Below are 55,323 nucleotides of genomic sequence, written 5' to 3' on the forward strand. Positions count from 1 at the left end.
GCGGGCGGCATAGAGCACGATCTCGCGCACGGCGGCGTCGGTCAGCGGCTTGGCGATGCAGTAGACCGGCGTTCCCGCTGGATGATCCGGCCGCTCGATGAAGGGCAGGCGCGCGATGATCTTGGGCTTGTCGGCCCCGATCAGGTCCCGCCACCAGATGCCGGCGCTGGCGCCCTGGTCCATGCGGAAGATGCCGAGGTCGCCGGCTGACTCGGCCACGGCGCGGATGACCGCGCGGGCATCCTCATGCGGGACGAAGGGAACGGTGAAGCCAAAATGGAAGCGAGCGGAATCGCGCATTGCCGGATCGCCGCCGGAGACATCGGCATGCACCGAATAATTGGCCTGCACATAGGTGAAGGTCGCGATGATGATGCGCCAGATGCTCTCGACCGTATCGAGCGGCAGAAGCCCCTTATGGCGCAGCGCGAGGCGCTTCATCATGTCGGCCTCGCGGCCGGGGCGGAAGGCAGAGCCGGAGGCCTGCGTCTTCTTGACCGAGATCAGCGTCTCGATGATCTGCGAGCGCTCCATCAGCAGCGCATGCATCTCGCTGTCGATGCGATCGATCCCTGCACGCAGGTCGGCGAGGGTCGTGGGGGCGGCTTCGGTCATGGCGGCAGGTTGCGCTTCTCGACGAGGACCCGTGAGCCCTCATCCTGAGCAGCAAGCGAAGCTTGCGTCCCGAAGGATGCTCCAGGAGGTTTCGGAACCCGCTGGATCATCCTTCGAGACGCCACGTTCCGCGGCTCCTCAGGATGAGGGCTTTAGGAGTTGCCACGCTCCTTAGCGCTCCCGCCGCGCCTTGGCAAAGCCGGCTGCGCAGTCCCGCGTTGACAGCGACGCGCCGGCACGGCATCGCTAGAGTTCGATTTTCCGAACGCCTGGACCGGCAAGACAAATCACACTGCCGAAGCGGACGATATGAGCGATCTCTCCCCCAGCCTGGCCGATCCGCAGAAGGAGGCGAACGAGCCTTCGAGCCCGGTTGCGCGTTTCGGCCCCGACACGCCGCTGTTGATGGATTGCGGCGTCGTGCTCGACCGGTGGCAGATCGCCTACCAGACTTACGGCACGCTCAACGCCGACAAAACGAACGCGATCCTGGTCTGCCATGCCCTGACCGGCGACCAATATGTCGCGAGCCGCAATCCCATCACCGGCAAGGGCGGCTGGTGGACCGCGATGATCGGACCGGGCAAGCCGATCGACACCGACCGCTTCTTCGTGATCTGCGCCAACGTGATCGGCGGCTGCACCGGCACGACCGGACCGGCCTCGACCAATCCGGCCACTGGCAAGCCCTGGGGCCTGTCTTTCCCGGTCGTCACCATCCGCGACATGGTGCGGGCGCAGGCAGCGCTGGTCGACTCGCTCGGCATCGAGACGCTGTTCTGCGTCGCGGGCGGCTCGATGGGCGGCATGCAGGTGCTGCAATGGGCGGCGAGCTATCCGGGTCGCGTCTTCTCTGCGCTGCCGCTGGCGACCGGCGCCAAGCACTCGGCCCAGAACATCGCCTTCCACGAAGTCGGCCGTCAGGCAGTGATGGCCGATCCCGACTGGCGGCAGGGGCGCTATCTCGAAGAGGGCACCCGCCCGGCCAAGGGGCTTTCGGTGGCGCGGATGGGCGCGCACATCACCTATCTCTCGGAGCAGGCGCTGCACCGCAAGTTCGGCCGCAAGCTGCAGGACCGGGAGGCGCCGACCTTCTCCTTCGACGCTGACTTCCAGGTGGAGAGCTACCTGCGCTATCAGGGCCTCTCCTTCGTCGAGCGCTTCGACGCCAACTCCTATCTCTATGTGACGCGCGCGATGGATTATTTCGACCTCGCAGCCGACCATGACGGCGTGCTCGCGCGCGCTTTCGTGGGCACAAAGACACGTTTCTGCGTGGCCTCCTTCACCTCGGACTGGCTGTTCCCCACCGCGGATTCCCGCGCGATCGTGCATGCGCTCAACGCCGCCGGCGCCTCGGTCTCCTTCGTCGAACTGGAGAGCGACAAGGGGCACGACGCCTTCCTGCTGGAAGAGCCCAATCTCTTCGCCACGACACGCGGCTTCATCGGCGCAGCGGCACGGGCACGCGGACTCTGAGCATGGCCTTCAGCGACAACCAGACCAACCGCATCGACCTGAAGCTCGTCGCCGAGATGGTGACGCCGGGCACGCGCGTGCTCGATGTCGGCTGCGGCGACGGAGTGCTGCTCGCGCTCCTCGCCGAAACCCGCCGGGTCGATGCGCGCGGCATCGAGCTTTCGCGCGAAGGCGTGGCCGATTGCGTGGCGCGAGGGCTCTCGGTGATCCAGGGTGACGCCGACGCCGATCTTGCCGGCTATCCCGACGATTCGTTCGACTACGTCATCCTGTCCCAGACGATCCAGGCGACGCGCAATCCGCGACTCGTGCTGGAGCACATGCTGCGCATCGGCCGGCACGCGATCGTCTCCTTCCCGAATTTCGGGCATTGGCGGATGCGCAGCCAGGTGTTCTTCCAGGGGCGGATGCCGGTGACCGACGCCCTGCCCTATTCATGGTGGGACACGCCCAACATCCATTTCTGCACGATTCGGGACTTCGTCGTGCTCTGCGACCAGATCGGCGCCAAGAAGGAGCGCGCGGTGGCGCTCGATGCCGCCGGCGGCCGGGTCGGCGTCAACGCGCCCTGGTGGTTCTGGAACCTGTTCGGCGCGCAGGCGGTGTTCCTGCTGAAGCGGGGATGAGCAGCGCTTCGCTACCGAGACAAGAAAGGGCCGCTCGCGCGGCCCTTTCGTTATCTGTCTACTCCGCAGACATCAGTTCAGCGCGACGCCCGCCGGCCGCTTTTCCTTTACGGCCGCGACATCGCCGAGCATCAGCGAGCCCGGCCCGACGGTGACGGGCACCGTCTCGCCGTCGACGATCTCGCCGGCGAGGATGGCTTCCGCCAGCGGGTCCTGCACCGACTTCTGGATCACGCGTTTGAGCGGACGTGCGCCATAGGCGGGGTCGTAACCCTTGTCCGCCAGCCACTCGCGCGCCTCCTTCGAGAGCTCGAGCGTGATCTTGCGGTCGGTCAGCAGCTTCTGCAGCCGGGCCATCTGGATGTCGACGATCGCGCCCATGTCCTCCCGCCGCAGTCGGTGGAACAGGATGATGTCGTCGATCCGGTTCAGGAACTCCGGCCGGAAGGCATGGCGGACCACGCCCATGACCTCGTCGCGGACGGCATCGCTGTCCTGCCCTTCCGGCTGGTTCACCAGGAACTCCGAACCGAGGTTCGAGGTCATGATGATCAGCACGTTGCGGAAGTCGACCGTGCGGCCCTGGCCGTCGGTCAGGCGCCCGTCGTCGAGAACCTGCAGCAGGACGTTGAAGACGTCCGGATGCGCCTTCTCGACTTCGTCGAAGAGCACGACCTGATAGGGCCGGCGACGAACCGCCTCCGTCAGGGCACCGCCCTCCTCATAGCCGACATAGCCGGGAGGCGCGCCGATCAGCCGGGCGACCGAGTGCTTCTCCATGTACTCGGACATGTCGATGCGCACGAGCGCGGTGTCGTCGTCGAACAGGAAGGCGGCGAGCGCCTTGGTCAGCTCCGTCTTGCCGACGCCGGTCGGGCCGAGGAACATGAAGGAACCGATCGGGCGGTTCGGGTCCTGCAGGCCGGCGCGGGCACGGCGGACCGCGGTCGAGACCGCTTCCACGGCCTCGCGCTGCCCGACGACGCGGGAGGCCAGAACCTCCTCCATGCGGAGCAGCTTCTCCTTCTCGCCTTCGAGCATCCGATCGACCGGCACGCCGGTCCAGCGGCTGACAACCTGCGCGACATGGTCCGGCGTCACCGCCTCCTCGACCATGCCGGCATCGTCACCTTTCGCCTCGACCTCGGCCAGCTTCTTCTCGAGCTGCGGGATCTCGCCATAGGCGAGCTCGCCCGCCCGCTGGTACTCACCCTTGCGCTGTGCCTGGGCGAGCTCGTTGCGGGCATTGTCGAGCTTGGTCTTGAGCTCCGCCGCCTGGCCGAGCTTGTCCTTCTCGGCCTTCCACTTGGTCGTGATCGCGTCGGAACGCGCCTCGAGCTCGGCCAGTTCGGATTCGAGCCGCTTCAGCCGCTCCTTCGAGCCAGCGTCGTTCTCCTTCTTGAGCGCCTCCTGTTCGATCTTGAGCCGCACGATCTCGCGGTCGATCGAATCCAGCTCCTCGGGCTTGGAGTCGACCTGCATGCGCAGCCGCGCCGAGGCTTCGTCGACAAGGTCAATCGCCTTGTCGGGCAGGAAGCGGTCAGTGATGTAGCGGTTCGAGAGCGTCGCGGCCGAGACCAGAGCCGAATCGGTGATGCGGACGCGGTGATGCTGCTCGTACTTCTCCTTCAGGCCGCGCAGGATCGAGATGGTGTCCTCGACCGTCGGCTCGTCGACGAAGACGGGCTGGAAGCGCCGCGCCAGCGCCGCGTCCTTCTCGACGTATTTGCGGTACTCATCGAGCGTGGTCGCGCCGATGCAGTGCAACTCGCCGCGCGCGAGCGCCGGCTTCAGCAGGTTCGAGGCATCCATCGCGCCATCTGTCTTGCCGGCGCCGACAAGGGTGTGCATCTCATCGATGAACAGGATGACGCCGCCGTCCGAGGACGAGACCTCGGTCAGCACGGCCTTCAGCCGCTCCTCGAACTCGCCGCGATACTTCGCTCCGGCGATCAGCGAGCCCATGTCTAGGGCGAGCAGCTCCTTGTCCTTCAGGCTCTCGGGCACATCGCCATTGACGATACGCAAAGCGAGGCCCTCGGCGATGGCGGTCTTGCCGACGCCGGGCTCGCCAATGAGGACGGGGTTGTTCTTGGTCCGGCGCGACAGCACCTGGATGGTGCGACGGATCTCCTCGTCACGCCCGATCACCGGGTCGAGCTTGCCCTCGCGCGCCGCTGCGGTGAGGTCGCGGGCGTATTTCTTCAGCGCGTCATAGGCCTGTTCGGCCGAGGCGGAATCGGCCGTACGGCCCTTGCGGATCGCCTCGATCGCGGCGTTGAGCGCCTGCGGCGTCACACCGGCCTTCGACAGAGCCTTGCCCGCCTCGGTGTCCTTCTCGATCGCGAGAGCGAGCAAGAGCCGCTCGACCGTGACGAACGAGTCGCCAGCCTTCTCGGCCGCCTTCTCGGCGGTGTCGAACACGCGCGCCAGGCCCGGCGTCAGGTTGAGACCGCCCGAACCGCCCGAAACCTTCGGAATCCTCGCCAGGGCCTGATCGACGAGTTGCAGCGCGACGCGCGACTGACCGCCGGCCCGGTCGATCAGACCGGCCGCCATGCCCTCATTGTCGTCAAGCAACGCCTTGAGCAGATGCTCCGGCGTGAACTGCTGATGTCCCTCGCGTAGCGCGATCGTCTGCGCCGCCTGAAGAAAGCCCTTCGCTCGATCCGTATATTTTTCAATGTTCATTCAAGTCACTCCGCCCGCAGAACGCGCCCCGTGGCGACGTGTTCCGCTGCCCTTTCATCAAGATGGGGCGCCGCTATGGGCCGCCCCTCGCTCTCCAAGATAGTGTGACATTGGCGCAACGGAAGAGGGGCGCCCCCACAATTGACCTGGCGCAAGCGGCAGGCGCAGATCGGGCATGGCCGGGACCAAGCGACAGCAGGCGATTCGTCGGGCGTTGAGGGCGCTGGCGCCCGGCATTCCGCTCTCCGACGCAGAGGCGGTGATCACGCTGGCGGAGCGGCGCCACATGAAGGACCTGCCGCCCTCGACGGCCCTCTGGCTCGCGCTCGGCAGCCATGTCCGCCATGTCCATACCGACTACGAACGCCTGCTGGCCGAGGGCTATGACCGCGACGCCGCCCGCTTCTTCGTCGCCGACGAGACCGATGCCGTGCTCGCCGGCTGGGGCTGCCAGCGCTCGGTCAGCGACGGCGAGGACGAGGCGGATTGATCGAAACGGATACAAGATTTGATCTGTCAGGATCCGCCGACAAGGCTATGGTCCGCCACCTTTTGCCTGCTCGGGTCGGACCATGCGCATCGAAACGCTCTATCGCTACCCTGTGAAAGGCCTCTCGCCGGAGCCGCTTCAGCGCGCCGATCTGCCGACTGAAGGCTACTTTCCCGGCGACCGGCTGTTCGCCGTCGAGAATGGCCCTTCCGGCTTCGACGCCGCCGAGCCGGTGCATCAGCCGAAGATCAAGTACCTGATGCTGATGCGCAACGAGTCGCTGGCCCGGCTGCACAGCCGCTACGACGATGCGAGCGGAGACCTCGTCATCCATGAGGGAAGCCGGGAGGTATTGCGCGCAGCAACCGCCAGTGACGACGGCAGAGCGGCGATCACGCGCTTCTTCGAAGGTTTCATGCCCGCCGAGTTGCGCGGCGAGCCGAAGCTGCTGACGGCACCCTCGACCTATCGCTTCACCGATTCCCGCTCAGGCTTCGTCTCGATCATCAATCTCGCGAGCGTCGCCGATCTCGAAGAACGGCTCGGAAGACCTGTCGATCCGCTGCGCTTCCGCGGCAACCTGATGGTGAGCGGGCTCGAACCCTGGGCGGAGAACGAGTTGGTCGGCCGCGATCTGGACGGGCCGAATGGCCTGCGGCTGCATGTGATCAAGCGGATCGAGCGCTGCGCGGCGACGAATGTCGACCCGGAGACCGGCGCGCGCGACATGCAGATCCCGAAGGCGCTGATGCAGAACTACGGCCATGTCGATTGCGGCATCTATTGCCGCATCGTCGCGGGCGGGCACCTGCAGGCAGGAGACCTGCTGACACCGGCGGAGGCACCAGCCGAACTCGGCATAGCCTGAGAGCGCAGATAAACAAAAAGGGCCCTCGCGGGCCCTTTTTCAAAGCTGTCGGCGGGTTTCGCGGCTTACTCGGCCGACCCATCCGTCTCGGAGCCGAGAGCGTCCATGACCTCGCGCGGCGAGCGGCGGCGGCGGGTGCGCTTGGGCGCCGGCTCCGCGGCAACGTCGGCAGCCGCCTCAACCGGCTCCGCCGGTGCCGCCTCGACCGGCTCCGGCGCCGATACGCGCACGGGGTTGGTCAGGAAGGACGGCAGAGCGGTGGCGACATCCTCGCCCGCATCCGCCTCGATCTCGCGCTCGCGGCGCGGACGACGCTCGCGCTGGGGACGCTCGCTGCGCTCGAAACGACGCTCGCTCTGAACCTGCTCGGGAGCAGCCTCGGTCGCGTTCTCGGTGCTAACCGGAATATCGGAACGCGGTGCATCGGGACGCGGCGCATAGCCGGGAGCCCCACTCTGGCCGCCTTCGGCATTACGATCAAAGCGACGCTCACCGCGATCCTGACGATCGAAGCGGCGATCGTTGTTGTTACGGTCGTTGTTGTTGAAACGCTCGCGACGGTTCTGGCGGTCGAAACGCTGGCCGCCCTGCGGCTGGCCCTCGCCCCCCTCGCCTTCGGCGCGCAGGCCGCCATGACCGTTGTAGCCATTCTGGCCGGCATGGCCGTTCGGCCCGCGAAAATCGGGCTGCGGCCCGGCGCCGGGCTGGAAAAGCTGCCCCTCCTCTTCGCCCTCCTCGTCACCCTCGTCCGCATCCTCGACGAAGGCGCGATTCGGCGGGAAGGAATGGCCGAACTGCTGGGCCATCTGCTCCTGCGCCGCGAGCAGGATGCGATAGTAGTGCTCCGCGTACTGGAAATAGCTCTCGGCCGCGACCGTATCGCCAGAAGACTGGGCGTCGCGCGCAAGCTGCAGATATTTCTCGGCGACATGCTGCGCCGTGCCCCGGACCTTTACGTCCGGACCGTTGGATTCGTAGCTACGTTGCAGCGGATTAGGAGATTTGCGATTGCCGTTGTTGTTGCCGTTATTGTTACGGCCGCGCATACGCCGGTTCTGACCTGGTCTCATTCGCGTCTGTCTCGCGCTTCTGTGCTCAAAGCAACCGTGGTGCCGTCATACGCGTTGCGACACACAGCGGGTTGCGACGCTGTGCCGGACTGAGTTGACCCGAAGGGGCGATACGCCGTTTCTGGTCTTCACGCGCTCTTTTCCAAAACGGGGCTCCAGCCCCAAAAGGGGGGCTCAACCCCATGAGCCGATCGGCGCCACGCGCCTTCGGGGCTCCACCCGGCTTGTCAGCTGCACCGCTTCAGGAACACGCCTGCAAACGATGCCGAACTCGAGCAAATCCTGTAAGATCGGAAACTGCCCAGAGGCCCGGCTCTGACGCCACCAGCTTCGGCTGAATGCTGCATAGCGGCTTTTGGCGGCTTCTCCAAGCGAAATCAACCAAAAGCCTGTGCATTTCAGGCGAGCGCGAAGATCAACGCCCGCTCGTGCCCCCCCAGATCGTTCCGGCTGCCCCGGAATTCAAGCCCGCCGGCCCGCATCAGCGCGATGACATCGGGTCCCTGCCCGGCACCGATCTCAAAGACGACAAGGCCGCCCGGCGCCAGCAAAGCGGGCAAGGTTCTGGCGAAGATTCGATAGGGCCCCAGCCCATCCTCTCCGCCATCGAGAGCCAGCACCGGGTCATGCTCCCGCACCTCGACGGACAGGCCCGCGATCTCCGCCGAGGGAATATAGGGCGGGTTGGACAGGATCAGGTCAAAGCCGCCCGTCAGTCCCTCGGTCCAGTTGCCTTGCCGGAAGCTCACGCGATCGGTCAACCCGTTCAGCGCAGCGTTGGCAGCGGCCGTCAGGCTGGCCTCCTCCGACAGGTCGATGCCGATGCCCGTCGCCTGCGGCAGCTCGCTCAGCAGCGCGATCAGCAGGCAGCCGGTTCCGGTTCCGAGATCGAGCAGCTTCAGGGCCTCGCCACGGCGATCAGCCAGTTCCTGCAAGGCGGCTTCGACAATGGTCTCGCTGTCCGGCCGTGGCTCCAGCGTCGCGGGCGAGAGCCGGAACGGGAGGCCCCAGAATTCGCGTTCGCCGAGGATGCGCCAGACCGGTTCGCCCGCGACGCGCCGTGCCGCGAAGCCGCGCAGCCTGGCAAGCGCCTCTGCCGGCAAAACCATGTCGGGGTCGGGATTTTCAGCTCCGACACTGCCTTCGATGAGGAGGCGAGCATCGAGCCCGGCGGTTTCCGAACCGGCTTGGATCAGGCGCTGCGCAAGAAGACGCCGCGCCTCCCTGACGGTCGGCACGGCGCCCTCCCCTGACCAATCGATGCCGGCGGGCAAAGCGCTCGCCGGACTTGCGTTCGCTATCAGCTGTTGCCCTGCATTTTCTGATCGATGCACAGCTTCATCTTGGTATTGATCGAGGCCTTGCTTTCGCGAGCGCCCTTCATCTCCATCTGGCAGGCCTTGCGCGCCTGCGCCTGGGTCATCGACCCCTGCAAGGCCGCCGGCGGACCGGATGTGATCTTGCGAAAGGTATTCTCCTGCGCCTGCGAGATTCCGCTCATCGCCAGCGCCATCAGGCCGGCCATTGCAACCGTGGAAACAGTCTTGATCATGGGAGGCTCCCCCCTTTGCTGGTGTCGATACGTCACCAACGTCGGTCGGGCGATTTGGTTTCATCGCCACGGGCTTACGCCGCTCCTTCTTCTGCCAGGAGCCTTGCCTGATGCTCGGCGGTCAGGGCATCGACGATCTCGTCCAGGACGAGCCCCTGCATCATCTCGTCGAGCTTATAGAGCGTCAGGTTGATACGATGGTCGGTCACCCGCCCCTGCGGGAAATTGTAGGTGCGGATACGTTCCGAGCGATCGCCCGAGCCGACCTGCGAACGCCGGTCCGCCGAGCGCTCGGCATCGATGCGCAGGCGCTCCATGTCGTAGAGCTTGGCGCGCAGCAGTTCATAGGCCCTGGCCTTGTTCTTGTGCTGAGAGCGCTCGTCCTGCACCAGCACGACGGTATTGGTCGGAATATGGGTGAGGCGCACAGCCGATTCGGTCTTGTTGACGTGCTGGCCACCTGCACCGCCCGAGCGCAGCGTATCGGTGCGGATGTCGGCATCGTTCAGCACGATGTCGACGTCGCTCGCGAGCGGCAGGGTCGCCACCGTTGCCGCCGAGGTGTGGATGCGCCCGCTCGCCTCCGTATCCGGCACACGCTGGACGCGGTGAACGCCGGATTCAAATTTGAGCCTGGCATAGACTCCGCGGCCGTTGATCTCGGCGATGGCTTCCTTGTAGCCGCCGACGGTCCCCTCGCTTTCCGAAAGCATGTCGACGCTCCAGCCCTTCTGGGCCGCATAGCGCTGATACATGCGCAGCAGATCACCGGCGAAGAGCGAGGCTTCATCGCCCCCCGTTCCCGCCCGGATTTCGATGATGACGCCGCGCTCGTCGGCGGCATCCTTCGGCAGCAGCGCGATCAGGATCTCGCGGCCGCGCAGCTCGATCTCGGCGCGGGCGGCCTCCCGCTCCTCATAGGCAAGATCGCGGAACTCCGGGTCGGTAGCAGGATCCGCGATCAGGCTCTCTGCCTCATCCAGCGAGACCTGCGCCTGGCGCCAGGAAGCGATCGCGGCAACGACCGGATCGAGCTCCGAGAGTTCCTTCGCCAATTCGACGGTCCGTGCCGGATCGCTCGCGTGGTTGATCTCGTCCATCGCGGCGGCATGACGCGCCACGATGCTGTCGAGACGGTCCTGGGGAAGCTGAAGGGACATGGGAGAACTCTGGCAAATGATGAGAGACCGGGCGCGACAATGAGCGTCGCTAGACCGGGACCTTGAATTCAGCCGCGAAAGCAGCGAGCTGCGGGCGCAGGCTGGCGGCGCCTTCCGGCGAGGCAAGCATCCAGTCCATGCGCTCGCGGAGCTTGCGAACGTCGAGCGCACGCAACATCGCCTTGACCGGGCCAACCGAGGCAGCCGACATCGAGAAGCCGCAATAGCCCAGGCCGATCAGGGCCATGGTCTCCAGCGGCTTGCCGCCCATCTCGCCGCAAACGGTCACCGGGCAGCCGGCTTCCGAGGCCGCGTCGACGATCCGGCGCAGCGCCCTCAAGGCACCGACGCCGAGCGGATCGAAACGGTCCGCCACACGCTTGTTCTCGCGGTCGGCCGCGAACAGGAATTGCATCAGGTCGTTCGTCCCGATCGAGAGGAAATCCGCCTCGCGCGAGATTTCCGGCAGCTCGAACAGGAGCGAAGGCACTTCCACCATCACGCCCACGCGCAGATCCCGCGGCGGGGCGACGCCCTGCTTCTCCAGCATCGCCTGCTCGCGGCGGATGATCATGCGGGCGCGACGGAACTCGTCCGTGGTCGCGACCATCGGCAGCATGATCTTGAGATCGCGCCCGGCCCCTGCACGCAGCATCGCGCGCAGCTGCGCCCGGAGCAGGCGCGGCTTGTCGAGCCCGATGCGGATCGCCCGCCAGCCGAGCGCAGGGTTCTCCTCCTCGACCCGCTCCATATAGGGCAACACCTTGTCGCCGCCGATATCTAGGGTGCGGAAGGTCACGGGCCGTTCGCCGGCCGCGTCCAGCACGGCCGCATAGAGCGCCTGCTGCTCGGAGGTGGTGGGCATGTGCTGCGCCACCATGAACTGCAGCTCGGTGCGGAAGAGCCCGATACCCGACGCCGCCGTCGCCTCGATGTTCGGCATGTCGACGATCAGGCCGGCATTGATCTGCAGGGTGATCGCGACACCATCCTTGGTCGCCGCCGGAAGCTCCTTCAGCTTCTCGTACTGCTTCTGCTTGCGGGCGCGCAGCCGAGCCTTGTCCTTGTAGGCGTTCTCGACGTCGGGCTGGGGGCGGATCTGCACCTCGCCGGCCTGGCCATCCACGATGATGGCGTCACCCGCCTGAATGAGCGCGGTCGCATTGGCAACCTCGCCGACTGCGGGAATGCCGAGGGCTCGCGCGACAATGGCGATGTGGCTCGTCGGACCGCCCTCCTCCAGAACGAGGCCGCGCAGATGCGCGCGCTCATAGTCGAGCAGAGCGGCCGGCCCCATGGAGCGAGCGACGAGGATCGCATTCTCGGGCAACTTCTCATGCGCGACGCCATTGGCTTTGCCGAGCAGGGTGCGCTGGAGCCGGTTGGCGAGATCGTCCAGATCGTGCAGCCGCTCCCGCAGATAGGGATCGGTCTGGCGCAGCATCTTCGCACGGGTGTCGGACTGGACGCGCTCGACAGCCGCCTCCGCGGTCAGGCCCGTGAGCACGACCTCGCGCATCCGGCGCAGCCAGCCCTGATCGTGAGCGAACATGCGGAAAGTCTCGAGCACGTCCCGGTGCTCGCCGGTATGGGCGACGTCGCCACGCTCGATCAGCTCGTCGATCGAGGCACGCATCTCGCCGATCGCAGCTTCGAGGCGACTGACCTCGGCAGCCGGGTTTTCAGCGATGAGGTTGCTGATCGCGACGCGCGGTTCGTGCAGCACGGCATGACCGAGACCGACGCCATCAGCCAAGATAACGCCGACGCCATGGATCGGGCGATCGAGACCGATGGATGCGCCGGGTGCCGCCAGCGACTTCAATCCGCCGGCCGCGATCATCTCCGCCATCAGCATGGCGGTGGTCTGGAGGCTCTCGATCTCCTCTTCGGAGTAGATGCGCGAGGCCCGGTTCTGGATGACGAGCACGCCCATCACGGCGCCGCCACGCAGGATCGGCACGCCGAGGAAGGAGCGATAGACCTCTTCGCCCGTCTCGGGCCGGTAGGAGAAGGAGGGATGCGCCTGCGCATCCGAAAGTGCCAGCGGCTCGGCCTCGCTCGCGATCAGGCCGACGAGGCCCTCCCCGGCACGCATGGTCGTGAGGTGAACCGCCTCGCGGTTGAGGCCCTCGGTGGCGTAGAGCTCGAGCGAGCCGTCCTCGCGCAGGACGTAGACGGAACAGACTTCCGCGACGAGATTGCCCGCGATCAGGACGACGAGCCGATCGAGCCGCTCCTGCGGGCTGATCGATGCGGCCATGACCTCGCGGAGGCGGCGCAACAGAACGCCCGGTCCTCCGAGAGCACCTCGCATCGATCTCAGCCCTCCGCCCGCCTCCTCAGCCATCGACGATACGATGCCTGTCCGACCCGAGTCGCCCGCCCCGGCCATGCTGCCTTCTAGCGACCAAAGACCTTATTCGGCAAGGGCTGTGAGCAGGCTGTGAAACATCCCCCCAAGATTTCGACCGTCTTCGTCGCGATTGTGACAAGGTCTCATGGCTGAACCACCGCCAAATGAGACACTGCGCGGGGCCCTTGCTTCCGCGGTGATTCTTTCGAGACCTTGCGGCTCTTCGCATCCTGCGACGGCCGCTTCGCGCTGGCGGCGGCCCGCGCGGGGCGCCGGGTCCCGGTTCTCGGTTTCATGTGCTCAGCTTCGGCGCCCGGCATGGCACCACTGCCCGCCAACGCGTCGAGATATCGCTGCGTCCACCAATCGATGTCCGTCGCGGTGATCGTGGCGTAAAGCGTCTCGAAACGGCGGATACGCTCAGCCTTGGGCATAGCGAGCGCGGTACGGATCGCATCCGCCACCTCATGGGCATCGTAGGGATTAACGATCAGGGCTTCGCGCATCTGCTGGGCAGCGCCAGCGAAGCGCGACAGGACAAGGACACCCGGATCTGCAGGATTCTGCGCCGCGACATATTCCTTGGCGACCAAATTCATCCCGTCCCGCATCGGGGTGACGAGCCCGACCTCCGCGCGGCGATAGAAGCCGGCGAGCGCACTGCGCGAGTATGCCTTTTTGACCACCCGGATCGGCGTCCAGTCGAACTCGCCGAGCTGAGCGTTCAGCCTGCCCGCAACCTCGTCGGAAAGACGGTCGAGCTCGGCATATTCGGGCACGTCGCTGCGCGAAGGCGGGGCGATCTGCAGGAGGCTCACATTGCCGCGGTGCTCGGGATGGCTGCGCAGGAACTCGCCGAAGGCTTCGAGGCGCTGCACGATGCCCTTAGAATAATCGAGCCGATCGACGCCGACGACCAGTTTGCGCTCACCGAGCGATTCCCGCGTGGCCCGCAGCGGTGTCGGCGCCTGACGCGTCGAGGCCGTGGCAAGGCGGCGGAAAGCCTCGACGTCGATGCCGATCGGGAAGGCTTGCACCTCGGTCTCGCGCGTACCGACACGCACGCGCCGCCCGTCGCTGCGGCCGCCGCACAGCGCCTCCAGCCCGCCGATCAGGTTGCGGACATCGAGCTCCGTCTGCATGCCGACCAGATCATAGGCGGCTATGGTGCGGATCAGTGTCCCGCTGAACGGCAAGGCCCCCATCACATCGGCCGAGGGCCACGGGATATGGTGGAAATAGCCGATGCGGTTGCTGACACCGCGCCGGCGCAGTTCCGCTGCCAGCGGGATCAGATGATAATCGTGAATCCAGATGACGTCGTCGGGCTGGATGAGGCTCGCCAGCGCCCGCGCGAAGCGGCGATTGACGCCGAGATAGCCCATATAGTCGCTGCGCTGGAAATCGGTCAGTCCCAGCCGGTAATGCATCAGCGGCCAGAGAGCCCGGTTCGAAAAGCCGAGATAATAGCTCTGCCGTTCGGCCTCGCTGAGGTCGGTCACGGCATAGGTCACGTTGCCGCGCTGGACCTGCCGGACGTCATGGACCGCCGCATCACTGACGCCGCCGCTCCAGCCGAACCAGAGGCCGCCATGCTGCTCGAGCGCCTCGCGCAGCGCCACCGCCAGCCCGCCCGCCGTTGCCTTTTCCTGACGATCGGGGATGGTGACGCGGTTCGAAACGACGATGAGGCGCATAGCGACGAATTTCTCCAGGACGGCCGCCCGATTTTTGCCACCGGCGGCAGGAACAGAACGCCCAGGCAGGCGTAATGTTTCCAGGGTGCAGCGCTGGCCGCATGGCGAAGCGGTGGCAGTGCTGCGGTGAAATCGTGATCGCCACTATCGGGCGAACAGTAGAATGAGACAACCCCGATGACGATTTTTCCGCGCCGATAGCGGCGTGCGGACGATGAGAAAGGATTGTCAGCGAGGACAGCCGTTCTTCTGCCGTCTTCCCTGCCCAAATAGAAAGCGATGACGACATTGATCGAACCGGAAACTGTCCCGAGCACCCGCGATATCGCTGCGGAGGCGGAGCAGATCGCGCTGTTCCTGGATTTCGACGGAACGCTGGTCGAGATCGCGCCCTCACCCGAGGATGTCCAGCTCGACCGGCGCGTCGCCCCGGCGCTGGAAAGCCTGCGCAGCCAGCTTGGCGGCGCGCTGGCCCTGGTGTCGGGACGCCCGATCGCCTTTCTCGACGAGATGCTGGCACCTTACATCTTCGACATCGCCGGTTTGCACGGCGCACAGATTCGGATGGGCGGCGAGCTCCGGTCCCAATCCGCCCCCCCCGAACACATGCGCGAGGCGGTGCGGGACCTCGTGCGCTTCGCCAACAGCCATGTCGGCATCATCGTCGAGGACAAGCGGATATCGACCGCACTGCACTGGCGGCTCGCGCCCGAACTCAAGGACGAGGCGCTGGATCTGATGCGCAAGGCGGCCGCGAAGCTCGGGCCGTCCGTGCGCCTGCAGGAGGGCAAGTCTGTCGCCGAGCTGGTGCCGGCCAACGCGAGCAAGGGCAGCGCCATCGCTATGCTGATGGCGACGCCGGCCTATGCCGGCCGCCGCCCCGTCTTCATCGGCGATGACATCACCGACGAGGACGGCTTCGAGACGGTCAACGCCATGGATGGGCTTTCGATCCGGATCGGCGCAGATCGGGAAAGCCTGGCGACGATCCGCCTCGCCTCGCCGACCGCCTTGCGGCATATCCTTCTCGCAGCCGCCGAGAATGGCGGCCTCGCCGCTTCCAGCTTCTCCCAGGACTAAGGGTCTGGCCATGACCGTAACGACCACGGCCGCGGGGCAACGCTCCGCCTCGCTCGATCTCGGCGTGATCGGCAATTGCTCGATCGCCGCGCTCATCGACCGGCGTGCCCGCATCGTCTGGGGCTGCTTCCCGCGTTTCGACCGCGATCCCGTGTTCTGCTCGCTGATCAACAACAAGGCCGATGACGGCAATGAGGAGCTCGACAAGGGCTTCTTCGCCATCGAGCTCGTCGGCATGACGCGCTGCGAGCAAGGCTATCTCGACAATACCGCCATCCTCTCCTCCGTGCTGTCGGACGATCAGGGCAACGCCATCGAGATCCTCGATTTCGCGCCACGCTTCGTGCGCTACGAGCGCTTCTTCCGGCCGCCGCAGCTCGTACGCCGCGTGCGCCGCATCTCGGGCAGGCCGCGTATCCGCGTCCTCGTCAAGCCCTGCCTCGGCATCGGAGAAGAGCCCGACGAGATCACGCGCGGCTCGAACCATGTGCGCTTCGTCGGCGCCGACCAGACGATCAGGCTGACCACGAACGCACCGATCTCCTATATCGTCGACGGCGTTCCCTTCGCCGTCGACCAGACCTACTCATTCTTCATCGGCACGGATGAGGCACTGCGCGCCGAGATCGAGACGACCTCCCGCGAGTTTCTCGACAAGACCACCGATTTCTGGCGCGACTGGGTGCGCTCCCTGTCGATCCCGTTCGAGTACCAGCGGGAGGTGATCCGCGCGGCGATCACGCTCAAGCTCTGCTCCTTCGAGGAAACCGGCGCGATCGTCGCGGCGCTGACAACCTCAATTCCGGAGGCGCCGGGCACCCAGCGCAACTGGGACTACCGCTATTGCTGGCTGCGCGACGCCTATTTCGTCGTCCATGCGCTCAACCGGCTCGGCACGACGCGGACGATGGAGGACTATCTCGGCTTCATCACCAACATCGTCGACACCTTCTCGGAAAGCGGCGCCGAGCACCTGCCGCCGCTCTATCCGATCACGCGCGGCGGCACGCTGATCGAATTCGAGGCCACGAACCTTTCAGGCTATCGCGGGCATCAGCCCGTGCGCTTCGGCAACGGCGCGGCGGTGCAGATCCAGAACGATGGCTATGGCGCGGTCGTGCTGGCGGCGACGCATTCCTTCTTCGACCGTCGACTGATCCAGCCCGGCAAGGATACGCTGTTCAGCCAGCTCGAGCGCATGGGCGAGCTGGCGATCTCGGTGTTCGACAAGCCCGACGCCGGCCCCTGGGAGTTGCGGGAGAAGGAAGCCGTGCACTCCTTCTCCAGCGTGATGTGCTGGGCGGCCTGCGACCGGCTCGCTCGCATCGCCGGCACGCTCGGGCGAGCAGATCGCAAGGAATATTGGAAGGGCGAGGCGAAGCGGCTCAAGACGACCATCACCGAGCGCATCTGGAACGGCGAGAAGGGCCATTTTGTCTCGACCTTCAACGGCCAGGATCTCGACGCGACGCTGCTGCTCCTCGCCGAGATCGGCTTCGTCACGCCGGATGACGCCCGCTTCATTGCCACCGTCGAGGCGATCGGCCGCGACCTGAGGCGCGGCGACCTGCTGYTGCGCTACGCGACGCAGGACGATTTCGGCTACATGCACACCGGCTTCCTGATCTGTGCCTTCTGGTATGTCGACGCGCTGAACACGATCGGGCGCAGCGAGGAGGCCAAGGAGCTGTTCGAGCGCATCCTGAAGCGGCGCAACAGCTTCGGCCTGCTTTCGGAGGATGCCGATCTCGAAACCGGCGAGCTCTGGGGCAATTTCCCGCAGACCTATTCGATGGTCGGGCTGATCAACTGCGCGATGCGCCTCAGCCGCGACTGGGAAGAGGCGTTCTGAGCGCGCCGCGCATCAGCGGGGCGAACCGAAACGGAACGCGATCGGGATCACCCCGTAGACCATCGCCAGCACCATCGGCGGCACGGCCAGGGCCGTGACGCCGAGCGTCGGCCATCCCTGCGTCAGCGGCGCGAGGAAAGCCAGCAGGAGATTGATGGCGCCATAGGCACCGACAGTCGCAACCGCCAGGAAGCCCAGGCGTGCCGCAAGGCGCGAGAGGGAAGAAGGCGTGCCCATGTGATGGCCTTATTCATAACGAAACGGACCGTTTCGATTGGTTGAACTAAACGGTCCGTTTCGTTATGTCAATGCGAGACCGCGAAGCGACAGGGACGGGAATGCAATGGAACCGCGCATGAAGCGCCGCGCCTCAATCGGCGCGCGGCGCAGCCCCGAGACGGAGGCGGCCGTGAAGGCGGCGGCGCGGGATCTGCTGGCGGAGAAGGGCTATGCCGGCTTCTCGATCGAGGAGGTCGCCCGCCGTGCCGGTGCCGGCAAGCCGACGATCTACCGCTGGTGGCCGAACAAGGCCGATCTGTTCATTGACGTCTACGGCGCGGAAAAGGACGCCGCGATCCCCGTGCCGGACGAGGGCTCATTGCGCGCCGACCTTCTGCGCTACACCAGAGACCTCTGGCGGTTCTGGCGCGAGGATACGGCGGGGCGCGTCTTCCGGGGATTGATCGCCGAGGCTCAGAGCAGCGAAAGCGCGCTCGCCGCGCTGCGCTTCAAGTTCATGCCGGAGAGGCTGGCGGCGCCACGGCAGATGTTCATGCGCGCCGCCGAGCGCGGCGAGTTCGCAGCCGGGGAGATCGACGACCGGCTCGAGCTCTGGGTCGGCTTCAACTGGCTGCATGTGCTGACCGACCGGCTGAGCGAGGACGAGCCCTCGCTCAGCCGCAAGATCGATCTGCTCTGCCGCTGAACCGCTCTCAGCCGACCTTCGCGGCGGCACGCATCACGGCAAGCGCCAGCACCTGCGCCGCCGGCACGAGGCTCTCGACCTCGAGGAACTCGTCCGGCGTATGCGCCATGCCACCGATCGGGCCGACGCTGCACAGCGTCGGCGTGCCCTGCGCGGCGGTGAAGCCGGAATCGGCGCAGCCGCCGGTGAACTCCGCCGTCACGCCGATGCCGAAGGCTGCCGCCGCCTCGCGATAGGTGTCGTACAACGCCGCCGATTCCGGCGAGCGCTCGAGCGGCAGGAACTCGCCCTTGATGGAGAGCACGGCGCTGGTGCCCTGCACTTCCGGCACCTCGACGATCGCCTTGATCCTGCCGACCATCTCGTCGCGCTGGGCGGCGGTGACATAGCGCAGGTCGATCTCGCACCAGGCACTCGGGGCGATGGTGTTGACCGTCTGGCCGCCGCCGATCAGCCCGACATTGACGGTGATGCCCTTCTCCAGATCGGTGAGACCCTGCAGCTTGGGGATCTTGTGGCCGAGATCGACGATGGCCGAGGCGCCCTTCTCGTAATTGGCGCCGGAATGGGCCGGTTTGCCGGTGAATTCGGCCCGCATGAAAACGCCGCCCTTGCGCCCGCTGGTGACCGACTGCTTGTGATCCCTGGCGAAATCGGTCCCGCCCGGCAGGCGGCTGGGCTCGGCATTGAAGACGCAGCGCGACTCACGCGCCGCCTCCTCGATCACCGGCCGGGAGGACGGCGAGCCGATCTCCTCGTCGCTGGTCGTGAGCATCAGCAACGGCGAGGCCAAGCCGCCGCATTCGGAGAAAGCCGCGGCGACGAAGGCCGAGATCACGATGCCGCCCTTCATGTCGGCGACGCCCGGCCCATAGGCGCGCGAGCCCTTGACCGTGAAAGGCCGCCGCGTGGGTTCGCCCTGCGGGAAGACGGTATCGCGATGGCCGAGCAGCAGCACGGGACGCTGGTCGTTGGCCGTCGGATTGCGCAGGCGCGCCTTGACCGCATCGCCGAAGCGGGTGTCGGGCACGATTTCGACATCGAGCCCGTTCGCCTTGTGGAAGCGCGCCACGACCTCCCCTGCCCGGTCGACGCCGGCCTTGTCGTAGGAGCCCGAGTCGGTGTCGACCAGTTCGCGGAGCAGCGCGACCATGCCCTCCTTGCGGCTCGCCAGCCACTCGGTGACCTTCTGTTCCTCGGGGGTCAAAGCGCTCATCGGCTCACTCGCATTCGTTCCGGATGGGACAATGCCGGGCAGCTTATAGGCTGGGCCTTTCGCGGCAACGGGAAACGGCGGCGGAGACCCCATTCACCGTGCGCATACCAGTCGGAGCGGCGCCGAGGCCGGGCTCAATCGGCCCATTCGGGATCCGTGGTGAAAACGATGGTGAGCCAGCGGTCGGGCGTATCGTCGCCGATCGCCTCGCCGATCTCGTCGCGAATGCGATCCCATTCCTCCAGCTTCTTCGCCGGCTCGTCCTTGGGCACGATGAAATATAGCTCGATCTGTCGTCCGCGGCCGACCCGCGCGACATAGGAGCGGTAGGTAGCAAAGCCGTAGCGACGGACGATGTCTTCCGCGACGTTGTCGGCATGGCGCTTCAGATCGGCAGGCGTCACGAGCAGGATGTCGGCCAGGGCCTGCTTGATCGTGCCGATCGGCATGGGGATCACGACGATGCAGACCAGCGCGAGCGCGACCGGATCGACATAGGGCAGCATCCAGGCGAACCGCGTCCCCTGGATCGCGTAACCGAAGACGAAGGCGACGAGCAGGGCACCGCTGAGGCCGCCCGACATCGCCCAGGCCTTGGCATCCAGCGCGACGAAGTTCGAATGGAGATCCCGGTTGGCCTGCTTGCCGTAGACCGCCATAGCGAAGGCGATCAGCATCGTCAGGACCGCATAGACAATCGCATAATCGAAGGCGAGGTGCCGGCCGCCGGCCATGATGCTGCCGATCGCGTTGATCAGCGCATAGACCGCGGCTCCGGTCAGAAGGACGCCGTTGAGCCCGAGGACCATGGGCTCCAGATGCCAGAAACCCATGGTGAAGTGCTTGACCAACCTGCCGCTGACGGCGCCTTCCGCGGTCGAGGACGTGATCAGATTCGCTACCAGCAGCGCGACGATCGTCATCGCCGCATCCGTCAAAGCGTAGACGCCATCGAAGACGATCGCGAAGGAGCCGGAGAGAAGGCCGAAGACGATGCCCGCTGCGGCGAGCAGGAAGGTGACGGCGATCGAGAGACGCAGGACGCTTTGCTCGGTCTGCACGAAAGGCCCCCTCGACCGCGGCCGGCGGCCGATCCTACACATCCGACGGGCGGAGCGCCAATTCGCGAAGGGTCCGCCCGGCTCGGGCCACCGGAGCGGTCAGACGAGGCCCGCGTACCAACCCGCGACATAGATGACCGTCCCGGCAGCCATYGGCACCAGCGGATTCAGCTTGGAGCGATAGGTCACCAAGGTGGTCGCCGCCGTGATCGCGAAGCCGAAAAGGCCGGCATCGGCTGCGAGCGTCGCGACGGCCCCGCTCGCGAGCATCAGGCCGAGCGCGATCGGCACCAGAGCGAGCGTCACAATCCGAACAATGCGGTTGTCGCTATAGCGCTGCAGTCCGCGGTTGCAGGCGAGCGCGAGCAGCGAGGACGGCAGCAGCATCGCCACCGTGGCGACCAGCAGACCGCTTATCCCGGCGACATGCCAGCCGACGATGCTGCCGAGCATGATATTGGGGCCGGGCGCCGTCTGCGCGATGGCGAAGAGCCGCGCGAAGGTCGGCGCATCCATCCAGCCGAGGATCTCGACGACCTGGCGGTGGATTTCCGGCACCACGGCATTGGCGCCGCCGATCGCCATCAGGGAGATCGTGCCGAAGGTGATGACCAGCTGGCCGAAGATGCCGCGCTCCATCAGACCCGCCGCGCGCCCAGAGAGGCAGCTGCCAGTCCAAGGGGGACGAGCACCAGCAGAGTCGGCAGCATCGGCAGCCGCAGAAGCCCGACCGCGATAAAGGCGGCGGCCGCCATCACCCAGGCCCAGCGGGCGAGGCCGGCTTTCGTGAGCAGCCGTGCGGCCGTGCCGAGGATCAGCCCGGCAGCGCTGGCGGCAGCGCCGGTCAGCGCGACCCGCGCCAGCGGATGATCGGAAACAGCGCCGTAGATGTTAGCGATTGCCACGAGCGAAAGCAGCGGCATCGCCATCAGAGCGAAGACGCAGGTCAAAGCGCCGGCCGCGCCGCGAAAGCGGTCGCCCAGCATAACGGCGGCGTTGACGGTGTTCGCGCCGGGCAATGCCTGGCAGATGCCCATCATCTCGGCATAGCCGCGATCGTCGAGCCAGCTGCGCTCGGCGACGATGATATGGCGCGCCACCGGTCCGACCCCGCCGAACCCCATCATCCCGATCTTGAGAAAGCCAGTGAAAAGGTTCGGCAGGCTCGGCCGGGGAGCGTCCGTCGCGGGTTCGAGAGCTGACATCGGGGACGGCTAGCGCCGCGCTTCCATAGCCATGCGCAGGGCGAAGCCGGCGAGCACGGTGCCCATCAGCCAGCGCTGCACCAGCGACCAGAACGGGCGCGTCTTCAGGAACAGCGCGATGCTGCCGGCAGCCGTCGCGATCAGGGCGTTGACGCTGCCGCTGATCGCGATCTGGATGAAGCCGAGCACGACCGACTGGGCCAGCACGTCGCCGGCGGCCGGGTCGATGAACTGCGGCAGCAGCGCAAGATAGAACATCGCGATCTTGGGATTGAGCAGGCTCGTCAGGAAGCCCATGGCGAAGAGCTTGCGCGGCCCGTCATGCGGCAGGTCACGGACATGGAAGGGCGAGCGTCCGCCAGGGCGCACCGCCTGCCAGGCGAGCCAGATCAGATAGGCCGCACCGCCCAGCCGCAGCGCGTCATAGGCATAGGGAACGGCGAAGAGCAGCGCCGTGATGCCGAAGGCGGCGCAGAACATGTAGACGAAGAAGCCGAGGATCACGCCGCCGAGCGAGATCAGGCCCGCGCCCCTGCCCTGCGCGATCGAGCGCGAGATCAGGTAGATCATGTTTGGGCCGGGCGTCAGCACCATGCCGAGCGCGATCAGGGCGAAGGTGATGAGGGTCGTCGTCTCGGGCATCGGCAAGCGCTCCGGCGGAACTTCGCGCTTGGAGCATGGAACGCGATAGCCGGCAATCGGCTCCGCCGCAGGAGCCGCCATGCATGCTGTCGATACATCGAGACAAGCGCCGCGGGGCGCCGTGACGGAACCCGCCGGTATGCGGGCGGTTGTCGCCAGCAATCGGATCGGGGGGAAGATATGACGCTGTTCAGCCGGCTGCTCTACACCATCATCGCCTTCGCGCTGCTGGGAGCCTCGATCATCCTGATCGGCGTCGCGGTCTGGCGCACTTCGCACGGTTTCTGGACCGGCGACGGCGCGCTCGACACGATGCTCGACGCGATTGGACTCGTCATCATCGCAGTCGCCGTGGCCGATGTCGGGAAGTTCCTGTTCGAGGAGGAGGTCATCGCCGATCGCGAGATGCGCCGGCCGGCCGAGGCGCGGGGATCGCTGACCAAGTTCATGTCGATCATGATCGTGGCGCTCTCGCTGGAATCGCTGGTGCTGATCGCCAAGACCTCGCGCGAGACGATGGGGGACGTCATCTATCCCGGCCTGTTGATGCTGCTCGCCGTGCTGGCGCTGGTCGGGCTGGGCCTGTTTCAGAAGCTCAGCCAGAATGCGACGGCGACGGTGCCGCCGGATCGCGATGAGGGTGAGGAAGGGGAGAGCTTTGAAACGAAGTCTTCGACACCAAGCTCCAAACGCGGGTCATCCCGGCCGAAGCGAAGCGCAGAGCCGGGATCCATGCCAGAGCCTATCCGATAAAGCGCTCAGGCATGGATCCCGGGTCTCCCTACGGTCGCCCGGGATGACCGCACTTGAATTGCCGGGCGCCCCTCACCGCACCTCGTCGACGAGGAAGAGGTCGGTATCATCCGGCTTTGCTCCCGCCGCCGTGAGCATGGCGTGGATCTGGCCGCGATGATGAGTCTGGTGGTTGAAGAAATGCGCGATCACGAAGCCCCGCTGCCTGCTCATCTCACGGCCGGCAGCGCCGGAATACCAGATCAGCGTGCCGCGCAGCCAATCGGCCTCGACGCTCTCCGCCCAGTCGAGAATGGCCTGGTCACGCTGGCGGCGGCGCGCGCAGAACTGCGCCCAGCCCTCGAAATAGACAGCAGAATCACGACCGCCGACGGACGGCTTCTCGCTGCCGATCAGGCGACTGAGCCAGACCTCGTCGGCCCAGAGGATGTGGTTGAAGGTGCCATGGATCGACTTGAAGAAGGCGCCGCAGTCGAGCTTGCGGGCCTCGTCGCTCAGCCCGTCGGCCGCCTCCATCAGGCTGCGGTTCTGCCAGGCATTGTAGCGCGCCATGGTCCGGACGAAAGCGGGATCGACCATGGCGGCGCCTCCTCGTCAGATGACGTTGGCCTCCTTGAGCGGCCTGCCCGCAACGATGCGCTCGTGGCCGAGATCGGCAAGGTCGAGCGAGCGATAGCCGCCATGCGCAATATGCTCGGCAAGTCCGCGCCCAACCGCCGGCGACTGCTGCAGGCCATGGCCGGAGAAGCCGTTGGCGAGATAGAGGTTGGGCAAGCCAACCGCAGGGCCGACGATGGCGTTGTGGTCCAGGCCGCACATGTCATAGGGCCCGGCCCAGGCGCGTCCGGGCTTGATCTGCTCGAAGGCCGGGATGCGGTTGGCGAGGGAGGGCCAGACCACCTCCTCGAAGAAGCCCCAGTCGACATCCTCGGCGGAGGGATCGGCCTCGATCCATTCCACGTCCTGCTCGGGCGTCAGAGGCGAGCAGCTGCCGATGAAGAGCTGGCCTTCCGCGGTGCGCTTGCCCTCCTGCCGGCACCAGGCGCCGGTGGTGTCGATCAACAGCGGGCAGCCGTCGACATCGCCCTTGCAGGTGAAGGTGAAGACATAGCGCTTCATCGACTTCACCGGGATGGAAATGCCCGCAGTAGCGGCGAGCTTCGCGCCATGGGTACCGCTGGCGTTGACTACGGCGCCGCAGGCGATGCGGCTGCCGTCTGCAAGCTCGACCGCAGTAACCCGGCCGCCCTCCGTGACGTAGCTGGCGATCTCGCCCTGCCTGTACTCGACGCCGAGGCTGCGCGCCTTCTTGCGGAAGGCCTGGAGCAGCGCCCAGCCGTCGAACCAGCCCTCGCCGCTGACGCCAAAGGTGCCGCAGGCGAGATCCTCGACATTGAGCCAGGGGAAGCGCTGCTTCAGCGCGGCGGGATCGTAGAGGGCGATGTCGGCACCCTCGGCCGCCTGCAGCTTCTGGTTGGCGTGAAGGACGGGCGCCCCTGCCTCGCTCGCGAGATAGAGATAGCCGCCCTCATGCAGGTCGATCGCCGGGACCTCGCCGTCGACGGCGAGGTGCTGGCCGATATTGCGCAGGAAATCGATGCCGAAGAGCGAGATGCGGATGTTCACCGCGCTGGAGAACTGCTGGCGGATCGAGGCGGCCGAGAGCGCAGAGGCGGAGAAGCGATAGGTCGGGTCCTTCTCGAGCACCACGACCTTGCCGGTGAAGCCGGGATCGGCGGCGAGATGATAGGCGACGGAGGAACCGATCGCGGCTCCACCGCAGATCACGACATCGGCGCTTTCGGAGACGGGCGGCATGGCAGGCCTCGCGCGGCCGGCTTCGGGCGGGAAGCCGGGTTGGTGAATTTCGCGCATGAATGACTGAGCACGCCGCGCTTGTCGAGAGGCGCCTCAACTCGTCGGCGCACATTCTCCGAGCAGCCAGTCTCGGAAGGCGACGACCGTCGGCAGATTGGCCTTCTCCTCGGGATAGACGAGGTAATAGCCGTCCTTGCCCGTCACCGGCCTGTCGATAGGGATGACGAGCGAGCCCGAACGCAACTCCTCCTCGACCAGAAAGCGTGGCACGATGGCGAGCCCGAGCCCCGCCACCGCCGCCTGTGCGATCATGGCGAACTGCTCGAAGCGCGGCCCCATCAGCGCGCGTTCAGGCGCCAGCCCCTGTTGTTCCAGCCAGTTGGCCCAGGCGCGCGGACGCGTCGATTGCTGGAGCAGCGGCACGCGCAGCATGTCGGCCGGGGCGGCGATACCGGCGCGCACAAGCAGGGACGGCGCGGCGACGGGCACAACCTCCTCGCCCATCAGCCGGTGCAGCCGCGCGCCCGGCCAGCTCTCGGCCCCGAAATGCACGGCAGCATCGACCTGCTCGCGGGCGAAATCGAACGGCACCAGCCGCGTGGTGAAGTTGATGGTGATGCCGGGATGCGCCTCGATGAAGCGCGGCAGGCGCGGGATCAGCCAGCGCGTGCCGAAGGTCGGCAGCGTCGCGAGGTTCAACACCCCTGCTGCCCCGCGAAAGGCCATGGCCGAGACGGTCGCGGCGGCAAGCCGCGAGAGTCCGTCCCGTATCTCGGCGGCATAGGCGGCGCCGGCCGCGGTCAGACTCACCCGCTTCTTGACGCGCTCGAACAGGCTGACGCCGAGCACCTTCTCCAGATGCGCGACCTGGCGGCTGACCGCGCCCTGCGTCAGGTTGAGCTCCTCTGCCGCACGGGTGAAGCTGCCATGCCGGGCCGCCGCCTCGAAGGCGGCGAGCGCGGAGAGCGAGGGCACCGAGAGGCGGCCGGGAACGAGCGCGTCATCCATGAGAATTTCTCACCAAGTGGTGAGAACATATCGGTTGCTGCCCCCCTATGAAAGAGGGCATTCTCCCGGCCCAAAGCGCGGCGGCTCCGGTTTCCGCGCCATTGCTTCATGCGCCTCGGGGTTATCAGCCCTTTGGCGTCCGCCCGCGACCGCTGGAAGACAACGATGGCCACACCTCTGCCGAAAGACACGCTCGCCCTGCTCAAGCGCCTCGGGGTTTCCGAGGCAGCCTATGCCGATGCCGGCCTGTCGGCGCGCTCGCCGATCACCGGCGAGACCGTCGTGACCCTGCGCGAGACGAACCCTGCCGAGGCCGAGGCCGCGATCGGCCGGGCGCAGTCCGCCTACCTCGCCTGGCGCAAGGTGCCGGCGCCGCGGCGCGGCGAGTTCGTTCGCCTGCTCGGCGAGGAACTGCGCGCCGCCAAGACCGATCTCGGTCTGCTGGTGACGCTCGAAGCCGGCAAGGTCGTCTCCGAGGGCCTCGGCGAGGTTCAGGAGATGATCGACATCTGTGATTTCGCTGTCGGTCTGTCGCGCCAGCTCTACGGCCTGACCATCGCCACCGAGCGCCCGAACCATCGCATGATGGAGACCTRGCATCCGATCGGCGTCGTCGGCGTGATCTCGGCCTTCAACTTCCCGGTCGCGGTCTGGTGCTGGAACGCGGCGCTCGCCTTCGTCTGCGGCGACAGCGTCGTCTGGAAGCCCTCCGAGAAGACCCCGCTGACCGCGCTCGCCGTGCAGGCCATCGTCGAGAAGACCATGAAGCGCTTCGGCCCCGAGGCTCCGGTCGGCCTTTCCGAGGTGCTGATCGGCGCTCGCGAGATCGGCGACATCCTGGTTTCCGACCACCGCGTCCCTGTCGTCTCGGCCACCGGCTCGACCCGCATGGGCAAGGAAGTCGGCCAGAAGCTGGCGTCGCGCTTCGCCCGTGCGATCCTCGAGCTCGGCGGCAACAACGCCGCGATCGTCGCTCCCTCCGCCGATCTCGACATCGCGCTGCGCGGCATCGCTTTCGCCGCGATGGGCACCGCCGGCCAGCGCTGCACCACGCTGCGCCGCCTGATCGTGCATGAAAGCGTCTATGACGCGCTCGTGCCGAAGCTCGCCAAGGTCTACGGCTCGGTGAAGATCGGCGATCCGCGCGAGGCCGGCGTGCTGGTCGGCCCGCTGGTCGACGAGGCCGCCTATCAGGGGATGCAGAAGGCGCTCTCCGAGGCCAAGGCCGAAGGCGGCAAGGTCCATGGCGGCGAGAAGGTCGATGTCGGCGCGGGCGGCTTCTACGTCCGTCCGGCGCTGGTCGAGATGCCCAAGCAGTGCGGCCCGGTCGAGCGCGAGACCTTCGCCCCGATCCTCTATGTGATGAAGTACAACTCCATCGACGAGGCGATCGCGATCCAGAACGCCGTCGGCGCCGGCCTGTCCTCCTCGATCTTCACGCTGAACATGCGCGAGGCCGAGCTCTTCGTCTCGGACGAGGGTTCGGACTGCGGCATCGCCAACGTCAATATCGGCCCCTCGGGCGCCGAGATCGGCGGGGCCTTCGGCGGCGAGAAGGAGACGGGCGGCGGTCGCGAGGCCGGCTCCGACGCCTGGAAGGCTTATATGCGCCGCGCCACCAACACGCTGAACTACGGCACCACGCTGCCGTTGGCGCAGGGCGTCAGCTTCGACGTGGATGCGTGACGGATTGAGCTGAACAGCACCCGTCATTGCGAGCGAAGCGAAGCAATCCAGGAGCGGCAGCGCTCTACGTCCCCCTGGATTGCTTCGTCGCTCCGCTCCTCGCAATGACGGTAAGTGGAAACAGGACGGGAGACGAAGAACATGGCCGGCAGCCACAAGCTCGCGAAGTTCACCTGGGACGACGCCTATCTGCTCGACGAGCAGCTCACGGAAGACGAGCGGCTGATCCGCGACACGGCCCGCGCCTATGCGCAGGAGAAGCTCGCTCCCCGCATCCATGACGCCTATCTCGACGAGAAGACCGATCGCTCGATCTTCAACGAAATGGGCGAGCTCGGCCTGCTCGGCGTCACCGTCCCCGAGGAATATGGCTGCGCCGGCGCGAACTACGTCTCCTACGGGCTGGTCGCCCGCGAGGTCGAGCGCGTCGATTCCGGCTACCGCTCAATGATGTCGGTGCAGTCCTCGCTCGTGATGTATCCCATCTATGCCTATGGCAGCGAGGAGCAGCGCAAGAAGTACCTGCCGAAGCTCGCCAGCGGCGAGTGGGTCGGCTGCTTCGGCCTGACCGAGCCGGATGCCGGCTCCGACCCAGGCGGCATGAAGACCCGCGCCGAGAAGGTCGCCGACGGCTACAAGCTGACGGGATCGAAGATGTGGATCTCGAACTCGCCGATCGCCGACGTCTTCGTCGTCTGGGCGAAATCATCAGCGCATGACAACCAGATCCGCGGGTTCATCCTCGACAAGGGCATGAAGGGCCTCTCCGCGCCGAAGATCGGCGGCAAGCTTTCGCTGCGCGCCTCGATCACCGGCGAAGTCGTCATGGACGGCGTCATCGTGCCGGAAGAGAACCTGCTGCCGAACGTCTCGGGCCTGTCGGGTCCGTTCGGCTGCCTGAACCGCGCGCGCTACGGCATCTCCTGGGGCGTGATGGGCGCCGCCGAGGATTGCTTCCACCGCGCCCGCCAGTATGGGCTCGACCGCAAGCAGTTCAACAAGCCGCTCGCCCAGACCCAGCTTTATCAGAAGAAGCTCGCGGACATGCTGACCGAGATCACACTCGGCCTGCAGGGTTCATTGCGCGTCGGGCGCCTGCTCGACGAGGGCAAGATGGCCCCGGAGATGATCTCGCTGGTCAAGCGCAACAACTGCGGCAAGGCGCTCGACATCGCCCGCCAGGCTCGCGACATGCACGGCGGCAACGGCATCCAGATCGAGTATCAGGTGATGCGCCATGCGGCGAACCTCGAGACGGTGAACACCTATGAGGGCACGCATGACGTCCACGCGCTGATCCTCGGCCGGGCGATTACCGGCCTGCAGGCGTTCTTCTGAGCGCAATCAGGCGTCATGCCCGGGCTTGACCCGGGCATCTCGTCCCACGCGAACCTCCCCGGAGATGGTCGGGCCAAGCCCGACCATGACGCCCGAGTCGAACCCGCCATGACGACCCCTCCCCTCGCCGGCCTGCGCGTCCTCGAACTGGCGCGCATCCTTGCAGGTCCCTGGATCGGCCAGCTCCTGGCCGATCTCGGCGCCGATGTCGTCAAGGTCGAGGCGCCCGAGGGCGACGACACCCGCAAATGGGGCCCGCCCTTCGTCGAGAGCACCGGCGAAGAGCACCTCTCGGCCGCCTATTTCCACGCCGCCAATCGTGGCAAGCGCTCGATCACCGCCGATTTCCGGACGGCCGAAGGCCAGGCGCTGGTCAGGCGACTGGCCGCCCATGCCGATGTCGTCATCGAGAACTTCAAGGTGGGCGGCCTCAGCAAATACGGGCTCGACTCCGCCTCGCTGCGCAAGGAATTCCCCCGCCTGATCTATTGCTCGGTCACCGGCTTCGGCCAGGACGGCCCGTATGCGCCGCGCGCCGGCTACGACTTCCTCGTCCAGGGCATGGGCGGGGCCATGTCGATCACCGGCGAGCCGGCGGGCGCGCCGATGAAGGCCGGCTATGCGGTCGCGGACATCTACACCGGGCTCTATGCCTCGGTCGGCATCCTCTCGGCGCTGCGCCACCGCGATGCGACCGGCGAAGGCGCCACGCTCGATCTCGCCCTGCTCGACTCGCAGGTCGCCGTGCTCGGCAATCAGGCGATGAACTATCTCGTCGGCGGCAACCCGCCGCCCCGGCTCGGCAACGCCCATCCGAACATCGTGCCCTATGACGTGTTCCCGGTCGCCGACGGCCATATCATCATCGCGACCGGCAATGACGGGCAGTGGCGCAAGCTCTGCGACGTGCTGGGCGAGCCGGCACTGGCCGACCATCCCGACTATCTCGACAACAAGTCGCGGGTGAAGAACCGCGTCGCGCTGACGGCGCGGCTGCACGAACTTTGCAAGCGCCAGACCAAGGCCGAGCTTCTGGCCGGGCTGGAGAAGGTCGGCGTACCCGCAGGGCCGATCAACGATATCGGCGAGGTTTTCGCCGATCCGCAGGTGGTAGCGCGCGGCGTCAAAGTCGACCTGCCGAGCGCTGCCGCGAAGGCGGGCAGCATTCCGACCGTCGCCTCGCCCATCGTCATGAACGGCGTACGGCAAGTGGCAAAGCGGCCGAGCCCCCGGCTCGGCGAACATGCAGACGACATTTTGAACGATCCGGCCTGGGGAGGGCCGGCACGATGACATCCGCCGTCATTGCGAGCGCAGCGAAGCAATCCAGGAGGGCTCGCTCGACGTCCCCCTGGATTGCTTCGTCGCTGCGCGCCTCGCAATGACGGCTAGGACAAGGGAACAAGAGCAATGGCTAATCGCACCGGCGGGCAGATCCTCGTCGACCAGCTTCTGATCCATGGCGCCACCGACGCCTTCTGCGTGCCGGGCGAGAGCTATCTCGCCGTGCTCGACGCACTGCACGATGCGTCGATGAAGGTCACCATCTGCCGGGCCGAGGGCGGCGCCTGCATGATGGCCGAGGCTGCCGGCAAGCTCACAGGCAAGCCCGGCATCTGCTTCGTGACTCGCGGCCCCGGCGCCACCAACGCCTCGCCCGGCATCCATATCGCCGACCAGGATTCGACGCCGCTCATCCTCTTCGTCGGTCAGATCGACGGCAGCATGCGCGAGCGCGAGGCCTTCCAGGAGCTCGATTACCGCGCCGTCTTCGGCACGATGACGAAATGGGCGACCGAGATCGACAATGCCGCGCGCATCCCGGAAATCATCAGCCGCGCCTTCCACGTCGCGACCTCGGGCCGGCCTGGCCCGGTCGTAATCGCGCTGCCCGAGGACGTGCTGACCGACCTCGCGGATGTCGCCGACGCCGAGCCCTATCAGGTCACCGAGCAGCATCCCTCGCCGGTGCAGATGCAGGATCTGGCCAAGCGCTTCGCTGCGGCCAAGTCGCCGATCGCAATCCTCGGCGGCTCGCGCTGGAGCCCTGAGACGATCGCGCAGTTCCAGGCCTTCGCCGAGCGTTTCGACCTGCCGGTCGCGGTCTCCTTCCGCCGGCAGATGCTGTTCCCGGCCGATCATCCGAATTTCGCCGGTGATCTCGGCATCGGCCCGAACCCGAAGCTGCTCGCCCGCATCAAGGAGAGCGATCTCGTCCTGCTCGTCGGCGGGCGGCTGTCGGAGATGCCGAGCCAGTCCTACACGCTGTTCGGCATTCCCAATCCGGGCCGGCCGCTGGTGCATGTCCATGCCGATCCGGAGGAGCTGGGTCGCGTCTACCGGCCGACGCTCGCGATCAATGCTTCGCCCGCCGGCTTCTGCGCCGCATTGGCCGCGATCGAGCCCCCCAAGGCTCCGGCCTGGAAAGGCGCCGGCGCCGCCGCGCACGAAGCCTATATCGCCTGGAGCGAGCAGCCGGCGCCCGTGCCCGGCGAGTTCCACCCCGGCGAGATGGTGCGCTGGCTGCGCAGCCAGCTGCCCGACGACGCCATCATGTGCAACGGCGCCGGCAATTACGCGACCTGGGTGCACCGCTTCCACCGCTTCAACAAGTTCGCGACGCAGCTCGCCCCGACCTGCGGCTCGATGGGCTATGGCGTGCCGGCCGCGATCGGCGCCAAGCGGCTCTTCCCGGAGCGCACCGTCATCGCCTTCGCCGGCGATGGCTGCTTCCTGATGAATGGCCAGGACTTCGCGACGGCCGTGCAGTACGACCTGCCGGTGATCGTCGTCGTCGTCGATAACGGCATGTACGGCACGATCCGCATGCATCAGGAGCGCGAATATCCCGGCCGCGTCTCGGCGACGACGCTGAAGAACCCCGATTTCGCCGCCTATGCCAAGGCGTTCGGCGGCCATGGCGAGCGTGTCGAGAAGACCGAAGAGTTCGCCCCGGCCTTCGAGCGCGCGGTGAAGAGCGGCAAGCCCGCGATCATTCACTGCCTGCTCGACCCAGAGGCGATCACCCCGGCGAAGTCGCTCTCGACGATCCGGGCCGAGGCTTTCGCGGCCAAGGGCAAGCACTGATCGCGCCGAAGCAAAAAACTCGCCGTTGCCCCTGAACCGGCGCCGCGCCTTCCGCGACCAAACGTCGTTGAGGACACGACGCTGCGGAGGGCTCGGCGATGAGGCACGGATTTGCGATCCGGTTCGGGATGGCGGCTCTGCTGTCCGCCGCGGCCGCGCCCGGTGCGGAGGCGGCCGGCTTCTTCGACAGTCTGGCGCGGGCGATCTTCGGCGCGCCCCGCCTGCGGGCCTCGCCGATCTATGAGTTCGACGATGACAGGCCCCGGGCGCGGCCACGCCCGCGGGCACCCGAAGCCTCCTCGAAGCCCAAGCTCCCGGTCGCCAAGCTGGACCCGCAGACCGACCGCCACTGGTATTTGAAGGACCCAACGCTGCGACGGGGCGATATTGTCGTCACCGCGAGCGGTGTGCTGGTCTATCAGGGGCGCGACAGCGATGCGGCGCACTCCAGCGATTTCGTCGCGCTCGGCGGCAGCGACCCCAAGGGCTGGAAGCAAAATCTGCAGACCGCAGCCGCGGGCGGCCGCACCATGTTCCAGAGCGCCCCAGGGAGGACGGACACCGCGGCGGCGGAGGCCGACCAAAGCGGCGAGGCGGCGAACGGTCGCTGAAGACGGTTACGACCAGCGCCGACCGAACCACATCCGGCCGAGCAGGCCATCGCGCCAGAGCAGCATATGGACGGCGACCGCCGCCACATGCGCGACGCCGAGCGCGATCAGGATGTTGCCGAGCTGATTGTGCAGCCACAGCATCCGCTGGTAGATGGCAGGGTTAGGACCGACCGGGTGCGGCACCGGGAACAGCCCGAAATAGAGCGTCGGGATCTGGATCGGCGCCGCCGCCGCCATCAGCAGCCCCGTGACCGGCAATGCCAGCAGGCAGAGATAGAGCCCGGCGTGAACGGTGCCGGCCGCGCCCCGCAGCCAGGGATTGCTCTCGAAAGGTCCCGGCTGCGGAATGGCAAGACGCAGCAAGAGCCGCAGCACCACGAAGAGCGCGATCGTCAACCCCACGGATTTATGGCGCTGATAGAGTTCGAAGCGGGAGATGAGGTCGCGGCTCTCGTCGCGCATCGGCCCTGCGATCCAGAACTGGAACAGCACGAGCAGCAGCGTCAGCCAGTGCAGCACGACGCTGGCCGGATGCCAGCGCGCCGGCCGCCCCGCCCCATCGCTCATCGCTTCAGGCGCCCCTTGATGACGATGTCCATCTGGTCGTCGACGATGTTCACGTCCCGGCCGATGCCATAGGCTGGCCGCAGGAAACTGCCGCTGGCCTGGAAGGGCAGCACGTCGCCGCGCCTAGCCCGCTCGATGTCTCCGTCCACGGTCGCCTTCACAGAGAAGGGCTGTGTCACGCCCTTGATCGTCAACCTGCCGCGGATGTCGAGGCTGTGCTCACCAGTGCGCGACACGTTTTCGGAAACGAAGCTCGCCACGGGATAGTGCGCTGCATCGAGCATGCTCTCACCAGCAATGAAGCCGTCGACCAGCGGTGAACCCGCTTTGATCGACGCCGTCTGCAGCGTCACACGGACACGACTTCGCTCCGGGTGGTCGAAATCGATGGCGAAGCTGCCTTCGTATCGCTCGAAGCGGCCGTTCGTGACCACGGCCCCGAAACGGTGCCCGATGAAGCTGATCTCGGTCGCACCCCGATCGAAGCTCCAGGCAGACTGGGCCTGCGCCTGCGATGCGGCCAGCAGGGCTGCGAGGCAGAAGCCAACGATCCTGATCATGATGGCACCCGGAAGCTGCCTGAGAAGCGGCAACCATCCGTCAACTTGAAGGAAATGCCATGGCCGCCAGAGCCGAAACACGAAAAGGTGATTCAAGGCCGACCTATCAAGGTTGACGGCGCCTTCCCGCGGACCCGGTCGATTGACCGGTCGTTAAGCGCGCCCGCGTCCTGTCGTTGAAACTTTGCATCGAGTCGTCAGTTGTTGTCCCGGCAGGGAGGCCGGCGAGATGGCGAGACGGTTGCGCGAGGTCGTATTTATCGCGGCGATGGCGAGCATCGCGGCAACCATGCCTGCGGGTGCCGCCGGCTTCCTCGACAATTTGGCCAATGCCCTGTTCGGACGGCCTCAACCGCGCCCGGTGATCGAGTTCGAGCCCTATGACCCGCTCAGCGTCACCGTTAAGCCTCACCGGAAACGCGCTTCGGCCGAGGCGGCCTCCAAGCCGAAGCCACCAGTGGTCAAGCTCGATCCCCAGCGGGACCCCGATTGGTATCTGAAGGATCCGACATTGCGACGCGGCGATGTGGTCGTCACAGCACGGGGCGTGCTGGTCTATCAGGGCCGCGACAGCGATCACATGATCGAGGGTGACTTTACCGCGCTAGGCGGCAAGCCCGGCGAGAAGAGCTGGAAGGGCCAACTGCAAGCAGCCGCGGCCGGCGGCCGCAGCTTCTTCCGCGATTTCCGCGACGCACCACCCAGCCCGGCCGACATCTCGCTGGCCCAGCCGGTGGCGCAACGCGAATCCGCCCAGCCCTAGCCTTCCTGCGTCAGCCCCCCGGCCGGACACCGTCAAAGGTCGAGCGGATGGCGCGCGCCAGCGCGATCGCCGCCCAGCCCTGGAAGATCAGCTCGATCGCCAGGAAAGTGCCGAGTACCCACAGGCTCGAGCCGGGCCATTGCGCCAGGATCATGCCGCCGAGCAGCAACGACAGCGCGCCGGAGAACGCGACCCAGCCCCAATAGGGCAGCTCCCGGTTCTGGAACGCCATGATGAGGCGCAGCACGCCCGTCGCGACCAGGGCCGCACCGACCAGAAGGGTCAGCGAGGCCGTGGCGACCAGCGGATTGACGAAGGTCATCACGCCGACCGCGACGTAGAGCACGCCGATCAGGATGTGCCACAGGCGGCTTTTCCAGCCCTGATGGCGGAAGGCGTCGATCAGCACGACGATGCCGCCGACGAAGATCATGGCGCCGAACCAGATCGCACTGGCGAGGCTGAGCAGCGCCACGGCGCCGAGACCCAGAACGCCGAGGATGATGAGGACGATCCCCTCCGCCATCAGCCAGCCCCAACTACGCCGGAGCGGAATGAGATGCGTACCGAGAGAGGGAGGGGTGGAGACTCCAGATGGTGTGCTCATGGCGGCAGACTCCATTCCGGGCAGCCGCGACAGCCGGGCCGCCTCGTTCGACGACTCGCATGAGAAACCCACGCAGCGGTTGCGTCAATGATCTGACGCAAGCCGGGCGTCAGTAGGTGGCGCGCCTGCCCGAAAGATCGAAGACCGCACCCGTCGAGAAGCTGCAACACTCGCTCGCGAACCAGGCGACCAGCTCGACCAGCTCCGCGACCGTGCCGAGCCGCTTCAGCGGGCTCTTGGCGACCATGGCCGCGACCGTCTCCGCTCATCTGCTGCAGCAGATCGGTCCCGATGGCGGCCGGCGCTCCGCCATGGCCGCTTTAGCCGAGCTTTTCGGCAACGAGCTTGCGCAGGCTGCGCAGGTCCTTGACGAAGCCGCGGATGCCTTCCGCCAGCTTCTCCGTCGCCATCGCGTCCTCGTTCATGGCGAAGCGGAAGGCCTTCTCGTCGAGCACGAGCTTTTCCGGGGCCTTGCCGGGCGCCTCGCGCTTGAGCTTGCGCGGCAGCTCCCCGGTCGCGCCGGCGAGCTCGTCGAGCAGGCCCGGGCCAATGGTCAGCCGGTCGCAGCCGGCCAGCGCCTCGATCTCGCCGGTGTTGCGGAAGGAGGCGCCCATCACCACCGTGTCGATGCCGTAGGTCTTGTAATAGGCATAGATCGACCGGACCGAAACGACGCCGGGATCGGTCTCGGCGGTGTAGGGGCCGCCGCCGGCCTTGACGTGCCAGTCGAGGATGCGCCCGACGAAGGGCGAGATCAGGAAGGCCCTGGCGTCGGCCGCAGCGACCGCCTGCGGCAGCGCGAAAAGCAGCGTCAGGTTGCAGTCGATCCCCTCGGCCTGCAGCACCTTGGCCGCCTGCAGCCCCTCCCAGGTCGAGGCGACCTTGATCAGGATGCGGTCCTTGCCGACGCCGCGCTCCTTGTAGGCGGCGATGATGGCGCGGGCCTTCTCGATGCTCGCCTGCGTATCGAAGGAGAGATCGGCATCGACCTCGGTCGAGACACGGCCGGGCACGATCTTGGTCAGCTCGGTGCCGAAGCTCACCGCGAGGCGGTCGCAGACGGCATGGACCGCCTTCTCGCCGCCACCCTGCTTCTTGCCCCAGCCGATCGCCTCGTCGACGAGATGGGCATAGGCCGGGGCCTCGACGGCCTTGAGGATCAGGGTCGGATTCGTGGTGCAATCGACCGGCTTCAGCCGGCGCACGGCCTCGATATCGCCGGTGTCGGCGACGACAGTGGTCATTTCGCGGAGCTGGTCGAGCTTGGAGGCGGTCATTGATCTATCCTCGACAATTCTTCTTGTCATAACGCACGCAATGTGACGCCTGTTCGCCGCCATTGCGAGAGCGATGAAGCAGTTCTGCCATGCAGTGGCCGGTCCGCAGGTCATGCCCGGGCTTGCCCCGGGCATCTCGGGAAGGAGGTGCGCTCCTTCCTGCGAGAGATTCTCGGGTCTGCGCTTCGCTGCGCCCGAGAATGACGGGGTTGGCAACCGCCCTCAGCTCTTCACCGCACCCGAGGTCAGGCCGCTGACCATGTTCTTGCGGAAGCCGTAATAGATCACGGCTGGCGGGATGGCATAGAGCAGACCCGCCGCCATCAGCAGGTTCCAGGGCGCATCGTCGGCCGAAAGGAAGAGGCCGAGGCCGACCGCCAGAGGCACCGCCTTCTCCGACGAGAGCAGCAGGAAGGCGTAGAGATACTCGTTCCAGGCGAGCAGCAGCGCGTAGATGCCGATCACCACCATCGAGGGCTTCATCAGCGGCAGATAGACCAGCCGGAAGAGCTGGAGCGAGGTGGCGCCGTCCATCACCGCCGCCTCGTCGAGCTCCTTCGGCAATTTGTCGGAAGCCTGCTTCAGCACCCAGATCGCATAGGGCGAGGCCAGCGCGACCATGGCGAGGATCAGCGAGGCCTGCGTATTGAGCAGCCCGTAGGAGCCCATCGCCTTGTACATGGGGATGGCGAGGAAGGCGGCCGGAATGAGATAGGTCGCGAGCGCGAGATTCATCATCGTGCGCCCGCCCTTCACCTTGAGCCGGGCGATGGCGAAGGCGGCGAGCGTCGCGACGAACAGCGTGATCCCCCCCGTCGCGATCGCGATGAAGAAGCTGTTGAACAGCTGCCGCCAGAAATTATGCAGGTAGTAGTGCTGCTGGTTGAAGACGATCTGGAAATTCTGCAGCGTCGGGTTGTCCGGCCAGAGCTTGCCGGCCAGCATCGACTCCTGGTTCGAGATCGACAGCACGAAGAGGTGGTAGATCGGCAGCAGCGTCCAGATCAGCACGGGAATCGCGATCAGGATCAGCTTGCCTTCGTCGAGGAACTTCCTCATGCGTCCGCTCCCTTCGACAGGCGCTTCACCATCACGAAGACCATCGGCAGGATCAGCGGCATGGCGACGATGATCGAGGCGATGCCGAGATCGAGATTGTTGTTGCGCATGTAGCGGATGCCAAGCGTCGCGAGGACGTGATTGAGGTCGCCGGGACCGCCGCTGTTGAGCAGGTAGACGCTGTTGAAGTCGCCCAGCGTCCAGATCATCGAGAGCATGGTCGAGGTGACGTAGAGCGTCGCCAGCGAGGGCCAGGTGATGAAGCGGAACTGCTGCCAGCGATTGGCACCATCGACGCTTGCCGCCTCGTAGAGGTCCTGCGCGATGGCGAGCCGGCCGGTGATCAGGATCAGCGTCCAGAACGGCAGCGACTTCCAGATGTGGACCATGATCGACATGGCGAAGGCGAGCGTCGGATCGGTCAGCCAGCCCGGCCCCTCCATGACGCCGAACCACTGGAAGAGCTGCTGGTTCACCATGCCGTTCTCCGGGTTCAACATCACGCGGAACGACAGGATGGTCGGGATCGAAGGCACCGCCCAGGGCAGGATGAACAGCACCAGCACGAAGCGGATCCAGGCCCGCTGCTGCACGAAGAAGCCGGACAACCCCAGTGCGATGAGGAACTTCAGGTTCACCGCCACGAACAGGAAGATGATCGTATTGACGACGGTGCGCAGGAAGATCGGGTCGGCGAAGAGCGCCTTGTAGGAGTTCCAGTTGAGGCCGAGCCAGAGGCCATAGCCAACCGGGTAGACCACCATCACAGCGAAGACGAGCACATAGGGCGCCAGCATGATCGCACCCCAGGTCGCGCGGTCGCGCGTGAAGCCCGATTTATCCTCACGCGGTGCCGAAATCGGCGCTGTCATGGCGGCAGTGCTCATGGACTCTCCCTGGAATTGTCACCCGGTGAAAGCTCCGCCGCGGCAGGCATTGCCGCGGCGGATCGAGGATGCGAGCGTAACGGACGCGGGGCCCTCAGACCGCCGGGGCGGATACGCCGATCCGCTCCGACGATCGATGTTCTCGTTCCTGCATCGGATTCTGCCGAAAAGCGGCTTCCGCCTTTCGGTCCGACGCTTACCCGGCGATCTGCTTGATGCGGGCGATCATCTCGTCCACGGCCTGCTCGGCCGGGATCTTGTCCTGAACCACGCGGTTCACGGCCTTGGCCCAGACGTTCTCGGCGTTCACGGTCGTGAAGTTGTAGTTGTAGACGAACTGGAACGGCACGGTGCCGTCCTTGTACTGCTTGTAGACGACCGCGCGGTGCGGGTCCTTGCCGTCAGACCAGAACGGCGCCTCGATGCCCTTCAGCGTCGTCGGGACCCAGCGGCCGGCCGAGCCTTCGACGAACGGCCGCAGGTTCTCGTCCTTCATGAAGAAGGCCATGAATTCCTTGGCGCGCTTCTTGTTCTTGGCATCGGCGAAGATCACCGCCGTCTTGACCGCGGCAAGGTTCGTCATCTTGCTGCCGTCGGCCTTGAGCGGGAACTCGGCCGTGCGAATGTTGTCCTCGTAGTTCTTCTTCGCCTGCGCCCGCTGCTCGGCCGTGAGCGAGGGGTTGTTCATGTCGTCCATATGCTTGCCGGCGATCGAGATCGTGGCGTTGTGCGTGGCGACAGTCGTGCGGTTGTGGAAGGCGACGTTGTTGTCCGGGTCTAGCCAGTTGACGGAGGACGGCGGCGTGCAGCCGCGCTGGAAGATGTTGGCGTAGGACTTCACCGCCTCGACCATCGCCTTCTTGTTCTCGGGCTGGTCGAGCACGATCTTGCCGTTCTCGTCGACGACCTTGGCGTTATAGGCGTTGGCGAAAGTCAGGAAGGAGTAGAAGGTGTCGGAGGCGGCGATGCCCATCGGATGGCCGATGCCATAGATGCGCTTGCCCTTGGCGCGCAGCGAACCCTGCACCTTGTCGCACCAGAAGTCCCAGTAGCCGTCCCAGGTCTTCGGGATGTCGGCCTCCTTGAAGCCGGCCTCCTCCAGCATGTCCTTCCAGTAGGTGATGTGCATCATCTGCTGCTCGACCGGGAAGGCATAGTAGGACTTTTTGCCGGCCTTGCCGTTCATCAGGAAGGTGGTCGAGAGCGCCATAGGCTGCAGCTCGGACTTGAGCGGCTCAAGCACGTCCGAGACGTCCTCGAGCTTGCCGTCATAGGCCCATTTTCCGGTCGTTCGGAAATCATAGGTGGTGCAGAAGCCGACATCCGGCGGCGTGCCGGCATCGACGGCGCCGACCGATTTGGTGACGCAGTCCTCGGTCGCATAGAGTGAGAGCTCGACCTTGACGCCGGTTGCCTTCTGGAACTTGTCGACGACGGCCAACAGCGCGTCGTCCTCGCCCTTATAGAAGCCCTTGGTGAACCAGGCGGTGAGGACTTCCTGCGCCGAAGCAGCGCCGGTCCAGCCCGCGAGGACCGCGGCGACGGCGGTGCCCATCGCGAAATTTCGAGCCAATTTCATCAGATAACCTCCCGTTTAAACCGTTTTAATTCGACGTTTTTGATCGCCTTGCCGCGACCCTAGTCGAAAAGCCCCGCACGAAACAAGACGGTCCGGCTCTCAACAAATAGTATTTTTAATTCCAAACTGGACCGCCCCGGGCACAGCTTCCGGCAGCGGTTTCATGGAACCGTCATCTACGCGGTCTACGCGCAGCGCCATCTCGCAATCGCGATTCAGAGACGGAGAGTTCCATGCAGCGCAAGGCCTTGAACGCCTTCATCATTGCGGCCGGCCTTGCCGCCGCGTCCGGCGCGCTCGCGGCCGAAGGCAAGCTCGTACTCTACACCAGCCAGCCGAACACCGACGCCCAGCAAACGATCGACGCCTTCAAGGCGAAATACCCAAAGGTCGACGTCTCCTTCGTCCGCGACGGAACGCCGCGCATCATGGCGAAGCTCAAGGCGGAATTCGAGGCCGGCGCCCCGCAGGCCGACGTACTCCTGATCGCCGATTCGGTGACGATGGAAGGCCTCAAGAAGGACGACAGGCTGCTCGCCCACGACAAGGCCGATGTCGCCGCCTACCCGGCCGGCGTCCATGATCCCAAGAAGATGTGGTTCGCGACCAAGCTGATCACCACCGGAATCGTCTACAACACCAAGGCGGCGATGAAGCCGGCGAGCTGGACCGATCTCACCAGACCGGAAGCCAAGAACCAGCTGGCCATGCCGAGCCCGCTGAACTCGGGCGCCGCGCTGATCCACACGATCACGCTGACCGGGAATCTGAAGGACGGCTGGGACTTCTACGAGAAGCTCAAGGAGAACGGCACGCTGGCTGCCGGCGCCAATGGCGACATCCTGCGCCAGGTCGCCACGGGCGAGAAGCTCTACGGCATGATCGTCGACTTCATGCCGATCCGCGAGAAGGCCAAGGGCGCGCCGGTCGAGTTCGTCTTCCCGAGCGAGGGCGTCTCCGCCGTCAGCGAGCCCGTGGCGATCCTGAAGAGCACGAAGAACCCGGAGGCCGCGAAGGCCTTCATCGACTTCCTGCTGTCGAAGGAGGGCCAGGAACTCGCGCTGAAGCAGGGCTATGTCGCGGCCCATCCCGATGTCGCCCTGCCCGCGGGCTACCCGGCGCGCAGCGCGATCAAGCTGATGTCGTTCGACGCCGCCAAGGCGCTCGCCGACGAGGCTGCGGCGCGCAAGCGCTTCAGCTCGATCTTCGAGTAAGGTCGCTTCCATGCTAGGGGCGCCGGCGCCATGACGCTGGCCATCRACCAGAACACGAAGCGGGAGCCCGCGCTCGCGGCCCCGCCTCTGCTGCCTCTGCGGCTGCCGGACGGCCTCGGCCTGCCGGCGCTCGTCGTCGCGGTCGCGCTGCTGCTCGGCGGGCTGCCCTTCTTCCGGCTCGTCGCCGCGGCCTTCGCTCCCGGCTGGCAGTTCGCGCCGGATGCCGCCTTCGCCGAGATGGCGAGCCGTTCCGCCGTCGCCGCGACCTGGCATACGCTGGAAACCGCCTGCATTTCCGCGCTCGGTGCTCTCATTGTCGGCGGCATCGTCGCTCTGGCTCTCGGCGTCACCGATGTGCGCGGGAAACGCCCCCTCGCCTTCTTCTTCGTCTTCTCGATGATGATCGCGCCGCAGGTCGCGGCGCTCGCCTTCCTCAGCCTGCTCGCGCCGAATTCGCAGATCCTTTCGCTCATCGGCCTGGCGCCGGCGCCGGGCACCCCCAATCCATTGCTGGGCCGCGGCGGCATCATCCTGGTGATGGCGCTGCACCACGCGCCGCTGGTCGCGATCACCCTCTGGACCGGCCTGCGCAGCATACCGCAATCGCTGGTCGAGGCGGCGCAGATGGAGGGCGCGTCGAACGCCACCATCACCGCGCGCATCATCGTCCCGGTGCTGCGACCGCAGATCGTCGCAGCCGGCCTCATCGCCTTCGTTGCGGGCGTCGGCAATTTCGGCATCCCGGCCCTGCTCGGCCTGCCGGTGAACTATCTCACGCTGCCGACGCTGATCTATCGCCGGCTGTCGAGCTTCGGCCCGTCGAGCCTTGGCGAGACGGCGGCGCTTGCCGTGCTCGTCGCCATCGTGGCGGCGCTCGGCATCGTCGCGGGCACGCTGGTCGCCCGGCGCCAACGCGGCAAGGTCGAGATCGAGCGGCCGCTCGAACCCTACTGGCTGCTGGGCTCTGCCCGCCCCTTCGTCGCGGCCGGGCTCTGGCTGCTGCTGGCACTGAAACTCGGATTGCCCTTGCTGGCGCTGCTGAGCGAGGCGCTGACGCCCGCGCTCGGCGTCGCTCTATCCTGGCAAACGCTGACCTTCGACAAGTTCACTGAAGTTCTGCTCAGGCAAGCCGTGACCATGCGCGCCTTCCGCAACTCGCTGCTCTTCGCCGGCGCCGCCGCCGTGATCCTGGCCTTCCTCGCGATCGCTTTCGCCTATGGGCTGGAGCGGCGAATGGGCAAGCTGAGGCGTCCGATCGAGCTCATGATCGAGCTGCCCTATGCCCTGCCCGGCGTGGTCCTCGCCATCGCCTGCATCCTGATCTTCCTGAAGCCGCTGCCGCTGATCGGCGTCAGCATCTACGGCACGCCCTTCATCATCCTCTTCGCCTATCTCGCCCGATTCCTGCCGCTGGCGCTGAAGGCCCCCGTCGCGGCCATGGCCCAGATCGAGGCGCATCACGAAGAGGCGGCAAAGCTCGACGGCGCCAGCCTCTGGCAGATGCTGCGCTTCATCGTCGCGCCGATCCTGGCGCCGGCTGCCGCCGTCTCGGCGCTGATGGTCTTCCTCGTCGCGTTCAACGAGCTGACAGTCTCGGCGCTGCTGTGGTCCTCCGGCACCGAAACGCTGGGCGTCGTGCTGTTCAGCCTGAAGGAAGCCGGCCTCGCCGGCGAGGCCGCGGCCGTCGCCATCAGCGCCTCGGCCATCATCCTGGTCGCGATGCTGATCCTCGACCTGCTCGGCCGGCACCTGCCGCAGAACATCCTGCCCTGGCGCATCTAGGATGCCGCGCCGGCGGCGGCACAGTCGCAGCGCCGCCGTGACGAAAAATTAAGCTTGGGAGCGCCCTAGATGAAGCATGGGTGCTCTTACGATGCTTCAGACAAGACAAGATCCGATTGCCGATGACCGCAAGATTCTCGTCATCGAGGACTCCCGAACCTTCTCGCTGGCGTTACGGCAGTTCCTCGAAGCTGAGACCGGGCTGCCCGTCACGACCTGCGGTTCGCTCAAGGACCTGAGCGAGATCATCGTCGCAGCGCCGGGCGCCTACGCGATCGCGGTCGTCGATCTCAACCTGCCCGACGCGCCCCGCGGCGAGGCGCTGGACTGGACCGTGACCCACGGCATCCCCTCCGTCGTCTTCACCGCCACCTTCGATCTCGCCACGCGCGGGCGGATCATGGAACGGGAGGTGATCGACTACGTCCTGAAAGACAACGAGTTTGCGCTGCCCAACCTCGTCAACACTGTCAAACGGGCGCTGGACAACCGCAACACCCGCATCCTCGTCGTCGACGACACCCGGACCACTCGCAAGGTGCTCGCCCGCATGCTCTCGATCCAGCAATATGCCGTGGTCGAGGCCGGCTCCGGGCAGGAGGCGCTGACGGTCCTGGAGGGCAATCCCGACATCCAGCTCGTCGTCAGCGACTACTACATGCCCGACATGGATGGTTTCGAGCTGGCGCGCCGTATCAGGCGTCTCCATCCGCATGTCCGGCTTCTCGGCATCTCGTCTTCGACCGACCGCAAGACTTCGGCGGGCTTCCTCAAGGCCGGCGCGCACGACTTCGTCTCGCGCCCCTTCGTGCTCGAGGAACTGCAGTGCCGCATCGCGTCCAACGTCGAGACGCTGACGCAACTCAAACAACTGCAGGACCTCGCCGCGCGCGACTTCCTCACCGGCCTGTTCAATCGCCGCCACTTCTTCGAACGCGGCCAGAAGCTGGTGGGCGAAGCCCGCGAGATGGGGTTGCCCGTTTCGATCGCCATCCTCGACGTCGACCACTTCAAGCGCCTGAACGACCGCTACGGCCATGACGGGGGCGACAAGGCTCTGGCAGCCGTCGCACGCGGCCTGAGCGCTGCCGCCGAGCGCGGCTTCAACCTGCTGGCGCGCGTCGGCGGCGAGGAATTCGCCATCCTCTTTCCGGGCGCGGACCTCGCCGAGGCGACCCGGCTTTGCGACGACATCCGGGAGGCGATTGCCCGGGAACCACTGGTCCTGGACAACGAAACGCTCGCCCTCACGGTTTCACTGGGCGTAGCCCAGATCGGCTCCGAGGACGAGCTGGACGCCTGTCTCGGCCACGCGGACCGCGCGCTCTACGTCGCCAAGCAAAGCGGCCGGAACCGGGTCTGCGCCGACGCACTCTGAGCCCGGGCAGGCCATCTCACAACGGGGCGGCCTGCGGAGGGATGGTTCGCTTCAGGCGGCGTAACGCGGCGCCGGCTTCCGGGTCTGCGACGCTGTGACGATCGCCGTGCGGGCATCGTCGAACGCTGTCCACAGCGCTTCATCCGCGACCGAAGGCCAGGTGATCGCCTCGTCGCGATCGAGCCCGGCAAGCGCGGCATCGACCAGATCTTCCGTGGTCATCACCTTCTCCGGGTCGAAGTTCTCCAGGGACACGCCCGCCAGTTCCCAGATATCGGTCGCCGTCGCCGGCGGATGCACGCTCTGGACCTTCACCGCCGTCCCCTCAAGTTCAGACTGCAGACCGCGCGAGAATGCGAGGACATAGGCCTTCGTACCGCTATAGACCGCGCTATAGGGCAGTGTGTGCAAGCTGAGGATCGAGGCGATATTGACGATCGTCCCGCGGTTCCGCGCGACGAAGCCCGGCAGGACGGCATGGGTGAGCCGCGTCAGCGCGCCGATATTCAGGGCGATCTGCGCGGCGGAGTCGGAAGCAGGCGCCTTCGCGATCGGCGCGAAGCGGGCGATGCCGGCATTGTTGACGATAAGCTCGATGTCTCCGCGCGCCGCGAGATCGCGCTCGACACCTGCGATGTCGGCCTCTTCGGCGAGATCGGCAACCAGAATCTCGGCCTCGCGGCCATGGACGGCCGCGATACGGCGGGCCACCTCCTCCAGCCGGTCGCGCCGGCGCGCAATCAGCAGAAGATCGTATCCGCGCGCGGCCAGCCGGTCGGCATAAACGGCACCGATGCCGGCGGAAGCGCCGGTGACGACAGCGAGCTTGCGGTGGGAAGGCGTGCTCATGATGAAACGTCCTATTAAATTGAGTACTCAACTTTTTTGTTGAGCACTCAATAAAATGGGAGCACCCGAGCCCTTTTCAATAGTGCGGTGCTCAACCATTTTAGGGGTATGAACATGACATCCGATCAGAGGGCGCCGGAGGCCTGCGAGGGACAGGAGGATGTGCCGGAGGCATTCTTCGCGCTTGCCTGCACCAATACTGCCTTGCGACGCGCCACGCGGCGGCTGGGCCAGCTCTATGACGATGCGATCGCACCGCTCGGCCTGAAGGCGACACAGTTCGGACTGCTCGCTGCTATCGATGGCCTGACCGAAGACGGCAGTGGCCCGACACTGAACGAAGTTGCGGCACGCCAGCTCATCCAGATCTCGGCACTCACCCATGCTCTGCGCCCGTTGGTCCGGGACGGGCTGGTCGAACTGCATCCCGATCTGGAGGACAGGCGCAGCAAGCGGGCAAGCCTGACGGCAGCAGGCCGGGATCGCCTCCGGCAGGCCGTTTCGCGCTGGGCAGCGGCCAATGGGCGGGTCGAGACCACGCTCGGCTCCGATGTCGCAAAGGGTCTGCGGGCCCTTGCCGACCTGATCGCGTCCGATCGCTTCCTCGACGCCTATCGCAGCGGCCGTGCGCTCGATCCGCGGGACGAGCGCTGAAAGATCCTCGCGGCCTCGCCGCTCGCGCTATTCGGCGGCTGCGCGATGCTCCACCCTCCCCTCGCCCATCAGCAAGGTCCGAGACGTTTTCGCCTCGCGCACGATGAAGTCGACGATGGCGCGCACCCGCGCAACGTCCTTCAGATCGGCATGGACCAACAGCCAGAAGGAGCGCGTGATCTGCACCGTCTCCGGCAGAACGGGGACGAGGCGCGGCTCGCCCTCCGCCATGAAATGATGGATCACGCCGATGCCGGCGCCCGCCACCACAGCATTCATCTGCGCGATGACGCTGGAGCTCTGGACATGGGCGCGCAGCCCCTTGGCGACCTCGTCGAGATAGTCGAGCTCCGGCGAGAAGATGAGGTCGTCGATATAGCCGATGATGCGGTGCTCGAAGAGATCCTCCGGCTGCGTCACCGGCGGCATCGACGCGAGGTACTCCGGCGAGGCGTAGAGACCCAGGCGGTAGTCGGAGAGCTTGCGCGCGACGACCTTGCCCTCCTTGGGCGGGGCCAGCGTGATCGCGACATCGGCCTCGCGCTTCGACAGTGACAAGAGCCGCGGCATCGCGATGAGCTGGATTTCGAGACCGGGATAGGATCTCGCAAAGGTTGCGAGCCGCGGCGCCAGGAAGGCGGTACCGAAGCCGTCCGGCGCACCGATCCTGACCGTGCCGGACAAGGCCATGTCAGCGCCGCCGATGTCACTCTGGATCGCGAGAGCCTCGGTCTCCATGCTCTCCGCCTTGGCGAGCAGCCGCTCGCCATGCGCGGTCAGCGTGTAGCCCTGCGGCCGGCGCTCGAAGAGCTTGGCCTTGAGCGCCTCCTCCAGCGAGGTGATGCGACGCGAGACGGTGGCGTGGTCGGCTCCGAGCCTGCGGGCCGCAGCCGTCAGGCGCCCGGAGCGCGCCACGGCGAGAAAGAAGCGCAGATCGTCCCAATCGAATCGCTCCAAGGCTCCCCTCCTCGTATTTGTTTTTTCGCACGACCAACGTTCTACTCTCGCTATATCCGTGCGCAAACGAGAATGGTAGGGTCTTGGCAAGATCAACACACCAGCAATTCGTAGGGAGGGCGCCATGCGTCAGGTTGGACATTTCATCGGCGGCAAGCAGGTCGCCGGCACGTCGGGGCGCAGCTCCGACATCTTCCAGCCGATGGACGGCAGCGTGATCGGCAAGGTCGCGCTCGCCTCCGCCGCCGAACTCGACGCCGCCGTGCAGAACGCCGCCGAGGCGCAGCCGAAATGGGCCGCGGTCAACCCGCAGCGCCGCGCCCGCGTGCTGATGAAGTTCCTCGACCTCATCGCCCAGAACAACGAGGAGCTCGCCGAGCTGCTCGCCCGCGAGCACGGCAAGACCATTCCCGACGCCAAGGGCGACATCCAGCGCGGCGTCGAGGTGATCGAGTATTCCCTCGGCGTGCCCGGCCTGATGAAGGGCGAGTTCACCGACGGCGCCGGCCCGGGCATCGACATCTATTCGCTGCGCCAGCCGCTCGGCGTCGTCGCCGGCATTACCCCGTTCAACTTCCCGGCGATGATCCCGCTCTGGAAGCTCGGCCCCGCGATCGCCTGCGGCAACGCCTTCATCCTGAAGCCGTCCGAGCGCGATCCGGGCGTACCGATGCGTCTCGCCGAGCTCTTCGTCGAGGCAGGCGGCCCTCCCGGCATCCTCAACGTCGTCAACGGCGACAAGGAAGCCGTCGACGCCATCCTCGACCATCCCGAGATCAAGGCCGTCGGCTTCGTGGGTTCGACCCCGATCGCCGAATACATCTACGCTCGCGGCTGCGCGAACGGTAAGCGCGTGCAGTGCTTCGGCGGCGCCAAGAACCACATGGTCATCATGCCCGACGCCGATATGGATCAGGCCGTCGATGCGCTGATCGGAGCCGGCTACGGCTCGGCCGGCGAGCGCTGCATGGCGATCTCGGTCGCGGTCCCGGTCGGCCAGAAGACGGCCGACGAACTGGTCAAGCGGCTGATCCCGCGCGTCGAGAGCCTCAAGGTCGGACCCTCGACCGACCTCACCGCCGATTACGGCCCCGTCGTCACCAAGGCGGCGATGGAGAAGATCAAGCACTACGTCGATGTCGGCGTGGAGGAAGGCGCCAAGCTCGTGGTCGACGGCCGCGGCTTCAAGATGCAGGGCTATGAGAACGGCTTCTATGTCGGCGGCTGCCTGTTCGACAACGTCACCAAGGACATGCGGATCTACAAGGAAGAGATCTTCGGGCCGGTGCTCTCGGTCGTCCGCGCCGACAGCTATGACGAGGCGCTGAAGCTCACCAACGACCACGAATACGGCAACGGCACCGCGATCTACACCCGCGACGGCGACGCCGCGCGCGACTTCGCGTCGAAGGTGCAGGTCGGCATGGTCGGCATCAACGTGCCGATTCCCGTGCCGCTGGCCTATTACACCTTCGGCGGCTGGAAGCGGTCCGCCTTCGGCGATCTCAACCAGCACGGCCCGGATTCGATCCGCTTCTACACCAAGACCAAAACGGTGACGGCGCGCTGGCCGAGCGGCATCAAGGACGGCGCCAGCTTCGTCATCCCGACGATGAACTGACGCGGAAACGCCGGAGGACGCCATGGAGCGAGCGCTGCGGATCATCGCAATGCCGCTTCCGGCCTTCCTCCGCGCGGCCCGACCTGCCATGAATGCTGCCGGCGCATCACGATGTGCCGGCCACCCTTCCCCATTCCGATCCGACGACGCGAACAGGCCCTGCCTTTCGTCGCGATTGCGCGCGACTGCGCGACGGGACTATCTCATTGATCAGGAGGGCCAGCCTTGAACGCCTTCGCTCTCACCGAAGACCAGATCGCCATCCGCGACATGGCGCAGGATTTCGCTGCCGAAACGCTCGCGCCCCATGCCGCGCGCTGGGACGAGGAGAAGCATTTCCCGGTCGAGGAGATGCGCGCTGCCGCTGCGCTCGGCATGGGCGGCATCTACATCCAGGAGGATGTCGGCGGCTCCGGCCTCACGCGGCTCGACGCGGCGCTGATCTTCGAGGCGCTCTCGACCGGCTGCCCAACGGTGGCAGCCTATATCTCGATCCACAACATGTGCGCCTGGATGATCGACCGCTACGGTGATGGCGAGCAGCGCCAGCGCTTCCTGCCGAAGCTGTGCACCATGGAGCACCTCGCCAGCTATTGCCTGACCGAGCCCGGCGCCGGCTCCGACGCAGCCGCGCTGAAGACGAAGGCCGTGCTCGACGGCGACCATTACGTCCTCGACGGCCAGAAGCAGTTCATCTCGGGCGCCGGCGTCTCCGACGTCTATGTCGTGATGGCGCGCACCGGCGAGCCCGGCCCCTCCGGCATCTCGACCATCGTCGTCGAGAAGGACACGCCCGGCCTCTCCTTCGGCGCCAACGAGAAGAAGATGGGCTGGAACGCCCAGCCGACGCGCGCCGTGATCTTCGAGAACTGCCGCGTGCCGGTGGCGAACCGCCTCGGCCCGGAGGGCATCGGCTTCAAGATCGCCATGGCCGGCCTCGACGGCGGGCGGCTCAACATCGGCGCCTGCTCGATCGGCGGGGCGCAGGGCGCACTCGACAAGGCGCTAGCCTATGCCAAAGAGCGCAAGGCTTTCGGCAGCCCTATCGCCGATTTCCAGGCCATGCAGTTCAAGCTCGCCGATATGGCGACGGAGCTCGAGGCGGCCCGCACCTTTCTGTGGCGTGCGGCCGCCGCGCTCGACGCCAAGACGCCGGACGCGACCAAGCTCTGTGCCATGGCCAAGCGCGTCGCCACCGACACCGGCTTCGAGGTCGCGAACGATGCCCTGCAGATCCATGGCGGCTACGGCTATCTCGCCGATTACGGCATCGAGAAGATCGTCCGCGACCTGCGCGTCCACCAGATCCTCGAAGGCACCAACGAAGTGATGCGGATGATCGTCGCGCGCGGGCTGGTGGGACGCGCGAAGGGGAATTGAGCCTATGCGGCGAGCGGCCTCACCCGGCTCTCGATCTCGCGGCCCGATGCCTGTCGCGCGATGCGCAGGTCGTAATCGCTCTGCAGGGTCATCCACATCTCCGGCGAGGTCGCGAAGAACTGCGCGAGACGCAACGCCGTGTCGGCCGTGATCGCCCGATCGCCCTTGACCACGCCGGCGATGCGGCTGACCGGCACATCGATGTCCCGCGCCAGGCGGTTCTGGGTGATGCCGAGCGGCTTCATGAACTCCTCCAGCAGAATTTCACCGGGTGGAAGCGGAGCGAGCGCCGCCTCATCGGCATGGTCCTGCGGATCAGTGATAGTCGACGATTTCGACATCATGCGCCTCTCCGTCCTTCCAGATGAAACAGACCCGCCATTGATCGTTGACGCGGATCGAATGCTGCCCCGCCCGATCGCCGCGCAAGGCCTCCAGCCTGTTGCCCGGCGGAATGCGCAGATCGTCCAGCCTGGCGGCTGCATGAAGCAGCAGAAGCTTGCGGCGAATGATACGTTCGATCGCCGCGAAGCGCCGGACCGGCCTGTCGTTGAAGAGCAGCTCGGCATCGCGCTGCGCGAAGGATCGTATCATCGGTCGCCAAGATATTCCGCAAAGAGTATTCCGTCAAGAAGAATGGAAGGAAGCGCAGCATGACCAACATCGCCTTCATCGGCCTCGGCAATATGGGCGGCCCGATGGCCGGCAACCTCGTCAAGGCCGGGCACAGCGTCAAAGCCTTCGATCTGGTCGAGGCCTCGCGCAACGCTGCCGCAGAACTCGGCGTCGGCATTGCGGCTTCCGCCCGGGACGCGGTCGCGGATTCCGAGATCGTCGTGACCATGCTGCCGGCCGGCAAGCATGTGCTCGCGGTCTGGGCCGATATCCTGCCGGCGGTGAAGCCCGGCACGCTGCTGATCGATTCCTCGACCATCGACGTCGAGAGCGCCCGCAAGGCGCATGCGCTGGCGGCCGAGCGCAGCTGCCTCTCGCTCGATGCCCCGGTCTCGGGCGGCACCGGCGGCGCCAAGGGCGCGACGCTGACCTTCATGGTCGGCGGTGCGACCGACGCCTTCGACAAGGGCGAGCCGATCCTCGCCAAGATGGGCCGCAAGATCGTGCATTGCGGCGGCGCCGGGAACGGGCAGGCCGCCAAGATCTGCAACAACATGATCCTCGGCATCTCGATGATCGGCGTCTCCGAGGCCTTCGTGCTCGCCGAGAAGCTCGGCCTCTCGCACCAGGCGCTGTTCGACGTCGCCTCGACGTCCTCCGGCCAGTGCTGGTCGCTGACGACCTACTGCCCGGTGCCGGGGCCGGTGCCGACCTCGCCCGCCAACAACGACTACAAGCCGGGATTCGCCTCGGCGCTGATGCTGAAGGACCTGAAGCTGGCGCAGGAAGCGGCGCAGACGGCCGGGGCCTCGACCCCGCTCGGCGCGGCGGCGGCGCAACTCTTCGGGCTGCACAATGCCTGGGGCGAAGGCGGCACCGATTTCTCCGGCATCATCCATCTGCTGCGCGGTCGCGGAGAGGCCTGAGAGGCGCTTGCGCGGCAGGGTGTCGCGGGTCTAGACCCAAGGCATGAACGACGCCCCGCTCCGCCGCGAACGCTCCTCCCTCACCGGGTTCGCGATCAATCGGCTCGACCGGCGCGAGGATCTGCGCAGTAAACCCGACGCGGTGACGGCGCTCCGCCACCGCTCGGACACCCGGATCGTCGCGGTGGCCGGCGAAACGCCGGTCCTGAAGCGGCTCGACGGCGATGCGTTTTCGGTCTGGTTCACCCATGGCGAGACCGAGATGCTCGGCCCCGCCGCCGAGGAAATCTTCCTCGGCATGGCCGAGGACGGCACGCCGCGCTTCGCGCGCCTGCTCGACAAGGCGCTGATCGAGCCGCTGAAGGAGAGATCCGAGCTTTTCCTGACCGATCTGCGCTCCGTCGCGCTCAAGCGCATCGTGCCGGAGGACGAGGTCGGGCCGCTCGGCGAGGCCAAGGCCGTGCTGGACTGGCATGCCCGTCACCGTTTCTGCGCGCAATGCGGCGGGCCGACCGTTGCCGGGGCCTCGGGCTGGCGACGCGAATGCACTGCCTGCGGTGCGATGCATTTCCCGCGTACCGACCCGGTTGTGATCATGCTGGTGACGCGCGGCGAGAACTGCCTGCTGGCGCGCCAGGCCCGCTTCGCGCCAGGCATGTATTCCTGCATCGCCGGCTTCGTCGAGCCGGGCGAGACGCTGGAGGACGCGGTGCGCCGCGAGAGCTGGGAAGAGGCCGGTCTGCGCGTCGGTGCAGTGCGCTACGTCGCCTCGCAGCCCTGGCCCTTCCCCTCATCGATCATGGTCGGTTGCATCGCCGAGGCGCTCGGCGACGAGATCACTCTCGACATGACCGAGCTCGAGGCCGGACGCTGGTTCCCGCGCGAGGAGGTGCTGCAGATGCTCGACGGCGCCCACCCGGACGGCCTCGCCTGCCCCCAGCATATCGCCATCGCCAACACGCTGGTGCGGGCCTGGGCGCTCGAGGGCGAGCGGATCTGACGCACCCCTGCGCACGATCTCACTGACGAACTGCCTTTGCGGAGCCTGCCATGACGGACCCGGTCAACGCCTTCGTACCCGGGCCCCGCGCCCGCATTGCCGGCAATCCCGCTGGGCCGCTTTCCGGACTGACCTTCGCGGTCAAGGACCTGTTCGACGTCGCCGACCTGCCGACCGGTGGCGGCAACCACGACTGGGCCAAGGCGAACCCCATCCCGACACGCCATGCCTGGGCGGTGCAGGCACTGCTGGACGCAGGAGCGGATTTCGTCGGCAAGACGATCACCGACGAGGTCTCGCTCGGCATCCTCGGCGAAAATGCCTTCGACGGCACGCCGACCAATACGGCTGCGCCCGAGCGCGTGCCCGGCGGCTCATCCTCGGGCTCGGCCGCCGCGGTCGCCGCTGGCCTGTGCGACACCGCGCTGGGCACCGACACCGGCGGCTCGGTGAGGGTGCCGTCGAGTTTCTGCGGCCTCTACGGCATCCGGCCGACGCATGGCCGGCTCGACCTGACCGGGCTGATGCCGCAAGCGCCAAGCTCGGACACGGCGGGCTGGTTCGCGCGGGATGCAGAGACCTTCGCGCGAGTGAGCAGCGTCATGCTGGGCGAGGTCCCTGGACCGCTCCCGACAAAGCTCCTGCTCGCCGTCGACGCCTTCGGCTTCGCCGATCCGGAAGTCGCCGATGCGTTGCTTCCGATGGTCCGCAAGCTCGAACGGATCGTCGGGCCGGCGCGTGAGGAGATCATGGCGCCTCAGGGGCTTTCGGTCTGGGCACGGGCACAGCGCAGCCTGCAACCGGTCGAGGCCTGGCAGACCTTCAAGCCCTGGATCGAGGGGCACAATCCGCGCATGGCCTTCAGCGTCGCCGCCGGGCTGATCGCCGGTTCCCAGGTCCCGCCGAACGAGCGCAACTGGGCAGCGCTGATGCGCGAGGAGGCACGAGCACGACTGCGCTACCTGCTGCCGCCCGGCACAATCCTGTGCCTGCCGACCACGCCCTTCCCGGCGCCTCTGCGCGGCCTGCCGATCCCTGAGCTGCAGCCGATGCGCGACCGCATCACCTGCCTCTGCGCTCAGGGCGGCCTCACCGGCTCACCGCAGGCCAGCATGCCCGGTGCGACGGTGGAGGGCGCGCCGGTCGGCCTCTCGATCATCGGCGGGCGCGGCACCGATGCCAGCCTGATCGCCGTCGCCCAAGCCATGGAGGCCCTCGCGTGACCGACCTGACCCCGAACCTGCCCGACGTTGTCGCCGAAATCAGCGCCCTGTTCGAGGCTTATGAGCAGGCTCTGGTCGACAAGGATGTGGACGTGCTCGACGCCTCGTTCTGGAACAGCCCGCATACCATCCGCTATGCGCTGGGCGAAAACGGCTACGGTTTCTCCGAGATCCATGAGCACCGCATCGCGCGCCCGCCGGGGCCGGGCATCAAGGAGAAGCGGATCCGCCTGGAGATCCTGACGCTCGGCCGCGACCTCGCCACGGTGAATCTCGAGTTCAAGGTGCGCGGACGCGAGATCATCGGCCGCCAGAGCCAGACCTGGGTGCGTTTCCCCGATCTCGGCTGGAAGGTCGTCTCGGCCCATGTCTCGACGATGGAGGGTCCGCGCCCCTGGTGAGGGCGAAAGAGCGGTATTGACGCCTGTCGCCGCAAGCGAAGCAGCGCGCGGCGGCGGCCGACGACGGTTCCGGCATGCCTCGTCTTTACCACTCCTTAACCATCGAGGGCGTCCCCTTGCAGGGTCGATGGGGCTTCCGGGGGCTCGGAAAGGACCGCGACCATGCACGACCTCGATCCCGAACAGGCCATCGTGGAGCAACTCGTCGGCCTGCCTGTCGCCGACGTCGAACGCGACCTGATTCTCGCCACGCTGCGGGAAACCGGTGGCAACCGCACGCATGCCGCCAATCTGCTTGGCATCGCCATCCGCACGCTGCGCAACAAGATCAACAGTTATACCGCAGAGGGATACGACGTGCCCGAACCGCTGCAGAGCCCGGTGACGTGAGCGCCCGCAGAGGATGGGGCGCTCACGGGGCGGCCTATCCTACTCCGCCGGCTCCTCGATGGTGGACCGGAACTCGCTCGCGGGATAAACGCCCATGATCTTCATCTCCTTGGAGAAGTAGGAGAGCTCGTCGAGCGCGCGCCGGAGCGCCGGATCATCGGGATGGCCCTCGACATCGGCGTAGAACATCGTCGCCGAGAACAGGCCGTCGACCATGTAGCTTTCCAGCTTGGTCATGTTGATGCCGTTGGTGGCGAAGCCGCCCATCGCCTTATAGAGCGCCGCCGGGATGTTGCGGACGCGGAACATCAGTGTCGTGACGGTCTTGGCCCCACCCTGGCGGGCATATTCCGGATATTTCGAGAGCACGACGAAGCGCGTGGTGTTGTGCTTCTCGTCCTCGATGTCCTCCATCAGGATGTTGAGGCCGTAGACATCCGCCGCGATACGCGGGGCAATCGCCGCGCGGGTCACGTCGCCGGCCTCGGCGACCTGCCGGGCGGAGCCGGCCGTATCGGCCGCAACCTCGGCCTTGAGGCCGAGCTTGCGGATGATCTTGCGGCACTGGCCGAGCGCATGGATGTGGCTCTGCACGGTCTTCACCGTCGCCAGCGTCGCGCCCGCGACACCCATCAGGTGGAAGCGGATCGGCAGGAAATGCTCGCCGATGATGTGTAGGCCCGAGCGCGGCAGCAGATGGTGGATGTCGGCGACGCGGCCGGCGATCGAGTTGTCGATCGGGATC

55 protein-coding genes (2 of these 55 cut by a window edge) are annotated in these 55,323 nt (G+C 66.4%); 25 read left to right on the plus strand and 30 right to left on the minus strand.

All coding sequences use genetic code 11. From position 1 onward, the window contains the following. Positions 1 to 615: the 5' portion of a chorismate mutase gene (locus AB4Z10_RS16170; protein WP_441471400.1), read on the minus strand. Its footprint begins 222 nt before the window's first position; the window shows 615 of its 837 coding nt (coding positions 1-615); its start codon is at positions 613 to 615; the stop codon falls past the left edge of the window. A 309-nt stretch (positions 616 to 924) separates the two neighbouring features. Here AB4Z10_RS16170 and metX point away from each other — a divergent pair, with 309 nt between their 5' ends. Further along, positions 925 to 2,094 (plus strand): homoserine O-acetyltransferase MetX, encoded by a 1,170-nt coding sequence (gene metX / locus AB4Z10_RS16175; RefSeq protein ID WP_441471401.1) that lies wholly within the window; start codon positions 925 to 927, stop codon positions 2,092 to 2,094. A 2-nt stretch (positions 2,095 to 2,096) separates the two neighbouring features. After that, positions 2,097 to 2,720 (plus strand): methionine biosynthesis protein MetW, encoded by a 624-nt coding sequence (gene metW, locus AB4Z10_RS16180; protein ID WP_441471402.1) that lies wholly within the window; start codon positions 2,097 to 2,099, stop codon positions 2,718 to 2,720. A 72-nt stretch (positions 2,721 to 2,792) separates the two neighbouring features. Here the strand turns inward: metW and clpB are convergent, their stop codons facing one another. Next, positions 2,793 to 5,411, minus strand: a complete 2,619-nt coding sequence (gene clpB / locus AB4Z10_RS16185) for an ATP-dependent chaperone ClpB (RefSeq protein WP_441471403.1) — start codon at positions 5,409 to 5,411, stop codon at positions 2,793 to 2,795. Positions 5,412 to 5,586: 175 nt separating this feature from the next. Here clpB and AB4Z10_RS16190 point away from each other — a divergent pair, with 175 nt between their 5' ends. Both AB4Z10_RS16190 and AB4Z10_RS16195 read left to right on the plus strand, forming a co-directional pair. Then, on the plus strand, positions 5,587 to 5,901 hold the full coding sequence (locus AB4Z10_RS16190) for a DUF2293 domain-containing protein (protein WP_441471404.1): 315 nt from the start codon (positions 5,587 to 5,589) through the stop codon (positions 5,899 to 5,901). Between the two features lie 82 nt (positions 5,902 to 5,983). Continuing rightward, positions 5,984 to 6,769 (plus strand): MOSC domain-containing protein, encoded by a 786-nt coding sequence (locus AB4Z10_RS16195; RefSeq protein ID WP_441471405.1) that lies wholly within the window; start codon positions 5,984 to 5,986, stop codon positions 6,767 to 6,769. Between the two features lie 65 nt (positions 6,770 to 6,834). Here AB4Z10_RS16195 and AB4Z10_RS16200 read toward each other — a convergent pair whose 3' ends face one another. From AB4Z10_RS16200 to otsA, 6 genes are all read right to left on the minus strand, one after another. Then, on the minus strand, positions 6,835 to 7,815 hold the full coding sequence (locus tag AB4Z10_RS16200) for a DUF4167 domain-containing protein (protein WP_441471406.1): 981 nt from the start codon (positions 7,813 to 7,815) through the stop codon (positions 6,835 to 6,837). A gap of 422 nt (positions 7,816 to 8,237) precedes the next feature. Next, positions 8,238 to 9,077 carry a peptide chain release factor N(5)-glutamine methyltransferase gene (gene prmC, locus AB4Z10_RS16205; protein ID WP_441471407.1) on the minus strand — a complete coding sequence of 280 codons (840 nt, stop codon included), beginning with the start codon at positions 9,075 to 9,077 and terminating at the stop codon, positions 8,238 to 8,240. Positions 9,078 to 9,139: 62 nt separating this feature from the next. Then, positions 9,140 to 9,391 (minus strand): hypothetical protein, encoded by a 252-nt coding sequence (locus tag AB4Z10_RS16210; RefSeq protein WP_441471408.1) that lies wholly within the window; start codon positions 9,389 to 9,391, stop codon positions 9,140 to 9,142. A gap of 74 nt (positions 9,392 to 9,465) precedes the next feature. Then, the gene (gene prfA, locus AB4Z10_RS16215; protein ID WP_441471409.1) at positions 9,466 to 10,551 is read right to left on the minus strand and encodes a peptide chain release factor 1; all 1,086 of its coding nucleotides are present in this window, start codon (positions 10,549 to 10,551) and stop codon (positions 9,466 to 9,468) included. A 49-nt stretch (positions 10,552 to 10,600) separates the two neighbouring features. Next, positions 10,601 to 12,868: a phosphoenolpyruvate--protein phosphotransferase gene (gene ptsP, locus AB4Z10_RS16220; RefSeq protein WP_441471410.1), complete on the minus strand. Its 2,268-nt coding sequence runs from the start codon at positions 12,866 to 12,868 to the stop codon at positions 10,601 to 10,603. Between the two features lie 182 nt (positions 12,869 to 13,050). Then, positions 13,051 to 14,604 (minus strand): alpha,alpha-trehalose-phosphate synthase (UDP-forming), encoded by a 1,554-nt coding sequence (gene otsA, locus AB4Z10_RS16225; RefSeq protein WP_441471411.1) that lies wholly within the window; start codon positions 14,602 to 14,604, stop codon positions 13,051 to 13,053. 279 nt (positions 14,605 to 14,883) lie between these two features. Between otsA and otsB the strand changes: the two genes are divergently transcribed. Next, positions 14,884 to 15,684 (plus strand): trehalose-phosphatase, encoded by an 801-nt coding sequence (gene otsB, locus AB4Z10_RS16230; RefSeq protein WP_441471412.1) that lies wholly within the window; start codon positions 14,884 to 14,886, stop codon positions 15,682 to 15,684. Between the two features lie 10 nt (positions 15,685 to 15,694). Beyond that, positions 15,695 to 17,536 (plus strand): glycoside hydrolase family 15 protein, encoded by a 1,842-nt coding sequence (locus AB4Z10_RS16235; protein ID WP_441471413.1) that lies wholly within the window; start codon positions 15,695 to 15,697, stop codon positions 17,534 to 17,536. 12 nt (positions 17,537 to 17,548) lie between these two features. On the opposite strand, the gene AB4Z10_RS16240 is transcribed toward AB4Z10_RS16235, so the two are convergent. Beyond that, complete coding sequence (locus tag AB4Z10_RS16240) at positions 17,549 to 17,773, minus strand: putative antibiotic biosynthesis monooxygenase (RefSeq protein ID WP_441471414.1); 225 nt, start codon at positions 17,771 to 17,773, stop codon at positions 17,549 to 17,551. Between the two features lie 118 nt (positions 17,774 to 17,891). Between AB4Z10_RS16240 and AB4Z10_RS16245 the strand changes: the two genes are divergently transcribed. After that, positions 17,892 to 18,461 (plus strand): TetR/AcrR family transcriptional regulator, encoded by a 570-nt coding sequence (locus tag AB4Z10_RS16245; RefSeq protein ID WP_441471415.1) that lies wholly within the window; start codon positions 17,892 to 17,894, stop codon positions 18,459 to 18,461. A gap of 7 nt (positions 18,462 to 18,468) precedes the next feature. On the opposite strand, the gene AB4Z10_RS16250 is transcribed toward AB4Z10_RS16245, so the two are convergent. The 5 genes from AB4Z10_RS16250 to AB4Z10_RS16270 all read right to left on the minus strand — a co-directional run bounded on the left by AB4Z10_RS16250 (position 18,469) and on the right by AB4Z10_RS16270 (position 22,585). Next, positions 18,469 to 19,677: a M20 family metallopeptidase gene (locus tag AB4Z10_RS16250; RefSeq protein ID WP_441471416.1), complete on the minus strand. Its 1,209-nt coding sequence runs from the start codon at positions 19,675 to 19,677 to the stop codon at positions 18,469 to 18,471. A 134-nt stretch (positions 19,678 to 19,811) separates the two neighbouring features. Next, positions 19,812 to 20,738 (minus strand): cation diffusion facilitator family transporter, encoded by a 927-nt coding sequence (locus AB4Z10_RS16255; protein WP_441471417.1) that lies wholly within the window; start codon positions 20,736 to 20,738, stop codon positions 19,812 to 19,814. Between the two features lie 99 nt (positions 20,739 to 20,837). Next, positions 20,838 to 21,377, minus strand: coding sequence for a chromate transporter (locus tag AB4Z10_RS16260; protein WP_441471418.1), 540 nt, complete (start codon positions 21,375 to 21,377; stop codon positions 20,838 to 20,840). Continuing rightward, the gene (locus AB4Z10_RS16265; RefSeq protein WP_441471419.1) at positions 21,377 to 21,943 is read right to left on the minus strand and encodes a chromate transporter; all 567 of its coding nucleotides are present in this window, start codon (positions 21,941 to 21,943) and stop codon (positions 21,377 to 21,379) included. Before AB4Z10_RS16265 ends, AB4Z10_RS16260 begins: the two co-directional genes overlap by 1 nt. 9 nt (positions 21,944 to 21,952) lie before the next feature. Next, positions 21,953 to 22,585, minus strand: coding sequence for a LysE family translocator (locus AB4Z10_RS16270; protein WP_441471420.1), 633 nt, complete (start codon positions 22,583 to 22,585; stop codon positions 21,953 to 21,955). A gap of 180 nt (positions 22,586 to 22,765) precedes the next feature. Here AB4Z10_RS16270 and AB4Z10_RS16275 point away from each other — a divergent pair, with 180 nt between their 5' ends. Continuing rightward, on the plus strand, positions 22,766 to 23,338 hold the full coding sequence (locus AB4Z10_RS16275) for a GNAT family acetyltransferase (RefSeq protein WP_441471421.1): 573 nt from the start codon (positions 22,766 to 22,768) through the stop codon (positions 23,336 to 23,338). Between the two features lie 72 nt (positions 23,339 to 23,410). Here the strand turns inward: AB4Z10_RS16275 and AB4Z10_RS16280 are convergent, their stop codons facing one another. The 3 genes from AB4Z10_RS16280 to AB4Z10_RS16290 form a co-directional block, all read right to left on the minus strand. Then, entirely contained in the window at positions 23,411 to 23,917 is a 507-nt protein-coding gene (locus AB4Z10_RS16280; protein WP_441471422.1) for a DinB family protein, read from the minus strand. A gap of 15 nt (positions 23,918 to 23,932) precedes the next feature. Then, positions 23,933 to 25,156: an NAD(P)/FAD-dependent oxidoreductase gene (locus AB4Z10_RS16285; protein ID WP_441471423.1), complete on the minus strand. Its 1,224-nt coding sequence runs from the start codon at positions 25,154 to 25,156 to the stop codon at positions 23,933 to 23,935. Positions 25,157 to 25,249: 93 nt separating this feature from the next. Continuing rightward, positions 25,250 to 26,164: a LysR family transcriptional regulator gene (locus tag AB4Z10_RS16290; protein ID WP_441471424.1), complete on the minus strand. Its 915-nt coding sequence runs from the start codon at positions 26,162 to 26,164 to the stop codon at positions 25,250 to 25,252. 165 nt (positions 26,165 to 26,329) lie between these two features. Here AB4Z10_RS16290 and amaB point away from each other — a divergent pair, with 165 nt between their 5' ends. From amaB to AB4Z10_RS16315, 5 genes are all read left to right on the plus strand, one after another. Continuing rightward, positions 26,330 to 27,850: an L-piperidine-6-carboxylate dehydrogenase gene (amaB, locus tag AB4Z10_RS16295; protein WP_441471425.1), complete on the plus strand. Its 1,521-nt coding sequence runs from the start codon at positions 26,330 to 26,332 to the stop codon at positions 27,848 to 27,850. Between the two features lie 141 nt (positions 27,851 to 27,991). Beyond that, entirely contained in the window at positions 27,992 to 29,188 is a 1,197-nt protein-coding gene (locus AB4Z10_RS16300) for an acyl-CoA dehydrogenase (protein ID WP_441471426.1), read from the plus strand. A 108-nt stretch (positions 29,189 to 29,296) separates the two neighbouring features. After that, positions 29,297 to 30,481, plus strand: a complete 1,185-nt coding sequence (locus AB4Z10_RS16305; protein ID WP_441471427.1) for a CaiB/BaiF CoA transferase family protein — start codon at positions 29,297 to 29,299, stop codon at positions 30,479 to 30,481. Positions 30,482 to 30,598: 117 nt separating this feature from the next. Beyond that, complete coding sequence (locus AB4Z10_RS16310; protein ID WP_441471428.1) at positions 30,599 to 32,275, plus strand: thiamine pyrophosphate-binding protein; 1,677 nt, start codon at positions 30,599 to 30,601, stop codon at positions 32,273 to 32,275. 128 nt (positions 32,276 to 32,403) lie between these two features. Then, the gene (locus AB4Z10_RS16315; protein ID WP_441471429.1) at positions 32,404 to 32,886 is read left to right on the plus strand and encodes a hypothetical protein; all 483 of its coding nucleotides are present in this window, start codon (positions 32,404 to 32,406) and stop codon (positions 32,884 to 32,886) included. Between the two features lie 6 nt (positions 32,887 to 32,892). Here the strand turns inward: AB4Z10_RS16315 and AB4Z10_RS16320 are convergent, their stop codons facing one another. Together AB4Z10_RS16320 and AB4Z10_RS16325 are read right to left on the minus strand one after the other, a co-directional pair. Then, positions 32,893 to 33,456 (minus strand): cytochrome b, encoded by a 564-nt coding sequence (locus AB4Z10_RS16320; RefSeq protein WP_441471430.1) that lies wholly within the window; start codon positions 33,454 to 33,456, stop codon positions 32,893 to 32,895. Further along, entirely contained in the window at positions 33,453 to 34,016 is a 564-nt protein-coding gene (locus AB4Z10_RS16325; RefSeq protein WP_441471431.1) for a YceI family protein, read from the minus strand. Before AB4Z10_RS16325 ends, AB4Z10_RS16320 begins: the two co-directional genes overlap by 4 nt. Positions 34,017 to 34,245: 229 nt before the next feature. On the opposite strand from AB4Z10_RS16325, the gene AB4Z10_RS16330 reads away from it, so the two are divergent. Next, entirely contained in the window at positions 34,246 to 34,779 is a 534-nt protein-coding gene (locus AB4Z10_RS16330; protein WP_441471432.1) for a hypothetical protein, read from the plus strand. A gap of 10 nt (positions 34,780 to 34,789) precedes the next feature. On the opposite strand, the gene AB4Z10_RS16335 is transcribed toward AB4Z10_RS16330, so the two are convergent. The 6 genes from AB4Z10_RS16335 to AB4Z10_RS16360 form a co-directional block, all read right to left on the minus strand. Then, entirely contained in the window at positions 34,790 to 35,386 is a 597-nt protein-coding gene (locus AB4Z10_RS16335; protein ID WP_441471433.1) for an HdeD family acid-resistance protein, read from the minus strand. A gap of 109 nt (positions 35,387 to 35,495) precedes the next feature. Continuing rightward, positions 35,496 to 35,633, minus strand: coding sequence for a hypothetical protein (locus AB4Z10_RS16340; protein ID WP_441471434.1), 138 nt, complete (start codon positions 35,631 to 35,633; stop codon positions 35,496 to 35,498). Positions 35,634 to 35,706: 73 nt separating this feature from the next. Beyond that, positions 35,707 to 36,663, minus strand: coding sequence for a transaldolase (tal, locus tag AB4Z10_RS16345; protein WP_441471435.1), 957 nt, complete (start codon positions 36,661 to 36,663; stop codon positions 35,707 to 35,709). Positions 36,664 to 36,885: 222 nt separating this feature from the next. Then, positions 36,886 to 37,722 (minus strand): carbohydrate ABC transporter permease, encoded by an 837-nt coding sequence (locus AB4Z10_RS16350; RefSeq protein WP_441471436.1) that lies wholly within the window; start codon positions 37,720 to 37,722, stop codon positions 36,886 to 36,888. After that, positions 37,719 to 38,519 (minus strand): carbohydrate ABC transporter permease, encoded by an 801-nt coding sequence (locus AB4Z10_RS16355; RefSeq protein ID WP_441471585.1) that lies wholly within the window; start codon positions 38,517 to 38,519, stop codon positions 37,719 to 37,721. The genes AB4Z10_RS16350 and AB4Z10_RS16355 overlap by 4 nt, the downstream gene beginning before the upstream one ends. Positions 38,520 to 38,805: 286 nt before the next feature. Continuing rightward, a complete protein-coding gene (locus tag AB4Z10_RS16360; RefSeq protein ID WP_441471437.1) occupies positions 38,806 to 40,188 on the minus strand; it encodes an ABC transporter substrate-binding protein in 1,383 nt (460 codons plus the stop codon). Between the two features lie 233 nt (positions 40,189 to 40,421). Between AB4Z10_RS16360 and AB4Z10_RS16365 the strand changes: the two genes are divergently transcribed. From AB4Z10_RS16365 to AB4Z10_RS16375, 3 genes are all read left to right on the plus strand, one after another. Beyond that, the gene (locus AB4Z10_RS16365; protein ID WP_441471438.1) at positions 40,422 to 41,402 is read left to right on the plus strand and encodes an ABC transporter substrate-binding protein; all 981 of its coding nucleotides are present in this window, start codon (positions 40,422 to 40,424) and stop codon (positions 41,400 to 41,402) included. A gap of 30 nt (positions 41,403 to 41,432) precedes the next feature. After that, positions 41,433 to 43,184, plus strand: a complete 1,752-nt coding sequence (locus tag AB4Z10_RS16370) for an ABC transporter permease (RefSeq protein WP_441471439.1) — start codon at positions 41,433 to 41,435, stop codon at positions 43,182 to 43,184. A 91-nt stretch (positions 43,185 to 43,275) separates the two neighbouring features. Further along, positions 43,276 to 44,562: a GGDEF domain-containing response regulator gene (locus tag AB4Z10_RS16375; protein WP_441471440.1), complete on the plus strand. Its 1,287-nt coding sequence runs from the start codon at positions 43,276 to 43,278 to the stop codon at positions 44,560 to 44,562. 51 nt (positions 44,563 to 44,613) lie between these two features. Here the strand turns inward: AB4Z10_RS16375 and AB4Z10_RS16380 are convergent, their stop codons facing one another. After that, a complete protein-coding gene (locus tag AB4Z10_RS16380; protein ID WP_441471441.1) occupies positions 44,614 to 45,411 on the minus strand; it encodes an SDR family NAD(P)-dependent oxidoreductase in 798 nt (265 codons plus the stop codon). 114 nt (positions 45,412 to 45,525) lie between these two features. On the opposite strand from AB4Z10_RS16380, the gene AB4Z10_RS16385 reads away from it, so the two are divergent. After that, positions 45,526 to 46,065: a MarR family winged helix-turn-helix transcriptional regulator gene (locus tag AB4Z10_RS16385; RefSeq protein ID WP_441471442.1), complete on the plus strand. Its 540-nt coding sequence runs from the start codon at positions 45,526 to 45,528 to the stop codon at positions 46,063 to 46,065. Between the two features lie 27 nt (positions 46,066 to 46,092). On the opposite strand, the gene AB4Z10_RS16390 is transcribed toward AB4Z10_RS16385, so the two are convergent. Beyond that, positions 46,093 to 47,022 (minus strand): LysR family transcriptional regulator, encoded by a 930-nt coding sequence (locus AB4Z10_RS16390; protein WP_441471443.1) that lies wholly within the window; start codon positions 47,020 to 47,022, stop codon positions 46,093 to 46,095. 124 nt (positions 47,023 to 47,146) lie between these two features. Here AB4Z10_RS16390 and AB4Z10_RS16395 point away from each other — a divergent pair, with 124 nt between their 5' ends. Together AB4Z10_RS16395 and AB4Z10_RS16400 are read left to right on the plus strand one after the other, a co-directional pair. Next, positions 47,147 to 48,643 (plus strand): CoA-acylating methylmalonate-semialdehyde dehydrogenase, encoded by a 1,497-nt coding sequence (locus tag AB4Z10_RS16395; RefSeq protein WP_441471444.1) that lies wholly within the window; start codon positions 47,147 to 47,149, stop codon positions 48,641 to 48,643. A 225-nt stretch (positions 48,644 to 48,868) separates the two neighbouring features. Further along, the gene (locus AB4Z10_RS16400; RefSeq protein WP_441471445.1) at positions 48,869 to 50,023 is read left to right on the plus strand and encodes an isobutyryl-CoA dehydrogenase; all 1,155 of its coding nucleotides are present in this window, start codon (positions 48,869 to 48,871) and stop codon (positions 50,021 to 50,023) included. A gap of 2 nt (positions 50,024 to 50,025) precedes the next feature. Here AB4Z10_RS16400 and AB4Z10_RS16405 read toward each other — a convergent pair whose 3' ends face one another. Together AB4Z10_RS16405 and AB4Z10_RS16410 are read right to left on the minus strand one after the other, a co-directional pair. Beyond that, entirely contained in the window at positions 50,026 to 50,364 is a 339-nt protein-coding gene (locus AB4Z10_RS16405; RefSeq protein WP_441471586.1) for a HigA family addiction module antitoxin, read from the minus strand. Beyond that, the gene (locus tag AB4Z10_RS16410) at positions 50,339 to 50,617 is read right to left on the minus strand and encodes a type II toxin-antitoxin system RelE/ParE family toxin (protein WP_441471446.1); all 279 of its coding nucleotides are present in this window, start codon (positions 50,615 to 50,617) and stop codon (positions 50,339 to 50,341) included. Before AB4Z10_RS16410 ends, AB4Z10_RS16405 begins: the two co-directional genes overlap by 26 nt. Positions 50,618 to 50,676: 59 nt before the next feature. Between AB4Z10_RS16410 and mmsB the strand changes: the two genes are divergently transcribed. The 5 genes from mmsB to AB4Z10_RS16435 all read left to right on the plus strand — a co-directional run bounded on the left by mmsB (position 50,677) and on the right by AB4Z10_RS16435 (position 54,578). Next, entirely contained in the window at positions 50,677 to 51,564 is an 888-nt protein-coding gene (gene mmsB, locus AB4Z10_RS16415) for a 3-hydroxyisobutyrate dehydrogenase (RefSeq protein ID WP_441471447.1), read from the plus strand. A 43-nt stretch (positions 51,565 to 51,607) separates the two neighbouring features. Beyond that, a complete protein-coding gene (gene nudC / locus AB4Z10_RS16420) occupies positions 51,608 to 52,564 on the plus strand; it encodes an NAD(+) diphosphatase (RefSeq protein WP_441471448.1) in 957 nt (318 codons plus the stop codon). 50 nt (positions 52,565 to 52,614) lie between these two features. Next, a complete protein-coding gene (locus AB4Z10_RS16425; RefSeq protein WP_441471449.1) occupies positions 52,615 to 53,787 on the plus strand; it encodes an amidase in 1,173 nt (390 codons plus the stop codon). Further along, positions 53,784 to 54,188: an oxalurate catabolism protein HpxZ gene (gene hpxZ, locus AB4Z10_RS16430; protein ID WP_441471450.1), complete on the plus strand. Its 405-nt coding sequence runs from the start codon at positions 53,784 to 53,786 to the stop codon at positions 54,186 to 54,188. The genes AB4Z10_RS16425 and hpxZ overlap by 4 nt, the downstream gene beginning before the upstream one ends. 162 nt (positions 54,189 to 54,350) lie before the next feature. Continuing rightward, positions 54,351 to 54,578: a helix-turn-helix domain-containing protein gene (locus tag AB4Z10_RS16435; protein ID WP_441471451.1), complete on the plus strand. Its 228-nt coding sequence runs from the start codon at positions 54,351 to 54,353 to the stop codon at positions 54,576 to 54,578. A gap of 39 nt (positions 54,579 to 54,617) precedes the next feature. Here AB4Z10_RS16435 and AB4Z10_RS16440 read toward each other — a convergent pair whose 3' ends face one another. After that, on the minus strand, positions 54,618 to 55,323 hold the 3' portion of the coding sequence (locus AB4Z10_RS16440; RefSeq protein ID WP_441471452.1) for a prephenate dehydratase. It continues 149 nt past the right edge of the window; only the last 706 of its 855 coding nucleotides appear in the window; its start codon lies beyond the right edge, outside the window — the gene reads right to left on this strand; it ends in the stop codon at positions 54,618 to 54,620.

It is taken from the genome of Allobosea sp. RAF48 (genome assembly GCF_052114025.1).
GTDB lineage: Bacteria > Pseudomonadota > Alphaproteobacteria > Rhizobiales > Beijerinckiaceae > Allobosea.

Coding starts and splice junctions, on each gene's coding strand:
- AB4Z10_RS16280 (WP_441471422.1), bottom strand. CDS start 23,917: ATGGTCGATCCCGCTTTCGTCCGGACCATGGCGCGCTACAATGCCTGG.
- otsA (WP_441471411.1), bottom strand. CDS start 14,604: ATGCGCCTCATCGTCGTTTCGAACCGCGTCACCATCCCCGATCGTCAG.
- clpB (WP_441471403.1), bottom strand. CDS start 5,411: ATGAACATTGAAAAATATACGGATCGAGCGAAGGGCTTTCTTCAGGCG.
- AB4Z10_RS16365 (WP_441471438.1), top strand. CDS start 40,422: ATGCAGCGCAAGGCCTTGAACGCCTTCATCATTGCGGCCGGCCTTGCC.
- AB4Z10_RS16350 (WP_441471436.1), bottom strand. CDS start 37,722: ATGAGGAAGTTCCTCGACGAAGGCAAGCTGATCCTGATCGCGATTCCC.
- prfA (WP_441471409.1), bottom strand. CDS start 10,551: ATGTCCCTTCAGCTTCCCCAGGACCGTCTCGACAGCATCGTGGCGCGT.
- AB4Z10_RS16380 (WP_441471441.1), bottom strand. CDS start 45,411: ATGAGCACGCCTTCCCACCGCAAGCTCGCTGTCGTCACCGGCGCTTCC.
- AB4Z10_RS16305 (WP_441471427.1), top strand. CDS start 29,297: ATGACGACCCCTCCCCTCGCCGGCCTGCGCGTCCTCGAACTGGCGCGC.
- AB4Z10_RS16410 (WP_441471446.1), bottom strand. CDS start 50,617: ATGATACGATCCTTCGCGCAGCGCGATGCCGAGCTGCTCTTCAACGAC.
- AB4Z10_RS16315 (WP_441471429.1), top strand. CDS start 32,404: ATGGCGGCTCTGCTGTCCGCCGCGGCCGCGCCCGGTGCGGAGGCGGCC.
- AB4Z10_RS16310 (WP_441471428.1), top strand. CDS start 30,599: ATGGCTAATCGCACCGGCGGGCAGATCCTCGTCGACCAGCTTCTGATC.
- AB4Z10_RS16320 (WP_441471430.1), bottom strand. CDS start 33,456: ATGAGCGATGGGGCGGGGCGGCCGGCGCGCTGGCATCCGGCCAGCGTC.
- AB4Z10_RS16265 (WP_441471419.1), bottom strand. CDS start 21,943: ATGTCAGCTCTCGAACCCGCGACGGACGCTCCCCGGCCGAGCCTGCCG.
- otsB (WP_441471412.1), top strand. CDS start 14,884: ATGACGACATTGATCGAACCGGAAACTGTCCCGAGCACCCGCGATATC.
- AB4Z10_RS16360 (WP_441471437.1), bottom strand. CDS start 40,188: ATGAAATTGGCTCGAAATTTCGCGATGGGCACCGCCGTCGCCGCGGTC.
- AB4Z10_RS16240 (WP_441471414.1), bottom strand. CDS start 17,773: ATGGGCACGCCTTCTTCCCTCTCGCGCCTTGCGGCACGCCTGGGCTTC.
- AB4Z10_RS16275 (WP_441471421.1), top strand. CDS start 22,766: ATGACGCTGTTCAGCCGGCTGCTCTACACCATCATCGCCTTCGCGCTG.
- AB4Z10_RS16355 (WP_441471585.1), bottom strand. CDS start 38,519: ATGCTGGCGCCCTATGTGCTCGTCTTCGCTGTGATGGTGGTCTACCCG.
- tal (WP_441471435.1), bottom strand. CDS start 36,663: ATGACCGCCTCCAAGCTCGACCAGCTCCGCGAAATGACCACTGTCGTC.
- AB4Z10_RS16210 (WP_441471408.1), bottom strand. CDS start 9,391: ATGATCAAGACTGTTTCCACGGTTGCAATGGCCGGCCTGATGGCGCTG.
- AB4Z10_RS16245 (WP_441471415.1), top strand. CDS start 17,892: ATGAAGCGCCGCGCCTCAATCGGCGCGCGGCGCAGCCCCGAGACGGAG.
- AB4Z10_RS16325 (WP_441471431.1), bottom strand. CDS start 34,016: ATGATCAGGATCGTTGGCTTCTGCCTCGCAGCCCTGCTGGCCGCATCG.
- AB4Z10_RS16190 (WP_441471404.1), top strand. CDS start 5,587: ATGGCCGGGACCAAGCGACAGCAGGCGATTCGTCGGGCGTTGAGGGCG.
- AB4Z10_RS16340 (WP_441471434.1), bottom strand. CDS start 35,633: ATGGTCGCCAAGAGCCCGCTGAAGCGGCTCGGCACGGTCGCGGAGCTG.
- AB4Z10_RS16405 (WP_441471586.1), bottom strand. CDS start 50,364: ATGTCGAAATCGTCGACTATCACTGATCCGCAGGACCATGCCGATGAG.
- AB4Z10_RS16335 (WP_441471433.1), bottom strand. CDS start 35,386: ATGAGCACACCATCTGGAGTCTCCACCCCTCCCTCTCTCGGTACGCAT.
- AB4Z10_RS16285 (WP_441471423.1), bottom strand. CDS start 25,156: ATGCCGCCCGTCTCCGAAAGCGCCGATGTCGTGATCTGCGGTGGAGCC.
- AB4Z10_RS16425 (WP_441471449.1), top strand. CDS start 52,615: ATGACGGACCCGGTCAACGCCTTCGTACCCGGGCCCCGCGCCCGCATT.
- mmsB (WP_441471447.1), top strand. CDS start 50,677: ATGACCAACATCGCCTTCATCGGCCTCGGCAATATGGGCGGCCCGATG.
- AB4Z10_RS16250 (WP_441471416.1), bottom strand. CDS start 19,677: ATGAGCGCTTTGACCCCCGAGGAACAGAAGGTCACCGAGTGGCTGGCG.
- AB4Z10_RS16195 (WP_441471405.1), top strand. CDS start 5,984: ATGCGCATCGAAACGCTCTATCGCTACCCTGTGAAAGGCCTCTCGCCG.
- AB4Z10_RS16290 (WP_441471424.1), bottom strand. CDS start 26,164: ATGGATGACGCGCTCGTTCCCGGCCGCCTCTCGGTGCCCTCGCTCTCC.
- AB4Z10_RS16330 (WP_441471432.1), top strand. CDS start 34,246: ATGGCGAGACGGTTGCGCGAGGTCGTATTTATCGCGGCGATGGCGAGC.
- AB4Z10_RS16395 (WP_441471444.1), top strand. CDS start 47,147: ATGCGTCAGGTTGGACATTTCATCGGCGGCAAGCAGGTCGCCGGCACG.
- AB4Z10_RS16270 (WP_441471420.1), bottom strand. CDS start 22,585: ATGCCCGAGACGACGACCCTCATCACCTTCGCCCTGATCGCGCTCGGC.
- AB4Z10_RS16300 (WP_441471426.1), top strand. CDS start 27,992: ATGGCCGGCAGCCACAAGCTCGCGAAGTTCACCTGGGACGACGCCTAT.
- metW (WP_441471402.1), top strand. CDS start 2,097: ATGGCCTTCAGCGACAACCAGACCAACCGCATCGACCTGAAGCTCGTC.
- nudC (WP_441471448.1), top strand. CDS start 51,608: ATGAACGACGCCCCGCTCCGCCGCGAACGCTCCTCCCTCACCGGGTTC.
- metX (WP_441471401.1), top strand. CDS start 925: ATGAGCGATCTCTCCCCCAGCCTGGCCGATCCGCAGAAGGAGGCGAAC.
- AB4Z10_RS16200 (WP_441471406.1), bottom strand. CDS start 7,815: ATGCGCGGCCGTAACAATAACGGCAACAACAACGGCAATCGCAAATCT.
- AB4Z10_RS16385 (WP_441471442.1), top strand. CDS start 45,526: ATGACATCCGATCAGAGGGCGCCGGAGGCCTGCGAGGGACAGGAGGAT.
- ptsP (WP_441471410.1), bottom strand. CDS start 12,868: ATGCGAGGTGCTCTCGGAGGACCGGGCGTTCTGTTGCGCCGCCTCCGC.
- AB4Z10_RS16435 (WP_441471451.1), top strand. CDS start 54,351: ATGCACGACCTCGATCCCGAACAGGCCATCGTGGAGCAACTCGTCGGC.
- AB4Z10_RS16375 (WP_441471440.1), top strand. CDS start 43,276: ATGCTTCAGACAAGACAAGATCCGATTGCCGATGACCGCAAGATTCTC.